Raw genomic sequence first — 56,071 nt, forward strand, 5'->3', positions numbered from 1 at the left:
ACCCTTCGGCGCCGCGTGGGTCGGACGCCGGCCAACGGGTCATCAGCAGCGGCGCGGCCCGCGAGGGCAGCGGCACGGCCGGATCGGTGGCGTCGGCGAGACACACCTCGAACGCCGCCGGCAGGTCCTCGCGATACGCGTACCGCTGCCTGCCGGCCCTCGTCCAGGCGGACGTCGTACGAAACGGTGCGGCGTCCGCGGCCGTGGTCTCCCAGGCAGCGAACGCCACGCGGGGTTCGGCCGGCAGCCGTGCGACCGGCCATCTGGGCGTCCCAGCCGCACGCCCAGGAGCCTTAGGTCGACGAGGGCGGCGGACATCTCGCGCTGCCATCGCCAATGTGGATCGCCCGCAGCGCGATCGAAGCGGCGGGCGGGGTCGTACCGATAGGGCGCCGGCACGCCGTCCGCCGGGGCCACCGCTCGCACGACGTCGAGCACGCTCCCGGATCGAACGGATGCCGTTCGGGGTCGACGTCCTCCCAGGTGAGCGTCGTGATCCGCAGCCGCCGGCCGTGCGGATCGATCGTCATCGCCGGCCATCGTGCCACGGCGCCCGCGAGGACAGGGACCGGTTTCGAGTGGCCGTGCTCGGTGAATCGGCCGTAGTCCTGTCGTTCCTCGTCGAATCGCTACCGGCCGCTGTTCAGCAGGCTCTCGCGTGGCGGTGTCCACGGCGCCGGTAGGCGCGGACACTCGTCGCGGCCGGGACCGACCGCCACCTCGGCGAGGCCGAGGCCCGCCTCCTGGTCGTACCGCAGGTCGCCGACGACCCAGCCGTCACCTTCCCGCGCGGCCCACGGCACGCGGGCGAACTGCAGCAACGCGTCGACCGCGCAGTATTCGCCGGCCAGCGATCCGAGCAGCGCCACCGGCACGGTCAACTCACCCCTCCACGCGACCTCGTCGGTGGAGGCCTGGGCGATCGGCGTGAGCGGGGCGGTGGTTTCGGAGCCACGTGACGGGTAGGACCGGGAGCACCGGTCCGCCGACATCCACCCGGGCGCCAGCGAGTGGAACGCCCGCCGCACCACGTACTCGTCGCCGACGCGCTGGACGGCGATGACGTCGCGGCACACCGGGTTCGCCGGCATCGGCGTCAGCACCACGTCAAGGGTGCGGGCCTGCGGGAACCGTTCGACCAACAACGCCTCGACCCGGCTCTCGGCGGTCCGCGACGTGACCACGAACATCGCGGTCAGCACGAGCCACGCCGCGACGCCGGCGCCCAGTGCGGTCCGCGCGGACGCGAAGCGGCCGAGCGCGGCGAGACCGACGGTCAGGAGCGTCAGCACGATCGCCAGCGACGGCGGTACCAGCCCGCTGAACCAGCTCGCCCCGACCGCGGTGACCACCGCCAGCCCGATCAGGATCCGCATGACCCGGCTCGGCACGACGAACAGCAGGGCCGCCGCGCATGCCCACAGCAGCGGCTCGACGATGAACACCGCGTCGCCGTAGTGCCAGCGGTTGTCCACCGGCCAGAACGGGTGGACGCCGTAGCTGTTGGTGAAGTCCAACCCGATGTGCAGCAGCGGTCCCAGGAGTGCCAGCGCGGCAAGGAGTCCGAGGTCCGCCCGCCGCGGCTCGACCTTCCGGAAGCGCCACCACAGCCACACCCCGGCGAACATCACCACGGACAGTCCCAGGGCGCCGACGATCGTGTGGGTGTGCCCGCGGTGGTGCAGCAGGTAGTCGGTCGTCGTTGCGGCCCAGCCGGTGTAGGCGATGTCGACGTCGGGCAGGTTGCCGCCGACCGCCATGACGGTGATCGCGACACCCCGGCGGGCCCGGTCGCTGAGCACCGCCGACGGCGGCACCGACCGATGGACTGTTTCCGCGACCAGGATGCTGATCAGCGTATGTGTCACGTTGTCCATGAACGGTGATCCTAAGCGCGCGTCCGGTGACGAGCGGTAGCCATCGCGATGATGCCGGCGGCGGCCAGCAGCAGGACTCGTATGCACCGTGTCGACATCGTGGTGTCAGGCGTCGTGGTGCGCGCGGAGTGGGTCGGCGTGCCACCGGGTCGGCGCTCGGCCACCGGCCGGTGGAACAGTCGGCACACTGACGTGGATGATGCGCGCAGCGGGGGCACGCAGCGTCGCCGAGCGCGGTTCGCCCGCGCGGGAACGACAAGCGGATGGTCATGCCGGCGTGGTCAGGACGCGCAGCAGCGCAGCGCGGTCATAACCGGACAGAGGCAACGTCACCGATTTCACGTATCGCACGAGCCCTGCCCGGTCGATCACCACCGTCCCGGACTGCTGCACCGTCCCGAACACCGCCCGCCGCATGCCGATCGCCTCGTGCACGCTGTCGCCGGCACCCGTCACGACCGGGAACGGCAGCCGCTGCCCGGCCGCCCAGCTCCGAGCGGTCGGCAGCCCTTCCGGCACGACCACCAGGATGCGGGCGTCGAGTGCGGTGAACTCGTCGACGTGGCGGGCGAGGTCACGCACGTGCCGCACGCAGACCGGGCAGGTCGTGGCGCGCATGAAGTACAGCAGGACGTGCGCGCGGTCGTGGTAGTCGCGCAGCCGCACGGGAGTCCCCGCCGCGTCCACCAGGTCCAGATCGGGCGCGGCGGTACTGATTTCGAGCATGGCGAACTCCCTGGAAGAGACAACGAAAGCAGACGAGAGGAGCTCAGGGCTGGAGCGCGGCCTTGAGGTTGGCGCGTGCGCGGTGAAGCTGGGACTTCATCGCGGCCAGACTCAACCCGAGGCTGTCCGCGACCGCGCTTCCCGGATAGCCCTGCACGTCACGCAGGATGAGCACGCGACGCTGCACCTCGGGCAACGCGGCGATCGCCCGGGCGACCCGGTCGGCCTCCAGCCGCAGGATCACCGCGTCTTCGGGCGATTCCACCGTTCCCGCGTCATGGAGGTCGTCCTGCGGGTGCGGACGCAGCCGGCGCAGGCACTCGTTGCGCACGATGCGGAACATCCACGACGACAGCGCGGTGACCGACCGCAGCATGCCGACCTTGCGGAACAGGATGAGCAGGGCCTCCTGCGCCGCGTCCTCGGCGTCCTGCGGTGACGCGCACAAGGTCCGGGCGAAGCGCAGCACGTGCGGGTGCGCTTGAGCGATCAACGTGGCCAGCGACTCGACGTGGCCGTCGCGGGCGGCGGCGATCACCTGCGCGCCGGCCCACTCGGTACCGCTCATGTCCTGCCCTCCTGCCCGGATCGTTGCGGTCTCACTGTCATAAGAGCGCGTCCACCCCGGAAAGGATTCGCGCCGCACTCCACATGATGCTCAGTCGATTCGGGCAGGGGCCCGTTCGAGTGATGTCATGGCCCGTTGCGGCGTTCGGCCCCGCAGGGTGCCAGATCCTGAGTCGGCAGGTGAGGCGGCGATGAGCCCCATGCCGCCCGCATGACGCAACCACTTCCAGGGGACAGACATCCGAGCAGCGGGTCGTTAGGGTCTACGGTGCCGTTGCGTTGTCGGCGTTCCAGCATGGGGCAGAGCGAGCGAGGTATGCGGCCACACCCGATGGCAAAGCACGACGCGCGCGAGCACCAGCTCAGTCCGTTGCCGAGAAACTGCTTTCTCGCACCCATCACCTGTCGCCACCGAGTGAGCGCTGAGGTATCGGTATGCACGGAAGTGGCGAGTCAGTCGCGTTCTGGTGGCAGCTCACGGCGTTGGCCAACGCGGTCATCCTGGCGGCGTACCTCGGAATCTCGTTCGCGATCGGGCGGGGACTGTGGCAGTCCCGGCAGTGGCGGAACAATCCGCTCGGTTTGGCGACCGCGTCGATCTTCTTCAGCTGCGCGGTGCACCACGGCTCCCACACGGTGCACCTCTTGCTTCCCTACCTCGGCTGGGACATGCAGGCGGGAACGGCGATGCGGATGGCGTTCGGCATGGACTTCCACGCCGCCGGCTGGGACACGGTGACCGCTGCGCTGGCGGTGTGGTACTGGACGTTGCGCAGCCGGTTCCCGGCGTTGGTGCGCGGCGCGGCCGTGTTCGAGGATCTCCGGCTGCGGCAGGCCGCGGAGGCCACGCTGCGCGCCAGTGAGCAGCGATACCGCGAGATAGTGGAGACCACGAGCGAGGGCGTGGTCCTTCTCGACAACGACGGCCGGATCGGCTACGCCAACGACCGGTTCGCGGAGATGGTGGACCATCCACCGGGCGACCTGCCGGACACGTCGATGGCGGACCTCGTGGCGGTGGCCGATCGCCCCGTCTTCGTGCAGGCGCTGGCCGACGCGCGCGGCAGCGGGAGGGCGCGGTTCGAGGTCGGTCTGCACGCCCGTGACGGTCGGGTGGTGTGGGCCCGGGTCGCCCTGACCGCACGGGTCGGCCACGTCGACAACACCGGCGGCGCCCTCGCGATGGTGACCGACGTGACCGAGCAGAAGAGCATCGAGGCGCAGCTGCATCAGGCGCAGAAGCTCGACGCGGTGGGTCAGCTCGCCGGGGGCATCGCCCACGACTTCAACAACCTGCTGACCGTCATCGACGGATACGCCGCCTTGCTGATCGCCGGGGCCGACGAGGCGACGACCCGTGACCTCGTCATGATCCGTGAGGCGTCCGCCCGTGCCAGCGGACTGACCCGGCAACTCCTGACGTTCGCCCGCGCCCAGACCGCCCGCCCTCAGGTCGTCGACGTCGCCGTCGTGGTCGCCGGGGTGGAGGGCCTCCTGCGACGACTCATCCGGGAGGATGTCGACCTCGTCGTCACCGCCTCGGCGACGCCGGTCCCGGTGCGGGCCGACGCGGGCCAGCTGGAGCAGGTTCTCGTCAATCTGGCGATCAACGCGCGCGATGCGATGCCGGGCGGCGGGACCCTTACCATCCACACCGACCGGGTCGTTCTCGACGCCGGCCGGGTCGAGGGACTGGCCGCCAAACCAGGCGACTACGTGTCGATCACCGTCACGGACACCGGTTGCGGCATGACGGCCGAGGTCGCCGCCCGCATCTTCGAACCGTTCTTCACCACGAAGGACCAGGGCAAGGGCACCGGCCTGGGACTGGCCACCGTGTACGGCATCGTCACCGGGGCCGGCGGGTACATTCGGGTCGATTCCCGGCCCGGTGCGGGCACCACGTTCGGGATCTACCTGCCCGCGACGGCGGCCGCTGCCGCCGCACCGGTCGAGGCCGTCGAGCCGAAGCGGCTCACCGTGGGGACCGAGACGATCCTGCTCGTCGAGGACGACCCCGCCGTTCGACAGCTCACCGAACGGATCCTGACGACCGCCGGATATCGCGTGCTGATCGGCGTCAACGGCGAGGACGCCCTGGCGGTGGCCGCTGCGCACAGCCGCATCGACCTCTTGCTGACCGACGTCGTCATGCCGGGAATGAACGGCCAGCAACTCGCCGACCGGCTCACCGAACTGCGGCCGGGCCTGCCGGTGATCTTCACGTCGGCGTACACCCGTGGCGCACTCACCCCCACCGAGGAGAACATGATCATCGCATTCCTCGACAAGCCGTTCACCGCTTCCGCGCTAACCGAGAAGGTCAGATCCGTCCTGGACGCGCACGCCGACGCCGCCACCGCCATCACATGAACGCCGACAGCGGCCACGTAGCCGGCAACGTGCTCTACATCGAGGACAATCCCGTCAACACGTTCCTCGTCGACCGGATTCTGAGTGCCCGGCCCGGCGTCGTGCTGGACACCGCCCCGGACGGTCGCTCCGGACTGTCCAGCGCCGAACGGCTACAGCCGGACCTCGTCCTGCTCGACCTCGAACTCCCGGACATCAACGGAGAGCAGGTCCTCGCGGGGCTCCGCGCCAACCCCGCCACCCGGGCCATCCCGGTCATCGTCATCAGCGCCAACATCGACCCGGCGATCCAGCACCGGATGCTCGCCGGCGGGGCACGATTCTTTCTGACCAAACCCTACGAGGTGACCGACCTGTTGCGTCTCGTCGACGGCGCCCTCGCGGCGTGAGCCGCCGACGGCCGATCATCCACTTGCGATGGTGCGCATCGCCCGGACGTAGCGGTTCGTCACGTACCGCTGGGCCAGCCGGGTCAGCGGCCCACAGGCCCGCGCCAGCAGGGTCGCCGGGCGGCTGAACGCGCGGATCCGGAACCGCACCTCACCGTCCTCGGCGAGCACCACCTCGAACGCCTCCTCGCCCCGCTCCGGGTGGCCGGGCAGGGTTCCGTAGGCGAACCCCCGGCGGGTCGGCTCCTCGACCGTGTGGACCACGCGGCACGGGACGTTCAGGAGCAGCGGGCGCGGACCGGTGCGCAGCAGCACGACCACCCCGGTGGCGGCGCGCGGCGCGGAGGCGCGGCAGTCCAGCCCCGCCGCGCGGTGCATCCGCCAGCCGAGGAGTCCGTCCGCGGCGCGCGCGAAGGCCTCGACGCCGTGGCCGATCACCACGTCACGCCGCACGTGGCCGTAGCCGGCCGGGAGGGCGCCGTCGCGGGTGGCACCGACCTCGCGGTACGTCAACGGTGCGGCGGCCAGTTCGGCGAGTGTGCGTCCCACTCCCCCGACGCTAGCCTCCCCGGGGGTTCGAGCGATGCGTCATTCGGCGCCGTGGAGCAGTTCGTGGAGGCGGCGCAACCCCGGCTCGGCGAACCGCTGTCGGCGTTCGACCGCCTGCCGCATCAACGGATCCTCGGCGTGGCTCCGCGCGCCCCGCATGATGTTGAGGCGGGACTCCTCGAGCCACTTCTTCAGGTCCGGCTCGCCGGCCCACGTCCGGGTCACCGCGACGTCCATCGCGAGCAGCCGCAGCCAGTCGCGCGCCGCGTCGGGAAGGGGATTCACCGGACAGAGCCGGTTCTTGTCGTCGACGTCGTCCCGGGTCGCCTCGACGTAGCCGACGAGGGCGGCGTTGAAGGTCGGCTGGCAGCCTCGCACCATCTGCGGCGTGATCCGGTCCGCCTCGAAGATCGGCTTGGCGGGCGCGCGGCCGAGGCCGGAGGCGGTGCAGTCGACGTAGAGGTGCCCGTCGTCGCTCGGGATCGACCCGTGTTCGAGGACCACCTTGTCCCGCTCGATGCGCCGCACCCGTCCGAGCCGCACCACGTCGCGGATGCGTCGCAGGTCGGCGAGTTCGCGTTGGCTGACGGTGGCGCAGTGGAACATGGTGGGCGTGACCTGCGGGTCGAGCCGCAGCAGCCGGCCGCTGCGCTCCAGGCGGCGGAACAGGTCCTCGACCGAGTCCGCGTGCGCGAGGCTCTCCAGTTCGTGGGACAGCGCGTTCATCAGGGACGGGAGCAGGCCCAGCGGCTGCATGTGGGCGCGGTCGTAGAGCCACCCGTCGCGGGGCCTGATCCAGCGGATGCGATCGGGGTCGACGCCGTGCTCGAGCAGCCACTGGCAGGCGTCCATCGCCGTCTTGCCGGCGCCGAGGACGGTGTACGCCGCACTCGGTTCGCCCTGCGCGGCCAGGCCGTTGACCGGCACGATCCGCACCCCCGCGTCGACGTGGAACGCCGGCGTGTGCGTGGCGGGGATGTTCGGTCGGAGGTAGGCCGCGTCCACGACGCTCCTGTCGACCGTGATCTCGTGAACGGCCCCGGTCAGCCGCGAGACGACGCGATGGCGCCCCTCGGCGTCCCGCTCGTAGTCGTGCATTCCCAGGAACCGGACCCGCCCGGACGGGATCAGCTGCTCGTCCAGAACGCGGTCGAAGTAGTCCCGCACCGCCGCTCCGCCCGCCCGCTCGTACAGTCCGGCGTTCGGGCCGTGCGGGTCGATCGCGTCCGCGCCGAGGGGGCGGGAGTTGACGCCGTAGTACGCCGAGGGCTGATGCAGCCGCACGAAGGGGTACGCGTCGTTCCAGTGCCCGCCGGGCCGGTCGCGTCGGTCGACGATCACCACGTCGGCGTCGGAGTGCGTGATGACGGAATCGGTGAACGCCATTCCGGTGGCTCCCGCACCCACCACGAGATAGTCGGTCCTGATCGTGGTCACCCCTGTCCTCGCCCCGCGGCCGTGAAGATCACTGTCGGCCAGCCTAGGTCGGGTCGACGGCACATCGGTCGATCGGGCGCGATGCTCTCCTGGTTCCCTTATGGATACGGCGATCCCGCGCCCCGGCTTTCCGGAACGGCGGCCCAGCTCGCGATCTGGGTGCGCGACCGGAAGCCCAGCTTGTTCAGGATGTTGCGCACGTGGCTCTCGACCGTGCGTTCGGAGATGAACAGCCGCGCGCCGACGTCCTTGTTGCTCAGCCCCTCGGCCACCAGCCGGGCGATGTCCTTCTCGCGCTGTGTCAACGGACCGTTCGGGGTCGGGGCGGCCACCTCGCGCAGCGCCAGCCGCAGCGCGTCGGCACGGCTCATCCGCAGGCCCTCGCGCAGCGACGACTCGAACCGCGCCGGGCCGAGAGCCGCCAGCGCCGATTCGGTCGCCGACGACAGCGCCGGCGCCATTGCGCTGTTGACGATCGCACCGACCTCGACGCGCAGCCCGTCCATGGCCCCGAGCAGCTGGGCCGCACGCCGCGGGTCGCGAACCGACGCGGCGCACGCGCCGAGGCCGCCGAGCAGATAACACTGCGCGACCCGGTCGTCTATCCGGCGGGCGATCGGCAACGCCTCGACGAACCGACGCTCCGCCTCGCCGGCGTCACCGCTTCGCAGCGCGGCGAAGCCCTGGTTCAGCAGCATCCACGTGAGGCTGTACAGGTCGCCGGCCCGGCGACTGAGCCGCGCGCCGTCGGCTGCCGCGGCACGGGCGGTCTCCAGATCGCCGTCGCCGAGTGCGTTGAGGGTCCGCGCCTGGTGCACCATCAGCGCGGCGCCGACGTCGTCCCGGCCGGCGGACAGGGCTGCCGCCTCGTCGAGCAGCCGAACGGCTGCGGGACGGTCGCCTGCCATGTGCGCCGCGATCGCCGCCATCGCGAGCAGCTGGCACAGGACGTCCGGCTGCCCGGCCGCGCGCGCGGCGAGGATGCCACGTTCCAACACCGGCACGGCGACGACCGGGTCGCTCTGCAGCACGGCCAGGAATCCCCGGGCGAAGTAGGTCCACGGCGACGCCACCGCGGGTGCCAGTTCGTCGAGCCACCGCACGCCCTCGGTCGTGGCGCGGGTGACCCAGTACCAGATCAGGCTGGTGGCCAGGGCGACGCCGCGCCCGTCGTCGGAGGACGCCCGCAGCAGCGCCCGGACGTTGTCGATCTCCGGTTCGATCCAGGTCAGCCACTCCACCAGCCGATAACGGCCCTCGGCACCGAATCGTGCGCATCGTTGCAGGTAGTGATCCGCCCAGCGGTGTTCGAGGCCGTCCGGGGAACGGGTCGAACCGGCGTACTCGCGCATGGTCTCGTGCAGGCGATAGACGGCCGAGCCCGCGGCGGGCTCCCGTTGCACCAGCGACTTGTCGACCAGCGAGGACACCAGTTCGACGCTCTGCTCCGCCGGCACCTCACCGAAGCAGCACACCGCCTCGACGTCGTCGAGCGTGAACCGGCCGGCGAACACCGAAAGCCGGGACAGCAGCGTCTGTTCGGCCGCAGTCAGCTGGTCGTAGCTCCACTCGACGGTCGTGCGCAGCGTCTCGTGGCGGGGCAGGGCCGCCCTGGTGCCGTTGGCGAGCAGCGCGAACCGGTCGTGCAGCCGGTCGAGGATCTGTGCGGGGGCCAGCGCCCGGGTCCGGACCGCCGCCAGTTCGATCGCCAGGGGCAACCCGTCGAGGCGCCGGCACAGGTCCGCCACGGCCGTCCGGTTGGCGTCGGTCAGCTCGAAGTCGCCCGACGCCGCCACCGCGCGCTCGACGAAGAGCCGGACCGCTTCGTTCTCGCGCAGGCGTTCCAGCGGATCGTCCGCCGGGAGCGCCAGCGGTGGCACCGGCAGCACGTGTTCCCCGACGGCCCGCAGCGGCGCCTGGCTGGTGGCGATCACCCGAACCGCCGGCGCCGCCCGGAGCACCTCGCCGATCAGCCCGGCGGCGGCGTCGAGCAGGTGTTCGCAGTTGTCGACGACGAGCAGCAGTTCGGCGTCGCGGAGGTGGCGGAGCAGCAGTTCACGCGGTTCGGCGGCGGCCTGGTCGCGCAGGTCGAGGGCCGCCATCGCGGCGTGGGTCACCAGGGCCGGATCGCGCAGCTTGCCGAGTTCGACCAGCCAGGCGCCGTCCCGGAACCCGCGGACGAGCTCGGTGGCGAGACGGACCGCGAGGCGCGTCTTGCCCACCCCACCGGGCCCGACCAGGCTCACCAGACGCCCGTCGGTCAGCTTCTTCCTCGCCTCGGCCAGCTCACGGCGGCGGCCGACGAAGCTCGTGGCCTCGGCGGGGAGGTTGCCCGGTCGTCGACTGCGGGTGGCCACGCCAAGACGGTAGCTCAGTACCGGCTCCGTACTTCCACTGATGAGCGTCGAGCGCGTTCTTTCCTACGGTTGGCCCATGACCACGGACACCCTGGTGAAAGACGCCGATCTGACCCTGCCGCGCCTGTACGCGCTGCGCTTCGGATACTCCCTGCTGGCGTTCGGCCTTGCGTTCGAGACGTGGCCCGTCATCGTGGCCCACGACTCGTCCTGGCGAGGTACGGAGAGCCTCGTGTACTGCATCCTGGCGGGGTTGTCGCTCATGGCATTCGTCGGCCTGCGCCACCCCGTGGCGATGCTCCCGCTGCTCCTGTTCGAGTCGGCCTGGAAGCTGATCTGGCTGGGCGCGGTGGCCCTGCCCGCATGGCTCTCCGGTTCGATGGACGACGAGACGTGGGGGTACACGGCCTCGTGCCTTCTCGTCGTCATCTTCCTGGCGGTGGTGCCGTGGCCGTACGCCTTCCGGCGGTACCTGCACACCCCGGCCGAGCGGTGGCGCTGAGGATGTCCAGGATCGGCGCTGCGGCCGGTTCAGGGCTGTGCGTCGATCTGACTGCGTAGGTCGTGCAGCCGCAGCGCCACCTGGAGTTGCAGGGCACGGTCCGGGCTGCGCCACCCCTCGCCGAGCACACTGCTGATCCGGTCGAGACGCTTGAGCAGCGTGTTCATGTGGATGTGCAGCGCGCCGGCCGTGCGGGTGAGGTTGCCGACGTTGCCGAAGTAGGCCGAGAGGGTGGCCACGAGCTGCGTCGATCGCCGGCGGTCGTAGGTCAGCAGCGGCCCCAGCGAGTCGACCAGGAATCGATCGAGGTCCTCTCCGCGCTCCGTGTCGAACAGCAGGGCGAACATCGCGTAGCGTTCGGCTGTCGATCCCCGGTCCGTCACCCCGAGGCTCTGCATGAGATCGCAGCACTTGCCGGCGAGTTCGAACGCGCGTCCCCAGTTTTCGTCGGTGACCCGTTCCGCGACGACCCGCACCTCCGATCCGAGTTCTCGGCGGAGCCGGCTGTGCACCGTTTCCGCGAGTTGAGAAGGATCGGCGGCGGTGGCGAGAAGCGTGGCGCGGCCCAGGTGTTCCCCCGCGAGACCTCTCCATTCCGACGACATCGCATGAAGACGGCGACCGATCTGCGAGGCGGACCGGGTCGCCGATTTCGCGACGACGATGACATTCAACTGGGTGATGTCGACGCCCCGCGCATGAGCCCGCGCACGCTGGTTCGGGGTCACCGGCGGGCCGGACACCAGAAGTTCGGTGAGCAGTTCGCCGCTGACCCTTTCCTCCGCCTCGGCGACCGCGGTCTCCTTCAGGATCAGCAGGCCCATGATCTGGGCGGCGCGTTCCAACATGCGGATGTCGACCGGTGCGGGCTCCTCGCCGCGCGTCAGCAGGAGCGCGCCCAGATGGGTGTCGCCGGCCTGAATGGCGGCCGCGCTGTGCCAGAGGCCGGTGCCGTCGGTGGTGGTCGCCCATCTGCCGGACTGGCGGGCCTGTTCGACCGCGTCGGGTGACGTCCGCCGCGACGGCGGCGAGGTCAGCGGGTCGATCAGGCCGGCATCGGGCGAACATTGTGCGATGACGGCGCCGGCGCGGTCGAAAACGGTGACCGCGCCCCGCAGGTGATCGACCAGCAGTCGGGCGATCTCGTTCGCGTCGCCGCCTTTCAGGACCACGCGGGTGAGCGATTCATGGACCGACTGGGCGCGTTCCATCATCGCGACCTGACGTTCGATGGTGAGAAACGCGGATTGCAGCTGCTTGAGGGCCGAACGACTTTCGTCATATAGGCGCGCGTTGTTGAGTGCGATGGCGGCGTGGTCGGCGAACGCGCTGAGCAGCGCCACCTCGTCGTGTTCGAACGGCCGCTCGGTGCGGTCCGCGGCGAACAGCACACCGATGACCTCCTGCCCCACCAGGAGGGGAACGCCGAGCAGGGCGACCATGCCCTCCGGCACCACCAGATCGTCGAACGTCCGGTCGTGCGGGACGTCCTGGGTCTGCAGGTAATTGCTCACCCAGGCCGGGGCGCCCGTGGCGATGACCCGGCCGCCGACGCCCGTTCCGGCGGGCACCCTGGCCTGGTTGAACGACGGGGAGATGGTCCCCTCCGACGCCTTGAGCGTGAGCTGCCCGTCGGCGCCGAGCAGCGACAGGTACGTGAAATCGGTGCCGATCAGTTCGTGTGCCTCGCGAACGATCGAGTCCAGCACGGCGTCGAGTTCGCCGAGCGCGGTCAGCGCACGGGCCGTCGCGTACAGCGAACCGAGTTCGCGCTCGCGCCGGATGCGGTAAGAGGCGAGATTGGGGCTGGACGTTCGAAGTTCGGGCCCGTCGGTCATCGCTCAGCCCCATTCCCGGGTGGAGAAAGCCTCCACCGCCTTACGTGAAACGGTGGAGCAAATATCTCTCACCGGTGCGCGCCGGTCGACCTAGGTTTCTCCGAAATAGGTATGTGACACACGCCACATGCACTGCGCAAACCGGGAGTCTCCTATGGTCAGGTCTCATATCGTGCACCCGCTCCCGGCGTCGGTGCACACACTTACCGCTTCGGGTCGCCGCATCCGGGCGACGATGGCACTCGCCGCGGTCATGGCGGGCGTCGCCCTTCTCGCCGGCGCGTGCGGAGAGGGCTCAGCCGACGGCAAATCCGGCACCTCGGGTAGCGGCGGCGTCAAGGGCAAGACGATCAACTTCGTCGGCTACGGCAAAGACAACCCGTGGGGCGCCTACTTCAACACCGTGTTCATCGGGAAGCTCGAGTCGGCCGGCGCGAAGGTCGTGGACCTCACCACGATGGATCCCGGCACCGCCGTGACCAACTTCAACCAGGCCATTTCCAACAAGCCGGACCTGATCGTGGCCGCGCTGCTGGACACCTCGTCGATGGTCGTGCCGATCAAGAAGGCGAAGCAGGCGAACATCCCGGTGCTCGTGTACGACGGCCGGCCCGACCCGTCCGTCGACGGCGACGTCATGCAGGTCCTCTCCGACAGCGAGGCGCTCGGGATCGCCGCGGCGCAGAACCTCGTCGAGGGCCTGAAGGCGCAGGGCAAGGAGTCCGGCAACCTCATCGTCATCACCGGCACCAAGTCGGGTTTCGCCGCCCAGGACCGGATGAAGGGGTTCGACGCCGAGCTCGCCAAGACGCCGGGGTACAAGGTCATCGACAACCAGGACGGCAACTGGGATCCGACGCTCTCCGGCAAGATCGCCACGCAGCTCTTCGCCAAGTACGGCTGCGCGGGCATCCAGGGCGCGTACGGCATGGCTGACTACATGGCGCTTCCGATCGTCGCGGCGGCCAAGCAGGCCGGCTGTGAGGTCGGCGGCAAGAACGGCGTCATCGTCACCGGCAGCAACTGCTTCAAGGTCGGCATCGACGCGATCAAGGCCGGCACCCTCTACGGCACCGCCACCGAGGACCCCGGAACGATCGCCGAGCAGACCGCCGGCTACGTGATCCGCTACTTCAACGGCGAGAACCCGCCGAAGAAGGAACTCGTCAAAGAGGAACGGGTGACCGCCCAGAACGTCGACCGTTACGCCGCGCAGTGCAGCAAGGCATGAGTGCTCCGATGCCGTCCACGCGGACCGACGAACCGCTGGTTCGCGTGGACGGTCTCGTCAAGAGCTTCGGTAGTACGCGGGCCGTGCGGGGCGCGTCCTTCAGCATCGCTCCCGGCGAGATCCACGCGCTGTGCGGCCACAACGGCGCCGGCAAGAGCACGGTCGTGAAGATGCTGTCCGGACAGGAGATCCCGGACGACGGCGAGATCCGCATCGCGGGTGAGGTGCGCGACCTGCGCAGCAGGCAGGCGGCACAGCGCAGCGGCGTCGCCCTGGTCGACCAGGAACTCAGCGTCGTCCCGGCACTGACGGTCGCCGAGAACCTCATGCTCGGCGACCTGCGGGTCGGCTGGGTCAACCGACGGCGCTCCTCCGGCCGGCGGTTCCGCACCCTGCTGGACAGCCTCGGCCTCGGCGACATCGGGCTCGACCGGCGGGTGTCCGAACTGAGCATGGGCGAGCGGCAGCTGATCGAGATCGCGCGCGCCCTCGGCCAGGAGGCGAGACTCGTCATCCTCGACGAGCCGACGGCCACGCTCAGCGATGTCGAGAGCGACTACGTGTACGCCGCCGTTCGCAACGTCGCGGCGGCCGGTTGTGCCGTCCTGTTCGTCTCGCACCGGCTCGGTGAGGTACTCGGCCTCTGCCACAACGTCACGGTGATGCGCGACGGCGCCGTCGTGGCGACGACCCCGGTCGCGGAGCTGACGATCGACTCGCTCATCGTCCAGATGCTCGGCGAGGCGCCGCACCGGCTCGACCCGCGCTCCGGCGACGACCGCGGCGGCGACGCCGACGTGCTGACCGTGTCCGGGCTCTCCGTTCCCGGCCGGGTCGACGCCTTCGACATCACGCTGCGCGCCGGCCAGGTGTGTGCCGTGGCCGGGCAGCTGGGCTCCGGCGCCTCCGACGTGCTGCGCGCGATCGCGGGCCTCGTCCCGGCGGCCACCGCGGAGGTGAGGGTCGACGGGGTCGCCGTTCGCCCCGGCCATCCGGCCGCGTCGGCCGGCGCCGGGATCGCGTTCGTGTCGAACGACCGCAAGGCCGAAGGGCTGTTCCTGGACAAGCCGGTGAGCTGGAACCTGCTCGCCACGCGCCTGCCGCACGTCACCCGGTTCGGCGTCATCAACCGCCGCCGCTGGACGGCCACGCTGGCCGGACTCGTCGAACTGTGCGGTCTCGACGGCCGGCGGGCCGGGCACAGCGTGGGCTCGTTGAGCGGCGGCAACCAGCAGAAGGTCTTCGTCGGGCGGTGCCTCGGCCGGGACGACGTTCGCGTCCTGCTGCTCGACGATCCGACCCGGGGTGTCGACGTCGGCGGCCGCGCGGCGATCCACGCGCTGCTCCGGGATGCCGCGAGGAGGGGAATGGCGGTGCTGTTCAGTTCGACCGAACTCGAGGAACTGCTGGATCTCGCCGACGTCGTGGTCACCATGCACAAGGGCGTGGTCGTGCAGCGGCACGAGGGCGAGACGGCGGGCGCCGTGCTGCTGCGGGAGATGACGCACGGCGCGGCGACCGTGGCGGAGGTACCCCGGTGAACCTTCTGGCCACCCCTTCCCGCCTCGACGCGGAAGCACCGCACCAATCGCGGCGGTCGCGGACCGACGTCGCCATCACCGCGATCGTGGTCCTCGCCGTGCTCGCCGCGATCGTCATGGGCCTGTCCACCCATCGCTTCGTGACGCTCGCCAACGCCAAGGCGATCCTGACGTCGGCCAGCCTGGTCGGCATCGCGGCGCTCGGGCTCACGCTGATCACCATCGGCGGATCGGCGGTCTCGCTCGCCGTGTCGCAGACCGTGGCGGTCGCCGGCATGGTCTTCCTGTCGGCGCAGTCGCTGGGGCTGCTGCCGGCGTTCGTCATCGCCGTCGTGTGCGGGACCGTCATCACGGGCCTCCAGGGCGCCGTCGTCGGCTACGCCGCGGCCAACCCGGTGGTCCTCACCATCGCGGCGAGCTTCGCGATCACCGGGGTGGCCACCGGCGTCAGCGGCGGCACGACGGTCTCCCCCACCGGCACCGGCTACGACGTTCTGAACGCGACACCCGGCGGCGTGGCGCTGAGCGTCTACGTGCTGATCGTGATGGCGCTGGTCGTCGAGTGGGTCCTGCGCCGGACCGGCTTCGGGCGGTCGCTGTACCTGATCGGCGAGAACCGCCCCGCCGCGCGGGCCGCGGGCCTGCCGGTGGGCCGGACGACCGTGGTGGCCTGGCTCGCGGCGGGCGCGCTGTTCGCCGTCACCGCGGCGTTCACCGCAGCCTTCAATACCTCGGCGAACGTCAACCTCGGCGGCACGCTCACCTTCGACGCGATCGCCGCGGTCCTCGCCGGCGGCACACCGATCTCGGGCGGGCGCGGCTCCGCGCTACGGACGCTCGCCGGCGCGGTGCTGATCGCGGCCGTCTCGGACATTCTCCTGCTGCGCGGTTACTCGACCGGCGTCCAGATCATGGTCAAGGGACTCATCGTGCTGTTCGTCGTCGTCATCGTGCACCTGCGCGCGAAGGGAAGGCAGGCGTGATGTCCCAGGCGCTCCGACGGCCCGAGACGCTGCTGCCGCTGACGGCGCTGGGCATCACCGTCATCGCGTTCGCACTGATCCCGACGTACACCGACTCGGACATCAGCGCGTTCGACGTCTACAACACGTTCCAGATCTTCGCGCGGCTCGGGCCCATCGCGCTCGCCCTGGGGCTGACGATGATCGCCGGGGAGTTCGACCTCTCCGTGGTGGGGACGTACGCGCTCGGCGGCATGCTGACCGTGCAGGCCGGCCAGGAGAACTTCGCCTACGGACTCCTCGCGGCGGTGGGCGCCGGAGCGGTCATCGGCCTGGTACAGGGCTGCGTCATCGCCGGCCTGAAGCTGCCCTCCATGCCGGTCACCCTGGCGACCTACATCGCGCTGCTCGGGCTCACCAGTGCGCTCTCCGGCGGGCTCACGAAGACGTACTCGAACGTGTCGGTGACCCTGTGGGTCGACCAGACGGTGCTGACGTACTTCTCACCGCGCAGCCTGATCACCCTCGGGCTGTTCGGCATCGCCGCCGTCGTGCTCACGTACACGCGGTGGGGCCGTGAACTCCGGGCGATCGGCGGCGACCGGCGGGCCAGCCGGGTCGCAGGCGTTCGGGTCGGCCGCCTGGTCGTGGGCACGTTCGTGGCCTCCGGCGTGCTGTCCGCGCTCGGCGGCTCGCTGCTGAGCTTCAGCCTGGGTTCGGCGAATCCCGATCCGGGCGTGCAGCCGTTGATCGTCGCCACCGCCGCCGCCCTGCTCGGCGGGGTCTCGCTGGCCGGTGGCCGCGGAAACACCCTGGGGCTGCTCGGCGGCATCCTGGCGGTCGCGCTGCTCGCGGAGATCGTCACGGTCGCGGCGCTTCCGCTGTACGTCACCCAACTGTTCTACGCCGGCCTGCTCGGGACGATCGTCGTCATCGACGCTCCCGACCTGCACAGCGCGCTCATCCGGCAGCGGGCCCGCCTCCGGTTCGAAAGCGCGCGTCCGTCACGGGCGGGCACTCCGCCGCACCGTCAGATCTAAGGAGCGTGTCATGTCCGAGCTGTCCCTGCTCTTCTCGGATCTCCGGTTTCCGGAAGGTGCCCGCTGGCACGACGACCACCTGTGGTTCTCCGACATGCACACCGGTCAGGTGTTCAAGGCGAACCCGGTCGCCAGGAGCATCGAGGAGGTCGCGGCCGTCGACGACCAGCCCTCCGGCCTGGGGTGGCTGCCCGACGGTTCCCTGCTCGTGAGCTGCATGATCGACCGCAAGGTGCGCCGGCTGGGCCCGGACGGCCGCCTCAGCGTCTTCTCCGACGTCTCGGGCCTCACCGCGGCACCCATCAACGACCTGGTCACCGACGACACCGGACGAACGTTCCTGGGCGGCTTCGGGTACGACCTCTACGCCGACGCCCCGCGACAGCCGGGCCCGATCTTCCGGATCGACGCCGACGGCCGGGCCGCGTGCGTCGAGGACGACATGGTCTTTCCGAACGGCATGGTCATCCTGCCCGGCACCTCGACCCTGGTGGTCGCCGAGACCTGGGCGGCCCGGCTGAGCGCGTTCGACATCGACGAGCGCGGCGCGCTGACCGGCAAGCGGGTCTGGGCCGAACTGCCACCGGGCTCGACCCCCGACGGGATCTGCGTGGACGAGGCCGGTGGCGTGTGGGTGTCCTCCATCGCGACGTCGCAATTCCTGCGGGTCGAGGCCGGCGGACGGCTCACCCGCACGATCGAGGTCGACGGGCGCTGCGCCACCGACTGCGTGCTCGGCGGCCCGAACGGCACCACGCTCTTCCTGCTCACCTCGAACAGCTGGCAGCCGACCGAGACCACCGGGCGGGCCGGGCGGATCGAAGCCGTCGAGGTGGACATCCCCGGGCGACGGCCCGACAGCGACAAGGAGAACCGCTCGTGATGCGCGGCCTGATGCAGGATCGCCCGCTGACCATTTCGGCGTTGCTGCCGCGGGTCGAGAGCAATTTCGGGCACAAGCGGATCATCACCGGCGGGGCCGTCGAGACCGTGCTGACCTGGAACGAGGTCGCACCCCGCATCCGCCGGTTGACCCGGGTCCTCGAAAGCCTCGGCGTGCCGGCCGGCGCGCGGGTCGGCACCTTCGCCTGGAACAGCCATCGCCACGTGGAGCTGTACGTCGCCGTCCCGAGCGCCGGCCGGATCCTGCACACGATCAACCACCGGCTCTTCAGCGAGCAGATCACGTTCATCGTGAACGACGCCGCGGACGACATCCTGTTCGTCGACCGCAGCATCCTGCCGGTGATCTGGCCGCTGGTCCCCTCGTTCCACAAAGTCCGGTACATCGTCGTGATGGACGACGGCGGTGACATGCCGATCCCCGACGACCCGCGAATCCTCGACTATGAAACGCTTCTGGACCGGGAGGCGGACGGACCCCTCGACGACGTCGTCACCGACGAGTACGCGGCGGCGTCGCTGTGCTACACCTCCGGGACGACCGGCAACCCGAAGGGTGTCCTCTACAGCCACCGGTCCGTCGTGCTGCACAGCCTGCTCCTGCTGGGTGCGGACGTCTTCGCGCTCAGCGAGAACGACGTGGTGGCACCGATCGTGTCCATGTTCCACGTCAACGCGTGGGGACTCCCCTACGCCGTGATGCTGTCCGGCTCCGACCTGCTGCTGCCCGGCACCGCCATGGCCCCGAAGGAACTCGTCTCCCTGCTGTCGCGGCACCGGGCCACGTTCAGCGCCGCCGTCGCGACCGTCTGGCGCAGCCTCATCCCGATGCTGGCCGATCACGACCTCAGCAGCCTGCGCCACATCGCGTGCGGTGGCGGCGCCGTCGACGACGCGCTCTCCAGCACCTACGAGAACGCCATCGGGATCCCCCTGACGAACGCGTGGGGCATGACCGAGACCAGCCCGGTCGTCACCACCTCCCGCCTGGCGACGCACCACGCCGGCATGGACCGCGAGGCGCGACGGCTGCTGCTCGGCAGCCCGGGACCGGCGGTGCCGCTGACCGAGATACGCGTCGTCGCCGACGGCGTCGAGCAGCCCCGCGACGGCAGCAGCCAAGGGGAACTGCAGGTCGCGGGGGCGACGATCGCCGGGGCCTACTTCGGCAGCGACGCCGCGACGGACGCGTTCACCGCGGACGGCTGGCTGCGCACAGGTGACGTGGCGACGATCGACGAACGGGGCTATCTGCGCATCGTCGACCGCACGAAGGACCTGGTGAAGTCGGGCGGCGAGTGGATCTCGTCGGTGCTGCTCGAGAACGCGGTCATGTCCGATCCGCGGGTCCAGGAGGCGGCGGTCATCGGCGTCGCCGACGCGCACTGGGGTGAACGCCCGCTGGCCTGCGTCGTTCCGCACCCGGGGGTGGACCTCACGGCGGAGGATGTTCGTGCGCACCTCCGTGGCCGTGTCGCGTCGTGGTGGATCCCCGAGCGCATCGAAATGATGAGCGAAATCCCGAAAACCGCCACCGGCAAGTGGTCGAAACAAGCGCTCCGCCAGCGCTTCGCCGACTCGCCGGGCGATTCACGCTGAGAACGCACCAACGAAAGGAACGGCCATGCCCATCGAACCCCGCTTGATCGTCACCGGCCACAACTCCGCCGGCGAGGCGGTCTTCGTCGAGGACCGCCACCCGGAGTCGGTCAGTGTCCAGGCTCTTCGCGGAGCCGACTTCTTCCTGATGTGGGGCACCGCGGACGGGACCGCGAAGGTAGGTGGAACCGACGTGGCTCCCGTCGTGCGCCCGTACTTTCCCGGCGTCGGCGGCAGCCGCGTCATCTTCCTGCGCTGGGCCCCGTACTCCGCGGAGCCCGAGCCGGTGCTGGATCCGGACAGCGTGCGCAGCGAGGTCGCCGAAAAGCTTCCCGGGCTGCTCGACCCGTTCGAGGAGAACGGCGACGGGATGCACACCACCGACACCATCGACTACGCGATCTGCATCGAGGGCGAACTGTGCCTCGAACTCGACAACGGCGCCGAGAAGACCCTGACCCCGGGATCCTGCGTGATCCAGCAGGGCACCCGGCACGCCTGGAAGAACAAGAACGACAAGCCGGCGCTGATGTGTTACGTGCAGATCGGCGCCGTACGCGAATGAATACCGCCGGCCTCAGCGGCCGGCTTTCTCGATGCCGTCCACGACCTGGGCGGCCGCCAACAGGCCCGCGCCGGTGCGCCGTCGGTACAGGCGCACGGCGGCGGTCCGCCCGCCCCGACGTAGCTCCTGCGTGACCTCGTGCAACAGGACGACCTCGTCCACGGGTTCGGGAACGCTCTGCCGCCGCCGCAGGACGACCGAAACGATCATCAGCATGATTCCGATGCCGCCGAGAATGAGTGCGATCTGCAAGGTGCTCATGTGAAGATCCTTGCGAACGGGCACCGGCCCGCGCGTCTGCGTGACGACTGATTCACGGGGTCGCGGACGTACGACTTTCGTTGACGGGCAGGTGTGCGCGGTGGGGCGGGCGGCGCGGGCGGCACACGTCGCGTACGAGCTCGGGCTGGCGATGCTGGTCTGTTCCGCCGCGACCGTCGCCGCCGCCGCGCCGGGGAATCTCACGCCGGCCCTCGTCTGGGCCGTCGGGCTCACCACGCTGGTGCTGATCCCGCTGCGCCTGCGTCATCCCGTCGCGGTGTTCGTGGCCGGTGCGGTGGTGGGGCTGTGCACCGGCGGGGAGAACAGCCTCGTGCTGCTGGTGTTGAGCGCCTCGGCCGGGTACCGCGCGGCGCGGTGGCGACCGCTGTGCGCGGCGTTCGGGTTCGGGTGGCTCTGCTGGGTCGTCGCGGCGTGGCTGTGGGAGGGGCGACCGGGGCCGATCGACCTGGTGGTGCTGAGCGCGCTGTTCGCGCTCTTCGGTGTCGTTCCGGCGATCGTCGGGCGCATGGTGCGCCGCCGGCGCGCGGTGGTCGCGTCGATGCATCGGCGGAACGTCGACCTGCACGGCCGGCAGGCGGAGGTCGCCCGTCGGGCACAGATCCGCGAACGTGCCCGCATCGCCCGGGACCTGCACGACTCGTTGGGTCACAAGCTCACGCTCATCTCGCTGTACACCGGCACCCTGCCGACCGCCGACGAGGAACAGCGTGCCGAGACCGCGGCACTGCTGCGCGAGGCGTCGACGTCGGCGATGGCCGAACTGCGGCAGATTCTCGGCATCCTCCGCGAGGACGACGACGGCGCCGGCCCGGTGGGCGGGCTCGACGACCTCGACGACCTCGCCGGCACCGCACGCGCGACCGGTGCCGACGTGCGGGTGACCCGGGACGGCGAGCCCCGGCCGCTGCCGGCGCTGACCACGCACGCGGCGTACCGCGTCGTCCAGGAGGGCCTGACGAACGCCCTGCGTCACGCGCACGGCGCCGCGGTGCGCGTGGTGCTGCGCTACGAGTCGAGCACGCTCACGGCCGAGGTCGTCAACGGCCGGGGCGATGAGCGCGCCGCGCAGTCGTCGGGGCAGGGGCTGTTCGGCCTCGCGGAGAGGGTTCGGCTGGCCGGCGGTTCGCTGTACCACGGGCCGACGCCGGAGGGCGGCTACCGCCTCGCGGCCATGCTGCCGTACCCGGACTCACGCACCGGTGCCGCCGACGAGCCCGCGCCGCAGCCCCCGCCGGGCGACAGCGGTGACTTCGCCGAACTCGTCGCGCGCGGCAAACGCCGTTCGCTCCTGGGACTCGCCGCCGCGGCGGTCGGCGCCGTGAGCGTGACGGTGCTGTGCGGCGTCGGCGTCGCGTTCCCGGAATGGATGGGCGCGGTGGACCCGGACACGTTCGAGGCGGTGCACCCGGGCGACACCGAGAAGACGGTCCGCGCGGCACTGCCGCCCGCGTCATGGGCGGAGACCGGCGCGGCGGGCGGATCACCCGTACCGGAGGGCGCCTCCTGCGTCGACTACTCGGCGGCGCTGCTGACACAGTTGCGCGAGGGTTCGCTGGTCTACCGCTTCTGCTTCCGCGACGGCGTGCTGGTGCACAAGCAGGCGTTCCAGGACGGGGGCAACGGAACATGACCGGACCGATCCGGGTGTTGATCGCCGACGACGACCGGCTGGTGCGCTCGGCGATCGGCCTGATCCTGCGGCCGATGCCCGACATCGACGTGGTGGCCGAGGCGGCGGACGGCAGGCAGGCGGTCGAACTGACCGTGCGACACCGGCCGGACGTGGCGTTGCTGGACATCCGGATGCCTGGACTCGACGGCCTCGGCGCGCTGCGCGAGATTCGCCGGCTCGCCTCGGCGACGGCCGTCATCGTGCTGACGACGTTCGGGGAGGACGCCTACGTCGCCGAGGCCCTCGGGGACGGCGCCGCCGGTTTCCTGCTGAAAGACTCGGCACCCGACGAACTGCCCGCGGCGGTGCGGGCGGTGGCGGCGGGCGACGCGTTCCTGTCCCCCGCGATCACCCGCCTGGTGCTCGCCCGACTGCCCGCACCGCCCACAGTGGACGGTGCCGCCGTCGCCGCGTTGAGCGCCCGCGAGCGGGAGGTGCTCGTCCTGCTGGGTCAGGGGCTGTCCAACGCCGAGATCGGCACGCGCCTGTTCGTCAGCGAGGGCACCGTGAAGACCCACATGTACCGGGTCTTCACGAAGCTCGGATGCGAGAGCCGGGTGCAGGCGGCGCTGCTGGCCCAACGCGCCGGCCTGCTCGACTGAGGTGGGGCACCCGTGGTTCCTGATCGGCTGCGCGCTCATGCCGATGTGGTACGAGATCGCTGAATGCCGCGCGCACGTCTGTCGCAAAGATGATGGGCCGTGCGGTGGGGCCGAAGCACTGTTCGGAGAACAGGTCCTGCAGGGTCCGCTGGGCGGCGGTGGCCATCCCTTCGGCGGGCTTGCCGTCGGGAAACACCCTTGCGCGTAGCTGAGGGCCCCACCCTCCGGCACAGGTGCCATTCGGCGGGTCGGCCAACATCACGGCCAGCGCTGTCACCAGTTCGTCGAGGTCCGCCCGGGCGATCACCGCGGGCAGCAGCTTGAACGGGAAGATCCGGCCGAAATACGGAAAGACCTGTTGGCACCACGCGGCGTCAGCCGGCGACGCCACCAGGTCGAGGAGGGCACGTGTCCCCTTCGGGTCGGTCGCGTGTGCCGGGGACAGGGCGGCGGCAGCGCGGACCACGAGGTCCGAGTCCTCGCGCAGCATCCGGAGGGTGTCGAATCCCCAAGCGGAAAGCGTCAGCACCGCCATGATCCGCGTGCGGCGGTCGGACGCCGACAGCGCGTGGCCGTGGAGTCGTATCGCGACCTGGGGGCGGTGGTGTTGCAGGTCAGGAGCATCGAGTAGGCAGGCTACGGTGCCTATCGCTGCGGAGACCACCGTGGGGTCGGGATCGGCGAGCTGGGCGGACGCAGCCCGGTACGCCCGGGGCCGCGCCGCGCGGCACGCGGCGACCTCGGCCTCTCCCCCGGAAGGGCCCCAGCGGTCGGACTCGGCCGCAGCGGTCATGACGGAGGTCAACCAGTCGAGCAGCGAGGCCCGCAGCGGCTGTGCCGGTGCGGACGAACCGAAAACAGGCCGCACCAGGGTGCCGGTGCGAGGGTGATCGAGTACCGCCGCGACGAACTCCACCGCGGCCGGCGTCGCGCTGTAGATGGTGTCCTGATGATGAACGACACCGAACAGGTCTCCGAGGGCATCGGCCTGAACCCTGGCGTCGTCGCTCAACAGCGACGCAAGGATCTGCGGGGTCTTCGGCACGTCCGTCATTCCGGCACACGCGTGCTCCAGAGCCGTCCAGTCGGTCCGGGCCAGAATGTCTTCGGGCAGCACCGCCGAAGTATGCACCTCGATGAGTCAGGTCCGACTCGTCGGGGGTTGACGAACTTCTAGGGTGGCGGGATGCGTGCCGCGTCGGGGTCCTTGTTCGGGTTGGCCTATGGGGATTCGTTGGGCAGGCCGACCGAGTTTCTGGATTACGGCTCGATCGTTGCCATCCACGGTGTGGCGGGTCCGCAGGAGTTGACCGGCGATCCGGCCCGGGTCACCGATGACACCCAGATGGCGCTGGCGGTCGGTGAGGCGCTGCTGGAGGCGCACACGTTCACCCCGGACGGCTTGGAGCCGGTCCTTCGCCGCCGGTTCGTCGAATGGCTGAAGAGTCCCGACAACACCCGTTCCCCCGGGATGACGTGCCTGCACGCCTGTGTCGCCTTGGCCGACGGGCTGCCATGGCTGGAGGCCACCCAGACCCGTTCCAAGGGATGCGGGGCGAACATGCGCGTCACTCCGGTAGGCCTCATGCCAGGGCTGAGCGAGGACCAGCGGGCCGCAACGGCGCAGCTTCAGGCCGCGCTGACCCACGGTCATCCCACCGCGCTCGCGGCCAGCGAACTCACCGCGTACGCCGTCCTCTTCCTGAACAGCGGCGTGGCACCGGCCGACCTGCTCGCGGCCCTGCGTGAACGCTGCGCCGAACAACGCACCACCTACCACCACGAGTGGCTCGGCACACTCTGGCGCCAGCCCGGCGTGTCCAGGCCGCAAACCTTCATGGCACACGGCTGGGACGAGTGCGCCGACGCCCTCGACCGGGTCGACCGGGCACTCGCAACCGGGCAGCACCAGGGCGACCCATGCCGGGCGACCGGCGCCGGATGGGTCGCCGAGGAGGCACTGGCCACCGCCCTCTACTGCTATCTGATATCGCCTGACGAGCCGGTCGCCGTCCTCGGCCGCGCCGCGACCACGTCCGGCGACTCCGACTCCATCGCCTGCCTGGCCGGCGCCTTCGCGGGGGCGTCTCTCGGCATGGACGCCTGGCCCGCCCACTGGCAGCACCAGATCGAGTACACCGAGCGCCTGTCCCGCATCGGCCGAGCGTGGGACTGACGACCGTCGCCGTGCCGTCGGCGGGCAGCCTCTCGCGCTCCGGGAACAGGACGTCCGTGGCGGCGATAGCAGCGGCCAGGTAGTTGGTCGGGCTTCCTCCTGGGGCACGCGCGGCAGTCGGGCGAGGTAGTTTGCTGCGACCCATACGATCGGCTCTTGTGGATCAGGCGGTTGAGCGGCGGGCGGCGCATCTGTTGCGGGGAGCGGGTGCGGGAGAGCGGGCGGGAATCCTTCAGGCGATGGGGCTCACGGAGGCGCTGGAGGCGCCGGCCGGGGAGCCGTCGGTCGGCTGGGTGCCGCTGTGGGCCGCCGGCAACCGGTCGGCGTTCCACCTGACGCTGCGCGGGCACGAGGGCCCCGTTCTGGCGGTGTCGGTGGGTGGTCGGGGTCTCGTCGCCAGCGGCGGTGCCGACCAGACGATCAGGCTGTGGAACGGGCGCACGGGCGTCCTGCTGTCGACGCTGACCGAGCACACCGGTGCCGTGGTGGCGTTGGCGATGAACGACCGGGTGCTGGCGAGCGCCGGCACCGATGGCACGCTGCGGCTGTGGAATCCGCAGAACGGTGCCGCCCTGCGCGTCATCCCGATGCCCGGCGGCGACCCGATCCGCCTGGTGCTGCTCCGCGACCTGGTGCTCGTCGCCTTCGACATGACGGTGGAGAGCTGGAACGTGGCCACGGGCGAGCACGTCACGAGCATCGAGCTCTACAACGACATGCCCGACGGCGACTTCGACGACGATCCGGTCGGCCTGGTCGCGGTTCCCGAGCTGGATCTGATCGCCACGATGGAGAGCGACTTCGACGGCGGCCGTGTGATCCACCTGCGCGACCCTACGACCGGAGCCGTCACCGCGACCTTGCCGTGGCCCGGCCCTTCCGACGATCCCGACCTCGACGACGCCGAACTCGTTCCGCCCCTCGTGGTTGCCGGGACCAGGATCGGCGCGACCACCGTCCTGCCGTCGATGGAGCACTACGAGCCCAACCGGTGGACAGGCGAAGCCTGGTGGGACGCCCGCACCGGCGACCTCGTCGTCAACCGGGAACTGGGCCGCAACCGCACGCTGTCCGCCGGCGGTCCCGCCGGGCGGGTCGCGATCCTCACCACCCGCGACCGTCGCTACCGCAGTGACGAGATCGTCAGCCCCGACATCCACATTGCGCAGGGCGCCGACCTGCACGGCCACGCCGGTCACGTGCATGCCGCCGCATTCGGGACCGTCGGTGACCGCACGGTGCTCGCGACCGCCGGTGCGGACGGTGACGTGCTGGTCTGGGACGCCGACGACGACCTGCGCACCAGCAACGACAGCGGGCCGGTCGCGTACGTCGCCGACCCGGACCGGCCGGTACTGGTGGCCGGCGTCAACAAGTTCACTCTGGCGGTGCGCGCCGCCGCCAGCGGTGCCGTCACGGGACACCTGCGCTGTCATGCCTATCCCGGCCAACCCGGTCACCACTGCCCGGACCTGGTGAACGCGTCCGGTCGGTACATGTCGCTGGGGCACTGCGGCTTCGCGGTGGCCGCAGGTGTCGTCGACGGCCGGTGGCTGGTGGCCAGCAGCGGCGACGGCACCGGCGTCCCCCTGTGGGACCCACGCACCGGCGAGGTGGTGCGGGTGATCGCGGAGAAGACGCCGGCCCGGGCACTCGCGTTCGACGGGCAGCTGCTGGCGACCGCGTCGTGGGTGTCGACCTCCAGCCCACAGGTGTGGGACGCATCGACCGGCGAACAGACGGTGGGCCTGGACTGGCCGGGCCGCATCGAGCGGACAGAGGCACTGGCGTTCGGCACGGCCGACGGGAGGCCGGTGCTCGCCGGCGCGACCCGCGGCGCGGTGACGGTGTGGGACCTGGCGAACGGCGCCCGGCTGGCCGATTTCGCCGCCGTGTCGAGCCGGCTGGCCGCCACCACGGACCGGCTCGCGATGACCGATGGCGAAAGAGTGTTACTGGCCGACCTCACGACCGGCCGCCGGACAGCGACGATCGAACCCGCCGACGGGGCGGTGACCGCAACGGCGTTCGTGACCAAAGGCCGGCTGGTCACCGGCACGGAACGGGGCACCGTGCGCGTGTGGGACACCAGCACCGCCCGCCCGCTTGCCACGCTAGCCACATTCGCCCGACCGGTGGCGGCACTGGCCACCGGCCACCTCGACGGGCTCCCGACCGTGTTCGCCCGCGCCACCACGGGCCGGCTGGTCGCGTGCCGGCTCACACACCACCTTCGCGACGGGTGATGTCCTAAGGTCCGCAGCATTCGCGAAACTGCCGAGGTATCGACAACAGGCCCGCCATTCATGTCACCGGCCCCGCTTGGCCGCGGTGGACCGCTCGCCGGCCGGCGCCGGCCGGCGAGCATGTGGGGGTCAGGGGACCGGGGTGATTGTGAACGACGTCGAGCCGGCCGCGTGTTCCACCTTCACCTTGTACTTCGACGTGACGCCCGCCTGGTCCTTCACTTCCGCGGTCGCCTCGACAGTTGCCGCGCCGTTGGCGTCCAGGGCTACGGTCATCCCGCCGATGACCTTCGGGATGACCATGAGCTTCGCCGGAGCGACGGGTGTGGCGACGACGGTGTCCGTCGCGTTGACCGCCCAGCAGTTGACCCACAGGCCGCCGGCCACGACCTCGGCCGTCACCTTCAGCCCGCGCTTACCCGCCAGCTGACAGGTGACCTTGTCGGCGGCGGGCGCGATCCCATCGGCCAGGGCAGATACATCGGTCGACCGGGTGAGCTCTGGTGTCTCGACCGGCAGGCACAACGCCGTCCGATGAACCGGTAGCGGACCCGCCGCGGCCGGAGCCGCGACGAGCCCGATAGCGAACAGTGTCCCGAGCAGCAGAATCATGGTGCGGACGAGGGTGGTGCGGGATCGGGCGTCAGGTCGCATCGTGCCTCCTGTGTTCGCGCTGTGCGGTGCCGCGTGGTGCGGCCCGCTACCGAACCGTTCGCGTTCGGCAGGCCGGTGGACGGTGATCGGCCTACCGCGGTTGCCGCCGTCGTGGTGCGGGTCGCGGCACGGTCCGCGCTCCGCACGCTCTGCGGCCGGTCTCGCGCGGCGCCGGCAGCCTGGTGTGCCGAAGAGTTCCGGCGCTCCCAGGCCCGCCCCTCTGGCCACCCCGATGATCGAGCCGGTCCGGCACGGTTGAGCGGGGCGGCGGCCTACGGGCGGAAGCCGGCTCGCTGCGCGATGAGCTCGGAGCGGACCAGCTCCAGTAGCCGCCCCACCCAGTTGCGACCCTTGGCGCGCCCGCTCCGGAAGGCCGAGCTGACGTTGTACTCGATGCGCGCGTCGCCGGTGCCGACCAGCACGTCGGCCAGCGTCGCGTGCTGGTCGAACTTGGCCCGCAGCACCGCGTGCATGGCGGTCAGGCGCAGGTCGGGCCAGTCCGGCCGCAACGGATACCGATTGGACGAAGCCGTACGCCGAGTCGATCTCGCGGTCAAATGAGGTCGATGCGTTCCTGTGCGATGGGGTAGCCGGCCTTCGCGAAGGTGGCGGCCATCGGAAGGTTGGTCTGGTCGGTGCCGGCGACGATACGGTCCGCGCCTTCGCCGGCCAGTTTGTGGGTGGCTTCGACGAGGAGGTCGTAGGCGTATCCGTTGCCGCGGTGTTCGGGTACCACCGCGATGTAGCCGATGAGGGGATCGCCGTAGTTGCGGCAGGGAACGCTCAGGCCGATGAGTTCGCCCGTGGGTGTGTAGGCCAGCCGCCACCACTCGCGCGGGCTGGGCATCCAGCGCAGGTAGTCCAGCTCTTCCTGAGCGGCGGCGTCCAGCCCGGACCGGGCGACGGTGCGTCGTGCGTGAGCGTCGAGGCTGCCCTGGTGAACGCGACGGAAGACGTCGAGAATCACCGTGTCGTCGGGCTCGGGGCGAAACTCGAGGCGGCCCGGGCGCGGTGGCACTCCGCATTCCGGTGTCCATCGGTACCGGTAGCGCTCGACGAGCGGAGACAGGCCCGCGGCCATAGCGGCGTCGATTCTGATCCGGGCCTGTTCCCGGACCGCTGGATCCGCGCGCCAGCCCGGTGGCAGCTTCAAGGAGTACTGGGCGCGTAGCGGCGAGGTGCGTAGTAGTCGCACCGCGGCGTCGAGGTCGGTGAAGTCGAACCAGTCCAGAGCTTGTGGCGCATCGTCTTCCGGTCCAGCCCACCAGGCGGCGCGGGCCACGACGACGCCGTTGCGCAGGGCCACCCAGGTCCACTCCGGGCGGTACTCCCCTGCGGCCGCCATCGCGAGGTAGGTGTCGCCGAAGGCGGCGAACCCCACCAGGCCCGGGTCGGGCAGGGATTCGAAGAGTTCTTCCTCGCCCGCGGCGAGAGGACGGATCACCAGATCGGTCATGTTTGGGGTCCTTCCGGGGAGCGATGGCTCCCGTTCAGACCCGCGACGCCCTCGCAACGGGGTGGGAGCACACGACAGTCATCCTGACCACGGTTCCCACCTCCTTCATTCCGTCGAGGGCGTCCAGAGAACCTACCAACAGGGCGAATCGACGACAACATCGCCCACCGTGGATCATCTACGCAAGGTCATCAGTTTGTTCCGCAGCTCCTCATATGAGCTCAGACCGGTCTCCGGTGCGATCTCTTCGAGCCAGATCCTGTCGAACTCCTGCTTGATCTCGTCAGGCACGCGATCTCTGGATTCGCCGACCCGTCCGTTCCGCACCTTGTGTAGACGCCCGTCCGGCGGAAGTCGCATTGCCGCACCGCGCGCCGTGCGGGTGAGGTGATCCTCAAACTTCTCCCTGTGCTCCCGCATGAACTCGATATCCGATTGCCTCAGCACGATCTCCCTCAGCTCATCGTCGAGCGGAATGCCGGCAAAGTGCGCAACCCTTTCGATCGTGCCCGGCAGGTCCGCTTTCATGTTCTCATAGCACAATGGCAGAACGTCCTCGTCCTCCCGGCGCCCCCAGAACGAGAGAATGTGCCTCCAGACATCGTGCATGCGAATGAAGTATCCCCGCGCGAACGCCTCGAGGCTGACCGATCCTTTCTCGAAGAACACACCTTCGAAGAAGTGGTACTCCGAGACGAGCGCATCACCCGGGTCGCGTAGGACGATGATGTATCTGCCACCCTTCGGCGCCTCGTCCAACGTGCTATGGGTCTTGAACGCACGCGGATGGGCAACCTGCGGCGCGTAAAGGTCGATACCCACGTCGTGTGCCATGTTTATCCACGGTACGACGCGGCAGATCTCGTCGAAATCCATCGAGCCACGCGTCCGCAAGCCGTGCACGATCTGCTGCATCCACGTCGTTCCACACTTCGGCGGGGTGACGATAAATACGTCCGTAGGATCAGGATTGAAGGCGAGACCCCGTTGCCACCCTTCCGGCGTCGCGAAGTTCTTCATCCGTTCGTTCATTTCTTCGACGGTTGTGGGACGCGAATATCTTTCCTCCTGATTCACCCTTCCTCACCTCCAGGGTCTTGTGCACGGATGCCACCACGAGCAGCGAATGTCCCTACGACTATCGCAGAGCTCGCTCAGGAACTACCGATGCTTTCGCCCGCCCCGGATGTCGTCGTTACGGGCAAGGTCGGCGCGGAGCTGAGTGCGGGTGCGCATCAGGATCCGGCCGAGCATGTTCCTACCGGTGCCGGTCCGGCCCCGTCCCCAGTAGTGGTCGGTGCCGGTGTCCTCCACGATCTCGGCGTCGCCCGTGTCCAGCAGGATCACGCGGATGTCGGCGTGTGCGGCGAACTTGGCCGCGACGGCCCGACGCATAACATCGTCCTTGACCCGCTCCCAGTCCCGCCGCAGCGGCCGGGACCGGTCACGGCCCAGTTCAGCGGCGCGCATCGGGCCGGCCGCCCGGCGGATCACGTCGGCGTGGCGGGTGCCGGCGAACTTCTGCGCCTGGAAGTAGTGCTCGGATGTCGGCCACCGGTGCCCGTCCAGGTCGAAATCGTGCGCGGAGAAGTTGGAGAAACAGCCGTACGGAACCTCGTCGGCGCCGTAGAAGTAGATCGTCACCATGGCCTCGCGGTAGAGAGCGGGGATCCACACGGTGCCACACAACGACGAGATGGCAACCGGTTTCGTCCTCGCCCGCGTACGTCGTCGACCCGGTTCGGATGGCCGAACTACGCTGGCCGCACCCAACCGACGGACAGGAGCAGTGGTGGGAGTTCCCTGGGGGGTCGAGCGATCCAGCAGCAAGTGGACCGGAAAGGACGAGTTCCTGGAGAAGTGGACGAGCTTCGCCGCGGCCGACCTGTGCAGCCGCTTCCGGATCCCGTACGACGACGACATCCACCTGTTCGTCCGCGAGGACGACGGCACGGTGACCGTCACCAGCCGCAGCGAACCCGACCTCCTCGCCGAGATCAGCTCACTGTCCACTCCGGACGGTTCCTACGCCATCTTCGGTCCGCTCACCGAAGCGTCGCTGTTCGTGCCCGACCACCGCAAGGACCGCTGGGTCACCCAGGACACGTGGCGCCACAGCGGCGGCAACATCGTGGTCGCCAGCCTCGACGCCCTGTACTGGATGAGTGAGCCCGATGTCATCGACCGCCCGATGGCCCGGGAACTGCACCTGGCCGGGCGGTTCGCCGAGGACTACGAACTGGTCGTCAGCATCAGCTTCTGAGCGACGTCACTGCGGGAGTGGATCGCGATGTTCGACGGCGCTGCCGGGCCACGAGTTCATGATCGGGTGTCGGCTACCACACCCACCGGATCACGGTGATCAGGCCGATGACGGCCAACGCCACGAACGCCAGTCCCGCCGCTGCCGCCAGCAGGCACGCGAGGCCCTCGGCCCAGGAGCCCGGATCCGATGTCGTGGGGCCCGTCTTCGTCCAGACCACCGGCGTAGACGTTTCCTGGTTCGCCAGTTCGATCAAATGCGCCAAGCGGTCGCTCGCTGTCGGACCAAGCTTCTCCGTCGGATCCGCTCCGATCCTCAACACCAGCAAGCGCGACCAGGCACTGGGATGCGCCTTCTCGAAGGCGGAGAGTTCGCGGTCGGTGACGTCCTCCGTGAGGAAGCCCCAACGTCCCGCCTCTACCAGATTGCCGATCTGCCGGTAGACCGCCGCGCGTTTGGCACGAAGCTCGAGGTCGTCCGGGTCGGCGGCGGCGAGGCTCGCCAAGCGCTGCAGCGCCGGGTGGTAGTGGCCGCGCCGTAGGTCGGCCTCAACCTTGGCCAGCACCCGGTCCTTCGCCACGACGATCATTGTCGACAGCCCACCGACCGGCCACCAACCCGTTTTCGAGCTGAGTCGACTCATGCGAACGCGTAGGCCCTCTTGACCACCGATTTACTCCTTTACTATGGTCCTAGGAAAGCAGTAAGGGGATACCGTGTTCGTCTTCCGGCTCGACACCCACTCCGGGGTACCGCCGTATCTGCAACTCGTCCAGCAGGTCCGCCAGGCGGTGCTGCTGGGCTTCCTGCAACCCGGTGACCGCCTCCCGCTCATCCGCGAGGTGGTCGAGGACCTGGCGATCAACCCCAACACCGTCGCCAAGGCGTACCGGCAGATGGAGCAGGAGAACCTGGTCACCGGCCGGCCCGGCCAGGGCACGTTCGTCAATGAACAGCAGTCCGCCGCGATGTCGGCGTCGACGTACACGTCGCTGCGCCGCGGCCTGGCGACCTGGCTGCGCCGCGCCTACGCGGCCGGCCTCGACGAGCAGGCGGTCAACGCGCTTTTTACTTCCGTCCACCAGCAGACGAGGAATGAGGACGTGGCGTGACAGCGACCGAGTTCGCGCTGCGCACCGACGGACTGGGCAAGCGGTACCGGAAGGGCTGGGCGCTGCGCGACTGCACCCTTGCCCTGCCGGCGGGCGGCGTGATCGCCCTGGTCGGGCCGAACGGCGCGGGCAAGACCACGCTGCTGCGCCTGATCGTCGGGTTGCTGGCACCGAGCACCGGCACGGTGGAGGTGCTCGGCCACGACGTCACCGCCAGCACCCCGCAAACCCTGTCCCGGGTCGGGTTCCTGGCCCAGGACCACCCGTTGTACAAGCGCTTCACCGTCGCCGAGATGCTCCGCTTCGGCCGGGCCTGCAACCTGCGGTTCGACCAGGGGCTGGCCGAGCGCCGGCTGGCGAAGCTCGGCATCCCGCTCGACCGCCGGGCCGGCACGCTCTCCGGCGGGCAGCAGGCACAGGTCGCGTTGGCTCTGGCCCTGGCGAAGCGGCCGGACCTGCTCGTCCTCGACGAGCCGGTGGCCAGCCTCGACCCGCTGGCCCGGCACGAGTTCCTGCAGGTCCTCATGGGCGCGGTGGCCGAAGGCGGGGTGACCGTCCTGTTCTCCTCGCACGTCGTGCACGAACTGGAGCGCGTCTGCGACCACCTGGTCGTGCTCAACCACGGCCGGGTTACGCTCACCGGTGACATCGACACCCTCCTCGCCGAGCACCGGCTGCTCGTCGGCCCGCGCACGACGACCGACCTCGACCGGGCCGGCACCGTCGTGGAGGCCGTCCACAGCGACCGGCACACCACCCTGCTGGTACGCGACGGCGCGATCCCGGCCGCGCCCGGGTGGCAGGCCCGGCCGATCGCGCTGGAGGACCTGGTGCTGGCGTACCTGCGCCGGCCGTTCGAGCCGAGCGCCGCGGCCACGTCGGGGGCGGCGGCATGACGTGGTTGATCTGGCGTCAGCACCGGACCGAGGTCTGCGTCCTGGGTCTGCTTGTCGGCATGTTCGGCGTTGCCCTGCTCGTGCTCGGGGAACAGGCCCACGCCCTGTTCCCCGGCGGTGCCGCCCGCTGCGCGGGAGAGACCGGCGTCTACGAGGCCTGCGTGGCCTCCTTCCGTCGGCTCGACGAGGAGTACGGGTTCATCGAGAACCTCCTGGCGGGCTTCTATCTGGTTCCCGTCGTCATCGGTGCGTTCCTCGGTGCGCCGCTGCTCGCGCGCGAACTGGAGGACGGCACCTGGCAGCTCGCCTGGACGCAGGCCGTCCCGCGGATGCGCTGGCTGGCGGCCAAGCTCGCGGCCCTGGCCGGTGTCACCGTCGCGCTCACCGGGATGTTCACCGCGGTGCTCACCTGGTTCCGTCAGCCGTTCGACGCGTGGGAGGGGCGGTTCCAGTACGACGCCTTCGACGTGGAGGGACTTGTTCCGGTGGCGTACGCGCTGTTCGCGTTCGGCGTCGCCACCGCCGCCGGGGCGATCCTGCGGCGCAGCCTGCCCGCGTTCGGCGTCGCGTTCGGGGCGTTCCTCGCCGTCCGGATGTCGGTGGCGATGTTGGCCCGTCCGGCGTACGCCACCCCGCTCACCGCCATGGAGCCGGTCCCCGTCGGCGGCCCGGAGGAGCAGGCGGGGCCCGTGCCCAGTTCCGCCGACTGGATGATCGAACACGGCTACGCGGACGCCACCGGGCGCAGGCTGAGCTGGGCCGAGTACTACGAGCTGGAGGCCACCGCCAACCGGGCCGGCACCAACCTCCACCAATTCCTGCACACGAAGGGCATCCAGGAGTTCACGGTCTACCACCCGGCCGACCGGTTCTGGACGTTCCAGCTCATCGAGGCGGCGCTGTTCGTCGCCGTCGCGGCGATCCTGATCGGTGTGGTGGTGTGGCGGGTACGGCGCCGGATGATCTGATGCCCTGACGAGTTGCCAGAACGATCCGCCGCGCCTCGGACACCGGATCAGCCCTCGAGCAACGAGCCGTCCGACCAGACGTCTTCATATCCGGGCGCCAGCAGAAAACGCCATCCGGCCGGCAGGGCGAGGTAGACCATCAACTCGGGCCGCTGATGCACGAGGTGCCGGAGGGGATGCCGCAGCCCGTTGATCGGCAGCTCCGTCCAGGACAATCCATCCCGACCGCGAGCATCTCGTCCGGTCCGACCGGGTCGGGCCGTTACGGCACGGTCCAGGACGGTTCCAGGTCGACCAGGTCGTGGGCGATCGCGTCGCCGCAGTCCGCGGCGTGCCGGTCGTGATCGGTGACAGTTCGCCAGCGGCTCAGGACGAGAAACTCCGTCGCGCCGTCCTGGGCGAACGCGCAACCGAGCATCCCGGGCGCCGCGGTCATAGCCGCATTCCGGGCCTCGACGAACTCAGCCCGACGATGCACCGGGACCCTGCAGTGGGCCAGTCTCAGCAGTTCGGCGGAACCGGTCGCGGCGAACAAGCCTGCGCCGACGTCGAGGCGATGTTCGAACAGCCGCACCTCGGTCCCGTGGTACGTGCCGGCCTGCCCGGCGGCGATCCCGTCGTGCGCACCGGCCATGAACGCCCGATAGCCGGCCTCGTCGGCCCAACCGCCGACGATGTGCGCCACCCCGTCGAACCGGCGACTCCAGCCTCCGCACTGCCCGATGAACCCCGCACAGCGGCGGGCCTCGACCCACCCCTGTTGCCCGCGATGGAACGCGGCCCGGTCACCGACCCGCACGACCACCCATTTGATCAACACGCCTCGACCGTAGCGCCGGGCGCACCGCTCCACGCCGCGATCGGGGCCTCGGCGGCACCGGCCGATCCGCAGGATTCGCCGTTCAGCGACCGCGCCGCAGGAACAGGGTCCACACGGCGTAGAGCAGGAGGGCGATACAGAACGCTACGCAGATCAGCCCGAAGGCCGTGCTGCCCTGGTACGGACGGGCCAGAATCGGATCGTCAGCCATCCCTGCGGCCCTCCGCTGCCACGGGCGCGCCCCGCCCGATGCGCGCGAGTGTACGACGACCCGGTCGCACCTGACGGCGGACCGGGAGACGAAAGCCGCCCCGTGCCGGCGGACCCGAGCGGCCCGCCGGTACGGGGTTCCGTCAGCTCGTGCGGGGCGAGAGCAGGTCCTCGAGCCCGACCCGGCGGTAGAACTCCGTCCGGACCCGGTCCCCCACGGCGTTGACGACCTCGGCCCCGTCGTCCGCGGGGTCGACGTGCACGCGGAACGGCCGGCGCCCCTTGGGCGTGGCGACCAGGTCGACCACGGCCCTGGCGACCTCCGCCGGGTCCTGGTCGTCGGGTGCGAGGGCGGCAAGCCGTTCGCCGATCTGGCCCATCAGGCCGGCGTACTCGGCTTCGTAGTCCGCGGCCACGGTGGAGTCCTCGGCGTGTCCGGCGTTGGCGAAGTGGTTGGTGCCGACGGTGAAGGAACCGGGCACCACGATCGCGGTGTCCACGCCGAACCGGGCCAGTTCGGCCGCGTAACTGACGGCGAGCGAGTCCATGCCGGCCTTGGCCGCGAAGTAGGGCGCGAGGTACGGCGGGGTGCCGCCCCGGGTGCTCGACGAACCGATCCACACGACCAGGCCGTCGCGCCGCGCCCGCATGTGGGGCAGCACCGCGCGGTTGACCCGCTGGGTCGACAGCACGTTGGTGTCGTAGGCCTGGGCCAGTTGCTCGGGGGTGAAGGCCTCGGTGGGCCCGAGCACCATGTGGCCGGCGTTGTGCACCAGCACGTCGATCCGGCCGGTCTCGTCGAGGACGGTGGCGACCGCACGGTCGATGGACCGCTGGTCGACCACGTCGAGTTCGACCGGGCGGAGGGTCACGCCGTGCTCGGTCGCGTAGGTGCGGGCGTCCTCGGCGGCCCGCTGGTTCCTGGTGTCGACGTGGCGCATGCCGGCGTACACGATGTGCCCGGCGTCGGCGAGGGCGCGCACGGTGAGGGCGCCGAAGCCGCTCGACGCGCCGGTGACGAGAACGGTCCTGTCGGTGGTGGTCATGTCGTTACCTCTCTTCGGTCGTGTGCTGTCGTCGGATGTCAGGCGATGCCGCCGTTGACGTAGAGCACCTGCCCGTTGACCCAGCGGGCCCGGCCGGCCAGGAACGCCACGGCGTCGGCGATGTCGGTGGGCACTCCCAGCCGTTCCAGGGGCGGCATGGCGGCCAGCCGGTCGATCGCCTCCTGCGGCTTCCCGTCGAGGAACAGCGGGGTCGCGGTGGGGCCGGGGGCGATGGCGTTGACCGTGATGTCGCGCCCGCGCAGTTCCTTGGCGAGGATCATGGTCATCGCGTCGACGGCGCCCTTGGTGGCGGCGTACGCCGCGTAGGTGGGCAGCGCCAGCTTCACCACGGTGCTGGAGAAGTTGATGATCGCGCCGCCGCTGCGCAGCCGCTTCACCGCCTCCTTCGCGACCACGAAGGTGCCGCGCACGTTCGTGCGGTGCATCCGGTCGAAGTCGTCGAGATCGAGTTCGGCCAGTGGCGACAGCAGCATGATCCCGGCGCTGTGCACCAGCACGTCGACGCCGCCGAGTTCCCGTTCGACCGCATCGAACATCGTGGCGACGGCGTCCTCGTCGGCGACGTCCGCGCCCACGACGAGCGCGGTGGCACCGGCGTCGCGAGCCGCGCGGGCGACGTCCTCCGCCTTGTCGCGACTGCCCGCGTAGTGCACCGCCACGGCGAAGCCGTCGGCGGCCAGGCGCTCGACGACAGCGGCGCCGATGCCGCCGGATCCGCCCGTGACGAGCGCGACGCGCGGAGCCGTCCCGGTGTCAGTGGAGATCGTCATGTCTTGCCCTCGCTCTCGATCGGGATCGCCGTGTTATGTACGCTGAGTTCATATAACCATAAATGAACGCACCGTTCAATAGGGAGTGTGTGACATGGCTCGCGGACGACGGCCCACGAACGAGGTCCGGCGCGACGTGCTGACGGCGGCCGGCCGGCTGCTGCTCGACGAGGGCATCCAGCGGTTCACCGTCGAACGGGTCGCCGCCGAGAGCGGCGCCAGCAAGGTGACGATCTACAAGCTCTGGCCGTCCAAGGGCGCGCTGGCGCTCGCGGGTTACTTCGCGACCGTCGAACAGGTGCTGGAGTTCCCCGACACCGGCGACCTCGAGCGCGACCTGCGGACCCAGTTGCACGCCTTCGTCGAACTCCTCACGACGACGAAGGCCGGCCCCGTCGTACGGGGACTCATCTCCGAGGCGCAGCGGGACCCCGTCCTCATGCGGGCCTACCTGGAGTCGTACTCCGGCCCACGGCGCCGGCTGGCCGTCGAGCGCCTGGAGGCGGCACGGGCCGCCGGCCAACTGGGCCCGGACGTCGACACCGAAGCGGTCGTGGACCAACTGTGGGGCGCGTGCTACCACCGGCTGCTGCTGCCCGACCAGCCGCTCGACACCGCGTTCGCCGACCGGCTGCTCGCCCACCTCTTCCGCGGGATCGGCCACCGCGGGCGCCGTCCGTAGGATCGTGACGGCGATCGATACGCGGGGAGGCTGCGATGAGACTGCGGCGGGTGTCCGTGCCGGGACAGGTCCGGGGCGTCGTGGTCGGCGACCCGACCGGTCCGATCTTCCTCACCGGGTACGACCGCGACGCTCAGACCGCCGTGCTCACCGCCGTGGATCCGGCGGGTGGGACCGTGTGGCGGCACGAGTACCAGGGACGGCCCGGATCCCCACGCGCTCTTTCCGGGGGAACGGTGTGGATCGCGCACAGCGGCCCGGACGGCCATCGCTTCACCGAACTGAGCGCGGACGGCGAGGTGCTGCACGCCGTCGACGCCGAGCACGAGCCGCACGAGCACTTCGGCGCGTTCGTCGTGCTGCCGGACGGGTTTCTCGTGACGTGGCTGCCGGCCGATCCCGGACGCCGCACATCGGCCGAACGACCGCCGCGCGCCGCACGGCACGACCGCGGCGGCGGCACCGTCTGGTCCACCCCGCTGCCGGTCGAACGGCTGTCGTTCCCCGGCGTCGTCGAGGCGGGCGTGCACACCGGCTGGGAAACGCGGCCGATGCGACCGTGGAAGCCGACCATGATCGCGGCCGGCCGACCGGAGCCGCTGCTCGTGTCGGGCGATCGGGCGCTGGTCGGTATCACCGATCAGAGCAGCGGCATCGGCATCTGCGCCGTCCTCGACACCGCGGACGGGCGGGTCGTCACGGTCACGCCGCCCGGCCCCTACGGATACAAGGCCATCGCCGGCGCCGGCGCGTTCCTGGTCGGGATGCAGGGCTACGGCGCCTTCACCGCGACGCTCTACGGCCGCGACGGGCACCCGGTGCAGACCTGGCCGAGTCACGCGCAGTGGCTCGTCGACCGGCACGGCACGATCAGCGGCCCCGAGTCGGAGAACGTCCTGCCGTCGAACTCGGCGTTCCGGATCCTGGAGCCGGACGGATCGCTGCGCGGCGGGCCGCCGCTGGGCGGCTACTACACCACCCATCCGGCGCTCGACGCCGACGGTACCGCCGTGTTCTGGCGCGACGGGAGGATCCGCGCGATCGGCCCGGACCTCGTCGAGCGCACCCTGCTGGACCTGCCCGCGAACGACGTGGTCGCGATGAGCCGGATCGTCTTGCTGCCGCAGGGCCTCGTCGCGTTCCGGATGGACCGCGAACTGCTCCTGCTGCACGACACCGGCCTCGCGGAACTCGACAGCGGCCCGTGGCCGTGCGGCGCCGGCAACCTCCAGGGCAACCCCGTCGCCGGCCCGCCCTCCTAGGAACCGCTGTCCCGGCGCAGGTAGGCCAGGACGGCGAGCACCCGACGGTGGCCGTCGGTGTCGGGCGGCAGGTCCAGTTTGGCCAGGATGTTGTTGATGTGCTTGGCGACCGCCGCGTCGCTGACCGCGAACTCGCGGGCGATTGCCGCGTTCGACCGCCCCTCGGCGATGCGTGCCAGCACCTCGCCCTCGCGCTGGGTGAGTCGTTCGATGGGTGCGCGCATGCGGCGCTGGGCGAGGAACCTACGTACGACTTCGGGGTCGATCACCGTGCCGCCCGCCACCACCTGTTCGATGGCCGCGAGGAACTCGGGGATCTCGCCGACGCGGTCCTTGAGGAGGTATCCGACGCCGGCGCCCAGTTCGACCAGTTCGGCGGCGTAGGTGTGTTCGAGATACTGCGAGAGCACCAGGATCGGCAGACCCGGATGGGCGCGGCGCAGCTGGAGTGCCGCACGCAGGCCCTCGTCGCGGAACGCCGGTGGCATGCGGATGTCGGTGATGACCGCGTCCGGCCGCTGCCCCGCGACGGCCGCCAGGAGCGCGTCGGCGTCGGCTACGGCCGTCACCTCGTGGCCGGCGTTGACCAGGATGAGTGTGAGCCCCTCCCGCAGCAGCGCGGAGTCCTCGGCGATCAGGAGGCGCACGGCAGCTCGGCGCGTAGCGTCGTCGGCCCGCCGGTGGGACTGTCCACTGTGAACCGTCCACGTAGGACGGACACCCGGTCGTTGAGCCCGACCAGACCGGTGCCCCGGTCCGGGCTCGCCCCGCCCACGCCGTCGTCGCGGATCTCGAGGCGCACGAACGCGCCGACGCGCCGGCAGGAGACCCACGCCCGGGTCGCCGCGCTGTGCCTGGCGATGTTGGTCAGGGCCTCCCCGATGATGAACCACGCGGCGGCCTCGACGTGCTCGGGAGGCCGGTCCGGCAGGTCGATCCGCACCTCCACCGGAACGGTGCAGCGTTCGGCCAGTTCGGCGACGGCCGGCGCCAAGCCCCGGTTGGTGAGTACCTGCGGATGGATGCCGTGCACGAGTTCGCGCAGTTCGGCGAGGGCGGTGCGGGCCTGTCGGTAGGCCCGGTCGACCGCCTCACGCGCCGGCGGCGGGCCGTCGGCGAGGTGCAGCCGGGCCACGCCCAGCGACATGATGAGCCCGGTGAGCCGCTGCTGGGCGCCGTCGTGCAGGTCGCGTTCGATGCGGCGGCGTTGGGCGTCCATCGCGTCCAGGATCCGTTCCCGTGACCGGGACAGCTCGCTGACCCGCCGGTCGGTGCCGGTTCCGTCATCGCTGAGGAAGAAGCGGGTGAGGCGGGCCCGCACCGAGGCGTACGCCGTGATCAGGTACAGCGCCGGCGGCAGGAGCAGGAGCCCGAGGGGCGTGGCGGCGAAGACTCCCGGCCGGCTCGTCGGGACCAGGCCGAACAGCGCGTCGGGCTGGAACTCGGGAAACGCCGCGACGACGAGCGGATAGCAGATCACGTAGACCGGGGTCAGCGCGAGCAGCCCCAGCGTGGCGTCCACCCAGGCGAGCGCGAGGGAGAACAGCAGGGCGTAACCCAGTTCGCGCCAGGTCGCCGGTTCGCGGAACCGGGTGGCCAGCCAGCTCCAGACGCCGTCGCGGGTCGGTACGCCGTGCGGGGAGACGGCCCGCGGTCGCGGCTCGACGAGGCGGAGCCGCGCACGCTCGACCGCGCCGAACGGGATGCCGGCGAAGAGCACCGCGAGGCCCAACGCGGGCACCACGAGCAACGCGAGGACGGCCGCGATCCACACGGCGGCCACGACCCAGCCGCTCAACAGATAACCGATCGCTCGCCACGGCGACGACGAGGCGAGCAGGCGCAACGGGTTGACTGTCATGGCGGCTCAGACGCTACCCAACGGCGGGCGTGGATGTCGGTAACGCCAGCACTACCGCAGCCGCTCACGTCCGCGTCACTGACCTGCCGGCCGCACTCGCGCAGGTTTACGGGATGACCGAACACACGACGCCGCCGGTCGTCCGGCTGCGCGAACTGACCAGGACATACGGCCCCGCGGACGCACCGGTGCACGCGCTTGACGGGGTGTCGCTCGATCTTGCGGAGGGCACCTGGACCGCCGTCATGGGGCCGTCCGGATCGGGCAAGAGCACGCTGTTGCACTGTGCCGCCGGGCTGGACCGGCCCACCTCCGGCGACGTCCTCATCGGTGGCGTGCGGCTGGGCGATCTCGACGAGACACGCCTGACCCGGCTGCGCCGCGACAGGGTGGGATTCGTCTTTCAGTCGTTCAACCTCCTGCCGTCGCTGACCGCGGAGATGAACGCCGCCCTGCCCCTGCTGCTGGCGCGCCGCAGGCCGAGGCGGGCCGAGGTCCGCGACGCGTTGGCCGCCGTGGGGCTCGCCGACCGGGCCACACACCGTCCGGCCGAACTGTCCGGTGGGCAGCGGCAGCGGGTGGCGATCGCGCGCGCCCTGATCACCGAGCCGCAGGTCGTCTTCGCCGACGAGCCGACCGGCGCACTGGACTCGACGAGCGGCCGCGAGGTGCTGGAACTCCTGCGGGCCCTGGTCGACGAGCGGAAGCGGGCCGTCGTCATGGTGACCCACGATCCCGTCGCCGCTTCCTACGCCGATCGGGTGGTGTTCCTGCGCGACGGCCGGGTGGCGGGCGAACAGGGGCAGCCCACGCCCCGGCGGATCGCCGAGCGGATGACCGAACTGGAGCGGCGATGACGGCGCTCGCGTGCTACACGTTCCGCGCCCGATGGATCGGCTTCGCCGGCTCGCTGGCGGCGGTCGCCCTCGGCGTGGCCCTGTTCACCGCGGCGGGCCTGACGCTGGCGGCCGCGATGCGCGGTTCCGATGAACCACCGCGCTGGTACATCTCCCCGTCGGTCGTCGTGGCCGGCCCGGACGGCGCCGGTTCGACGCCGCACCGCTCGGCGACGGATCCCCCGTTGCCACCGGGCGAACGCGGCTTCGTTCCCGCCGCGACCGTCCCGACACTGTCCACTGTGGACGGCGCGTCGACCGTGATCGTGGACCGCGCCGGCTACGCCCGGTACGGGCCGGCCGGCGAGGCGCATCCGTGGGCCGCCGGCGCACTGCATCCCGTGCGCATGCGCGACGGCGCGCCGCCCACCCGGGACGACCACGTGGTCGTCACCTCGCCCAGCGACCGGCGGCCCGGCGACGTGATCACCGTCGCCACCGTGTCCGGGCCCGAACCGTTCACGGTCAGCGGCGTCGTCGACAGCGCCGCCGCACCCGCGCTGTACGTCACCGACGCCACGGCGGCGCGGCTCGCGCGGGATCGGATCGCGGCCGTGGTCCTGCTTCCCCGGCCGGGCACCGATCCGCACACGCTCGCCGAGCGTGCACGGGCGGCGCTGGGCGATGCCACGCCCCTGCGCGTGCTGACCGGGTCCGACCGACGCGGCGCGGAACTCGATCCCGACGCCGGGCTGGAGATCGCCGCGGTGTCGTTGGTCGGGACGACCGCGGGCGTCGCCGGTGTCGTGGCCGCCGTCGTCGTGTCGGGCACGTTCGCGTTCACCGTCGCCCAGCGGCGCCGCGAGTTCGCGTTGCTGCGTGCGGCCGGAGCCACTCCCGGCCAGGTGCGTGCGGTCGTCGTCGCCGAGGCCGCGCTCGTCGGCTCCGTCGCGGGGGTGGCCGGCGCCGTGCTCGGCACGGTTCTCGCACCGGTCTTCGCCGCATGGTTGGCGCGCCACGGGATGGCACCGTCCGACTTCGCCGTCCGACCGGTCTGGTGGGCGCCCGCCGCCGGGTTCGCGCTCGGGCTCGTCGTCGCGCTGGCCGGCGCCTCGGTGGCCGCCCGTCGGGCCGCGCGCACCGCACCGGTCGACGCGCTTCGCGAGGCGTCCACCGGGCGGTCCGCCATGACCGTCACCCGGTGCGTCGCCGCGGCGTTCTGCCTCGGCGGCGTCGTGCCGATCGCGCGGCTGATGGCCGGTCCGGCGGGCGCCGCCTACCTGCTCCTGGTGGTGCTGCTCCTGATCATGGCCGGCGCGATGCTGCTGCCGGCGCTGCCGATCCCGGTCGGAACGCTGTTGACCGTCGGCCGCGGCGCGATCGCCGCACTGGCGCGCGCCGATGTGCTGGCCGAGCGGCGGCGCTACGTCTCGACCGCCGTTCCCGTGCTCATCACGATCGGCCTCGCCGGGGGCGCCCTGGTCGGGACGGCCACGATCTCCGCCACGGAGGCCGCCGCCCTGCGCCACCGGCTCACCGCGTCGGTGGTCGTCACGGCCGCCGGTGCCGCCGCGCTGCCCGTCTCGGCCGTCGAGCGAACCCGGGCCGTGCCCGGCGTGGCGGCGGCGATGCCGGTCAAGACCACCACGGTGTTCGACTCCGTCGGGGGCCGGGTGCGCGAGGTCAGCGCGTGGTACACCGACGGGCCCGCCGCCGCCACGCTGATCCGGCTGCCGGTGGCGGCGGGAACGTTCGCGGAGCTGACGGACGATTCCGTCGCCGTCAACGCCGCTCTGGCGGCTGCCCACGGCTGGCGCCCCGGAGCGCGTGCCCGGTTGTGGCTCAACGACGGCGCGGTGGCCGAGCTGCGGGTGGTCGCGGTGTTCGCCGACCGGTTGGGGCTTCCGGAGCTGTTCCTCCCGTGGTCGCTCGCCGCGGCGCACTCGACGACGCCCACGCCGGACGCGATCTACCTGGCAGTCGGCTCGCCGGCCGATCACCGTGCCGTCGACGCCGCGGTCACCGCGCTGGGCGGCACCGCACTGCCGACGGCGCAGTACCTGACCACCCTGGACTCCGAGTTCGACCGGCTCAACCGGCTGGCGTTGCTCACCGTCCTGGGGGCGACGCTCGTCTACACCGCCATCTCGATCGCCAACACGCAGCTGATCGCCACCACGGGTCGGCGGCGGGAACTCGCGACGTTGCGCCGGATCGGTGCGACGAGAGGGCAGGTGCGGTGGCTGCTGTGGCGCGGGGCGCTCACCGTGTGGAGTGTCGGCGTCGCGTGCGGCGGCCTGGTCACCGTCGGGACGCTGATCGCCATCCACGCCGCGCTCGGGCGGTCGACCGACGCCGTGTCGACCCGGGTGCCGGTGCTTCCCCTCCTCGCGGTCGTCGTCTGCTGCGGGGCCATCACCGTCGCCGCGGGGGTGGCTCCGGCCTGGCGGCCGCCGGGGCGGCGCCCGTGACCGCCGCTGCCGGGGTCACCGTCCCGGACCGGTGTCGATCATCGACCAGCTGGCGATCAGTCGGAGCTGCTCCTCGGCGGCCGAACCCGGCTCGGCCGCGTAGGAGGTCAGCCGGTGCGAGGCGTCGGCGGCGGTCGGCAGTTCCATCGAGTGGTAGGCCAGCTCGATGGTGCCCACCACCGGGTGGCGGAACCGCTTGACGCCGTGGTTGCGCAACAGAATGTCGTGCGCGGCCCACCGCCGGCCGAACTCCGTACTGGCCGCCGACAGCTCGTCGATCAGCCCGCGCAAGCCCGCGTCACACGGGAACCGCCCGGCCTCGGCGCGCAGCAGCGCGACGACCGTGTCGGCGGCGCCCGCCCAGTCGTCGTAGAAGTGACCGGCTCCGGGATCCAGGAAGTGGTACCTCGCGAGGTTGTCCCGGGCGACGTCGCCGGCCAGCATCGGCGCGAACAGGGCACGGCCGAGCGCGTTGCCCGCCAGCACGTCCCAGCGGCCGTTCGTGACGAACGCCGCGCTCATCGTCATCGCGTCCAGCATCCACCGCACCTGGGGCGGCAGCGGCTCCGCCGCCCGGCAGCGACGGCTGCGGGTGACCTGCCGAGCCGCCCGGGACAGCTCGAACAGATAGGTGCGCTCCTCGTCGTCGAGTTGCAGCGCCCGGGCGACGGCGTCCAGCACCTCCTCGGAGACACCGGCGATGTGGCCCTTCTCCAGGCGCCGGTACCACTCGCTGCTCACCCCGGCCAGCATCGCCACCTCCTCGCGGCGCAGTCCGGGCACCCGCCGCCGCAGGCCGTGCGGGAGGCCAGCCTGCGCGGGACTGATCCGCCCGCGCCGGCTGGCCAGGAAGTCACGGACGGCCGCGCGATTGTCTTTGCCGGTCACGCACCAACAGTACGAGCGGCGCGGGCGCGCAGCCGGGTCGCGTTTCTACCCCCTTCAGGGAGTGATCAGAACCTTCAGGGCCGTGCGCGCGGCCATGTCGCGATAGCCGTCCGGAACGCCGTCGAGGCCCGTGGCGACGTCGAAGACGCGGCCCGGTGCGAGTGTGCCGTCGAGGATCCCGGGCAGCAGCTCCTCGATGTAGGCGCGGGTCGGTGCGGCTCCCCCGACCAGCCGCACGTTGCGCAGGAAGAGGCTGTCGATGCCGATCGGCGCCTCCTCGTACTGCGGGACACCGACCCGGCTGATCGTGCCGCCGGCCCGGACCACGCCGACCGCCTGGTCGTACGCGGCGCGGGTGCCGACCGCCTCGACGACGACCGGTGCGCCGTGACCGCCGAGGATCGCCCGAACCGCCGCAACGCCTTCCGCGCCGCGCTCGGACACCACGTGCGTGGCGCCGAACTCCCGGCCCAGGTCGGTCCGCGCCCGGTGGCGCCCCATCAGGACGATCCGTTCGGCACCCAGCCGGGCGGCCGACAGCACCGCCAGCAGCCCGACGGCTCCGTCCCCGATCACCGCGACGGTGCTGCCGGGCGCCACCCCGCCGGCCACCGCCGCGTGATGACCGGTTCCGAACACGTCCGAGAGCGTGAGCAGCGACGGGATCAGCGCCGCGTCGACGCCGGCCGGCACCTTGACCAGGGTCCCGTCGGCGAACGGCACCCGCACCGCCTCCGCCTGCCCGCCCTCCTCGGCCTCCAGGTCCCACATGCTGAAGCGCTCGCAGGCGTTCTGCCTGCCTTCGAGGCAGAACACGCACGTGCCGTCCGAGATGATCCAGGGGGCGATGACCAGATCGCCCTTGCCGAGCGTGCGCACCTCGCTGCCGACGTCCTCGACCACCCCGACGAACTCGTGCCCCATCCGCGCCGGAGGCCGACCGGCCGGCATGCCGGCGTAGGGCCACAGATCCGAGCCGCAGACGCAGGCGGCGCTCACCCGGACCAGGGCGTCGGTCGGCAGTTTCAGGACGGGATCGGGAACGTTCTCGACGCGGACGTCGCCGGCGCCGTACAGGAGTGTCGCTCGCATGCCGACCATGCAATCGCGCGGTGCGCGGCGGCGGCAGAGCGCGTTTGTGGGGGTAGTGGATGTGCCCCGCGGATGTTCAGGTCGCCGTCAGGCCGAGGTCGGACATGACCGCGTCGAGGCGGGCCCGTTCCTGCGCCAGGAAGCGGTCGAACGCGGGCCCGCCCAGATACGCGTCGCTCCAGCCGTTGCGGGCGAGCGCGGCACGCCACTGCGCCGAGCGCACCAGCCGGTCGACCAGTTCGCGCAGGGCCCGGGCGTCCTCGGCGTGCAGCCCGGGCGGGGCGATGATGCCGCGCCAGTTCGCGAACTCCAGGTCCACGCCGGCCTCGCGCAGTGTCGGCGCGTCCAGCCCCGGCACCCGGGCCGGTCCGGTGACGGCCAGCACCCGCAGCGTTCCGGTACGCACCTGGTCGGCGTACTCGCCCACACCGGACACCCCGAACGCGACCCGCTTGCCGAGGATCGCGGCGAGCAGTTCGCCGCCGCCGTCGTAGCGCTCGTAACGCACCGTGGGCGGGGCGACACCGATCGCACGGGCGAGCAGCATCGGAGCGAGGTGGTCCGGCCCGCCGGGCAGCGAACCGCCGCCGACCGGCACCGACGCGGGCGCCTCCCGCCAGGCCGTCACGAGGTCGGACAGGGTCCGGAACGGCGCGTCACGGGTCACCACGATCATGTTCGGCTCCTGGATGAGCCTGGCGATCGGAGTGGTCTCGCGCAGTGCGGCCGTGGCGCCGCTGTGCTCGCTCGCCACCACGCCGAGGCCCATGAGCATGAGCAGCGAACCGCGGCCGCGTTCGTAGACGAGGCGTTGGACACCGACGGAGCCGCCGGCGCCGGGCAGGTTGAACACCTCCACGCCGCGCACCAGACCGGCGTCCTCCAGGGCCTTGGCCAGCGTGCGGGCGGTGACGTCGTAGCCGCTGCCGGGGGCGTTCGGCACCATGACGCGCAGTCCGGCGAGCGGGTCCCGGCCCCGGTCGATCGCGAGCAGCAGCACCGCGGCGACCGCGAGGAGGGCCGCCACCGCCGAGAGCCGCCGGACGGGCATGCGCCACAGCGTGCCACGCCGGGGCGCCGATGCGAGCGGTTGTGGTCCTTTTGGTCGCGGTTCCCCGCCGCCGGAGCCTTGCCATGCCGCCGACCAGCGCCTTTATTGAGAGTCATGCGCCGCCGGATGTCTCTCGCCGGGCAGCTCCTGCTGTTCCAGCTCGGGGTCGTGCTGCTCGTCGTGGTGGCCGTCGGGGCGGTGTCGCTCGCCGAGGCGAACGCCGCTTTCCGCACCGACGAGGGGCGTCGCCTCCGTTCCATCGCGGAAAACCTGGCGGCCGAGAGCACCGTGCGGACCGGGCTGACCGACGCGGTGTGGCGCGAGACGCTCGCGGCGCGGGCGGAGAACGCCCGCGCGGTCTCCGGCGCGACCTACGTGATGATCGGCGACCGGCGGGGTGTCCTGGTGACCGGCCCGAACGCCGGCCGCCCCGCCGACCTCGGCGACAGCGACGTGCGCCGCGGCCGCTCCTGGGTCGGCGTCCTCGACGACGGCGCCCGCCGCCTCGTGGCGCACGCGCCCGTGCTGGCCGAGCCGGACGGCGCCATCGTCGGTTTCGTCATCGTCGGGCTCACCTTCCCGACGTTCGCCGGCCAGCTCGCCAACGCCACCCCGGGCCTGCTGGTGTATCTGACGCTCGGCCTGGCGCTCGGGGTGACGGGTTCGCTGCTGCTGGCCCGGCGGGTCAAGCGCCAGACGCTCGGCCTCGAACCGGCCGAGATCACCGGTCTGGTGGAGCACCGCGAGGCGATGCTGCACGGCATCAAGGAGGGGGTCATCGGCATCGACCCGGCCGGGCGGGTCACGCTCGCCAACGACGAGGCGATCCGGCTGTTGGGCCTGCGACCCGACGCGGTCGGGCAGCCGCTGTCCGGACAGCGGCTGCCGGCCGGGGTGTGCGACGTGCTGACCGGCCGGATCGCCGGTGCCGACCAGGTGGTGCTGCGCGAGGACCGGGTGCTCGTGCTCAACCGCATGCCGGTGATCGTGCGCGGGCGGGAGGTCGGTTCGGTGACGACGCTGCGCGACCGCACCGAGCTGACCGCGCTGCGCCGCGAACTCGACCTGAGCCGCAACACCACCGACACGTTGCGTGCGCAGGCACACGAGTTCACCAACCGGCTGCACACCATCGCGGGGCTGGTGCAGCTGGGCGAGTACGACGAGGTGGTCCGCTTCGTCGACCGGACCAGCCGGCAGCAGGAGGATCTGCGGCACGTGACGTCGCGCATCGGTGACCCGGCGGTCGCGGCCCTGCTGGTGGCGAAGGCCAGCCTCGCCGCCGAGCACGGCGTGGACCTGCGCATCGACCCGGACGCCGCGATCGGCCCGCTGGCGGAGCCGCTGTCGGCGGAGCTGGTGACCGTGGTCGGCAACCTGGTCGACAACGCGCTCGACGCGGCCGGGGCCGGCGGCTGGGTGTCGGTGTCCCTTGTGGACGGTGACGAGATCGTGGTGAGCGTCTGCGACTCCGGGGCCGGCGTGCCGCCGGAGCGCAGCGACGACGTCTTCCTGCGGGGATTCAGCACGAAGGACGCGCCGGGCGGGGCGCGCGGGTTCGGGCTCGCGCTGACCCGCTCGATCTGCGTGCGCCACGGCGGATCGGCCACTGTGGACGGTGCGGCGTTCACCGCGCGGATTCCCCGCACGCCTGCGGCGGCGCGGCGATGATCCGGGTCCTGGTCGTGGACGACGACTTCATGGTCGCGCGGGTCCATCGAGGTTTCGTCGAACGGGTTCCCGGCTACGCGGTCGAGGCGATGGCGCACACCGGCGCGCAGGCGCTGGCGGCGATCGAGGAACACCGGCCGCATCTGGTGCTGCTGGACATCTACCTGCCCGACGTGTCGGGCCTGGAGGTGCTGCGCCGGGTGCGGGAGAGCGCGGTGCCGGTGGACGTGCTGGCGATCACCGCCGCCCGGGACGTGGCGACCATCCGCACGGCGCTGCGCGGCGGCGTCGTGCACTACCTGATCAAGCCGTTCACCTTCGAGGTGCTGCGCGACCGGCTGGACCGCTACGCGGCCGCGCACCGCCGGCTCGCCGGCGACGGCGACGTGGCCCAGGACGACGTCGACCGACTCTTCGGCGCGTTACGGCCGGCGCGGATCAGCCTGCCGAAGGGGTTGACCGCGCCGACCGCCGACCTGATCCGCACCGTGCTGATGGCCGCCGACGGGGACCTGTCGGCGAGCGAGTGCGCCGACGCCGCGCAGCTGTCGCGGGTCAGCACGCGCCGCTATCTGGAGTACTTCGTGGAGGCCGGCACCGCGCGGGTTCGCCTGCGCTACGGCGGTACCGGCCGCCCACAGCGGCGCTACCTCTGGACGGGTCCCTGATCCCCCTTCGCCGTCAGTCCTCCTCGGCGAACACCAGCTTCTTGACCGGGGCCTCGTCGCGCCCGCGCGCCTTCGCGAGCAGCTTCGGCACGTACGGGGCGACGAGGGCGAGCACGGCAAGCGCCAGGATCACCGCCGTCAACGGCCGGGTCACGAACACGGTCAGGTTCCCGTCGCCGATCAGCAGCGCCCGCCGGAACTGCTCCTCCATCAGCGGCCCGAGGATGACGCCCAGGATCACCGGCGCCAACGGGAAGTCGTAGCGGCGCATGAAGAAGCCGACGACGCCGATCCCGTAGGCGATCAGCACCTCCACGACGCTGTTCGACACCGCGTACACGCCCAGCGTGGCGAAGACCAGGATCGCCGAGTGCAGCACCGGACGCGGGATGCGCAGCACGCTCACCCACAGCCCGATCAGCGGCAGGTTCAGGATCAGCAGCAGCACGTTGCCGACGTACAGCGAGGCGATCAGCGCCCAGACCAGTTCCGGCGAGCGCTCGAACAGCTGCGGGCCGGGCTGCACGTTGAAGATCTGGAACGCCGCGAGCAGCACGGCCGCCGTCGCCGACGTCGGGATGCCCAGCGTCAGCAGCGGCACGAGCACACCGGAGAACGACGCGTTGTTCGCCGCCTCCGGCCCCGCCACCCCTTCGATGGCACCCTTGCCGAACTCGTCGCGGTGCGCCGAGCGGTGCTTCTCGTACGTGTAGGAGAGGAACGTGGGCAGTTCCGCACCGCCGGAGGGCAGCGCCCCGAACGGGAATCCGAGCGCCGTGCCGCGCAGCCACGGCTTCCACGAGCGGCGCCAGTCCTCGCGGCTGAGCCAGCCGAGCAGTCCCCCGGAGCCGACGTGTTCCACTGTGGAGGGTTCGTCGCCGCGGGCGGCCGCGTGCAGCGTCTCCCCGATCGCGAACAGGCCGACGATGACGACCACGATGCCGACCCCGTCGAGCAGTTCGAGGCTGCCGAAGGCGAAGCGGGACTGTCCGGTCAGCGAGTCGATCCCGATGACACCGAGGAAGAGCCCGAACGTCAACGACAGCAGGCCCCGCACGACGGAACGCCCGACGAGCGCGGTCACGCACACCATCGCCAGCACCGCCAGGGCGAAGTAGTCCGCCGCCCGGAACGAGGTCGCCAGCGACGCCACCGGTGCGGCGATCACGCTCAGCAGCACCGTCGAGATGGTGCCCGCCACGAACGAGCCGATCGCCGCCGTCGCCAGCGCCGCACGCGCCCGTCCCCGGCGGGCCATCTGGTGACCCTCGATCGAGGTGGCCACCGACGCCGACTCCCCCGGCGTGTTCAGCAGGATCGACGTCGTCGAGCCGCCGTACATCGCCCCGTAGTAGATGCCGGCGAACATGATGAGCGCACCGACCGGATCGTCGAGGCTGAACGTGATCGGCAGCAGCAGCGCGATCGTCAACGCCGGCCCGATGCCCGGCAGCACACCGACGAACGTGCCGACGGTGACGCCGATCGCCGCGAAGAGCAGGTTCGCCGGGCTGAGCACGGTGGCGAAGCCCGACAGCAGGTCGTTCACAGCGGCAACACCCCCGCCGGCAGGCGGATGTCGAGCAGCTGCGTGAAGGACAGGTACACCCCGAACGCCAGCGGCACCGCCACGAGGACGTCGCGCAGCAACTGCCGGCTGCCGAGGATGCGCGCCGCGCCGACGAAGAACGCCGCGCTGGCCAGGGCGAAGCCGACCGGTTCGAGCAGCAGGACGTAGGCGACGAGCGCGCCGACCAGCATGACCGGCGCCCACTTGTGGTTCGCCGGCTCACTGTCCACAGTGGACGGCTGCAGGAGATACACCAGTGCGAGACCGCTCCACAGCACCGTGACCATCAACGGCGCGAAGCGCGGCCCGTCGACGGCGAGCGAGCCGTCCCCGGCCTCCCGCACGGCGGTCAAGCCGAGCAGGAGACCGCAGACGAGCAGGACCGCGCCGACGACGCGGGGTCCGGAGACGGTCATCAGGAGACGACCCCGGCCTCGACCAGCACCGCGCGGATCCGGGCCGATTCGCTGTCGTAGAAAGCCTTCGCCGCGTCGCCGCTGCGGTAGAAGTCGCTCCAGCCCTGCTGCTTCATCGCCTCCTGCCACTGCGGGGAGGTGTGCAGCTTGTCGAGGAGCGCGACGACGGCCGCCCGTTCACCCGCCTTGATGCCGGGGGGTGCGACGATTCCGCGCCAGTTCAACAGTTCCACGTCAAAGCCGTTGTCCTTGATCGTGGGGACGGGACTGCCGCCACCGACGTCGACGCCCTTGGCGCCGGAGACGGCGAGCGCGCGGACCTTGCCCGCGGCGACGAGGTCCTTGAACTCGCTCGCCCCCGACACGGCGGCGGTCAGGTCGCCGGAGAGCAGACCCGCCTTCGTCTCCCCGCCGCCGGAGTAGGCGACGTACTTCATCTTCTTCGGGTCGACACCGGCGGCCTTGGCCAGCAGGCCGACCAGGATCTGGTCGGTGCCGCCGGCCGAGCCGCCGCCCCACTTGACCGATGCGGGATCCGCCCGGAACGCCGCCACGAGATCCTTGAGGTTCTGGTGCGGCGACGCGGCCGGCACGACGATCACCTCCTCCTCGGCGGTGAGGGTGGCGATCGGGGTGGTCTGCGCGAGGTCGACGGCGGACTTGTTGGTGACGATGCCGCCGACCATCACCAGACCGGTGATCATCAGCTGGTGCGCGTCGCCGCGGTGCTTCGTGGCCAACTGCGCGAGGCCGACCGTGCCGGCGGCGCCGGTGACGTTGGTGACCTCGACGGCCTCCTTGACGATGCCGGCGTCCTTGAGCGTCTTCTGGATCGTGCGGGCGGTGAGGTCCCAGCCGCCACCGGCACCCGCGGGGGCCATGATCTGTAACGTGCGGGTGGGGTAGGCGACGGTGTCGGCTTTCGCGCTGTCGTTCCCGGAGTCACCGCAGGCGGCGACCGAACCGAGGACGACACCGGCGACGAGCACGGCGGCGGTCCTTCTCATGACTGCGCTCCTTCATCGGGCGGAAATGTTTCGCGCGTGTGAAGGGGAATCGTGTGGTCGCCGAAGGCGCAGGTCACGCTTGTGGTGCGGAAGAAGCTTTTGGTCGTATCGGTCGCCACGCGTGCGGTGCGCGCCGGTCGACCGACGCGCACCGCGACCCACTACCTCAGACCTGGTAGCACCAGAAGTACTTCCACTCGTACGCGCTCGGGAAATATCCGCCCGACCCGTCGGCGGCGAGGCATCGGTAGACCGCGCCCGTCACGCCGTCGATCACGTTCGCGTAATCGACCTGCCAGTCATTGCCGTTGTTGTACTTGACGATCGCCATCTGGCAGACGCCGTTGAGGTTCCAGTTCCACGGGCCGTAGCGCCGGAACGACCCGGGCTCGAAGTCGTCGGCGGACGAGTCGAGATTGACGAACGGTCCGGAGGTGTCGTCGCAGCCGTAGACCTTCGCGTGGACCGTCGCGTCGGTGCCGGCCCAGGTCTGCCAGCCGGTCTGGATCTCGACGTAGAAGCGCGAGACCACCTTGGCGGTCCCGGCGTCGGCGGACGCGGCACCGGCCGAACCCAGCAGCAGCGCCACTCCCGCCATGAGCGCGACCAGGATCGCGCGTACCCGTCCCACGTGCATGTGTGTTTCCCTTCCGCTGCGCGCCGCCCGTCGGATCGGCCGGCGTCGGGACGAAGCGTCGATCGCCGGCCGGCCCGCCGGGCGCGATTGCGGACTGTCCGGCGCCCGGACGGGTACCGCCGGCCGCTGCGGCCGGGCGTGGCCGGGGCGGCGCACCGGACAGCACCGGACACCGGACGCCCGGCCATGCATTCACACAGTCGAATGCCCGACAGGACGGGCGCCGTCGCGTCCCTAGGCTTGTTCCGTCGAACGCGCATCGATCGGCCGGGGAACCGATCCGGCCCACGAGTTGCTGGTCGGCCTGTGTCGGGACCTACGGGTGCTTCGGGACCAGGCGGGCGGCCCGAGCCTGCGGGTGCTCGCGCAGCAGGTCGGCCTCGGCAAGAGCCAGATCGGCGCCATTCTCGGCGGCCAGGTGCGCACCCCGCCGCAGTGGCCGCTCGTCAGGCGCATGGTCGAGGTCTGCTACGCGCACGCCCACCAACGGCACCGCACCGAACGCCTCTCGTGGCGCGGCGGTCTCGACGAGTACTGGCGGCCCCGGCACACGCTGATCGAGCACGCGTTCGACCGGCGCGGCACGAGCGAGGCCGCGACGCCCGCCCCGGAAGTCCCGCCCGACCCGGTGCCGCAGCGGGCCGCACCTCCGGTGCCCCGACAACTGCCGTCCGCGGTCGCCGGGTTCACCGGACGGGATCGCCAACTGTCCGCACTGGACGCCCTGCTGGGCACCTCGACCGGATCGACCGGCGTGACCGTGACGATCGGCGGGTCGGCCGGCGTCGGCAAGACCGCGCTGGCGATCCACTGGGCCCGCCGGGTCCGGGACCGGTTCCCCGACGGCCAGCTGTACCTCAACCTGCGCGGCCACTCGACCGACCCGCCGCTGTCTCCCGCGCAGGCACTGGCCCGGTTCCTGCGCGCCCTCGGCATCGCCCCCGACCGGGTGCCGACCGAGGTCGACGAGGCGGCCGCGCTGTTCCGCACGCTGGTCGCCGACCGCCGCCTGCTGGTGCTGCTCGACAACGCGGCCGGCCCCGACCAGGTGCGCCCGCTGCTGCCGGCCAGCCCGCACTGCGTCGTTCTGGTGACCAGCCGCGAACGCCTCGGCGGCCTCGTCGCCAGCGACGGCGCCCGCCCGCTCACCCTCGACGTCCTCGACGACGCGGAGGCGCGCGCACTCCTCGTCGCCGCGCTCGGTCCGGCGCGCGCCGAGGCCGACCCGGCCGCCGTTCGTGACCTGGCCCGGCTGTGCGGCCGGCTGCCCCTCGCGCTGCGCATCGCCGCCGCCAACCTCGTCACCCGGCCGCACACCGCGACCGCACGGTTCGTCGCGGACCTGCGGGCCGGCAACCGCATCGCCGACCTCACCGTCACCGGCGACGAACGCACCGCCGTCCGGGCGGCCTTCGACCTGTCCTACGCCACCCTGGGCGAGACCGAACGGCGGGTCTTCCGCCTGCTCGGCCACGTGCCCGCGCCCGACGTCGCGACGGCCGCGGTGTGCGCGCTCACCGGCCTGGCCCCGGCGGCGACGACCGGCGCACTGCGCCGGCTGCAGGACGCCCACCTCGTCGACGAACCGGCGGCCGGCCGCCACACCCTGCACGACCTGCTGCGGCACTACGCCCGGTCGCTGACCGACGGCGCGGCCGAGCACCGCGACGCGGCCGACGCCCTGGACCGCCTGCACGCCTTCTACCTGAACGCCACGGACGCCGCCGCCGACCTCCTCTACGGCTGGACGGTGCGCCTGCCCGCACCCGAGGAACCCGTCGACGCCGCACGCCCCACGCTGCCCTTCCCCGACGCGGCCGCCGCCCTGGACTGGCTCGACGCCGAACGCGCCAACCTCGTCGCGCTCGTGTGTCACGCCGCCGAACGGGGCCCCCGGGAGGTCGCCTGGCGGCTCGCCGACAACCTGCGCGGATACTTCTTCCTGCGGCGCGGGTTCGTCGACTGGTTGGCCGTCGCGCACGCCGCACGACGCGCCGCGGACGGCCGCCCGGGGCCGATGGCCGCCGCGGACCTCAGTCTCGGCGTCGCCTACGCCTCGATCGGCCGCTACTCCGCCGCGATCACCCACTACACCGCGTCGTTGACGCTCGCCGGGCGGGCCGGCTGGACGGCCGGACGGGCGGCCGCGCTGAACAACGTCGGCACCGCGCTGAGCCAGACCGGACGCCTGCGGGAGGCCGCCGGCCGGTTCACCGAGGCGATCGAGGCGCACGAGCGGGCCGGCAACCCCGGACAGCAGGCCGTGGCGCTGGACAACCTCGGCATCGTGCGACGCGAACTCGGCGACC

56 protein-coding genes (2 of these 56 cut by a window edge) are annotated in these 56,071 nt (G+C 71.2%); 25 read left to right on the top strand and 31 right to left on the bottom strand.

The genetic code is table 11. The features are described from left to right. The 5 genes from Val02_RS15030 to Val02_RS15050 form a co-directional block, all read right to left on the bottom strand. Positions 1-229 carry the 5' portion of a hypothetical protein gene (locus tag Val02_RS15030; RefSeq protein ID WP_203899661.1) on the bottom strand. It extends 74 nt beyond the left edge of the window, so only the first 229 of its 303 coding nucleotides appear in the window; its start codon is at positions 227-229; its stop codon lies beyond the left edge, outside the window. A 64-nt stretch (positions 230-293) separates the two neighbouring features. Then, the gene (locus Val02_RS15035) at positions 294-530 is read right to left on the bottom strand and encodes a hypothetical protein (RefSeq protein ID WP_203899662.1); all 237 of its coding nucleotides are present in this window, start codon (positions 528-530) and stop codon (positions 294-296) included. Between the two features lie 99 nt (positions 531-629). Next, positions 630-1,877: a metal-dependent hydrolase gene (locus Val02_RS15040; RefSeq protein WP_203899663.1), complete on the bottom strand. Its 1,248-nt coding sequence runs from the start codon at positions 1,875-1,877 to the stop codon at positions 630-632. Between the two features lie 267 nt (positions 1,878-2,144). Further along, complete coding sequence (locus tag Val02_RS15045; RefSeq protein WP_203899664.1) at positions 2,145-2,603, bottom strand: peroxiredoxin family protein; 459 nt, start codon at positions 2,601-2,603, stop codon at positions 2,145-2,147. 43 nt (positions 2,604-2,646) lie between these two features. Then, positions 2,647-3,171, bottom strand: a complete 525-nt coding sequence (locus tag Val02_RS15050) for an RNA polymerase sigma factor (protein ID WP_203899665.1) — start codon at positions 3,169-3,171, stop codon at positions 2,647-2,649. 434 nt (positions 3,172-3,605) lie between these two features. Between Val02_RS15050 and Val02_RS15055 the strand changes: the two genes are divergently transcribed. Further along, positions 3,606-5,543, top strand: a complete 1,938-nt coding sequence (locus Val02_RS15055) for an ATP-binding protein (protein ID WP_203899666.1) — start codon at positions 3,606-3,608, stop codon at positions 5,541-5,543. Next, positions 5,540-5,932: a response regulator gene (locus tag Val02_RS15060; protein WP_203899667.1), complete on the top strand. Its 393-nt coding sequence runs from the start codon at positions 5,540-5,542 to the stop codon at positions 5,930-5,932. The genes Val02_RS15055 and Val02_RS15060 overlap by 4 nt, the downstream gene beginning before the upstream one ends. A 15-nt stretch (positions 5,933-5,947) precedes the next feature. On the opposite strand, the gene Val02_RS15065 is transcribed toward Val02_RS15060, so the two are convergent. From Val02_RS15065 to Val02_RS15075, 3 genes are all read right to left on the bottom strand, one after another. Next, positions 5,948-6,481 carry a DUF1990 domain-containing protein gene (locus Val02_RS15065; RefSeq protein WP_239152934.1) on the bottom strand — a complete coding sequence of 178 codons (534 nt, stop codon included), beginning with the start codon at positions 6,479-6,481 and terminating at the stop codon, positions 5,948-5,950. Between the two features lie 39 nt (positions 6,482-6,520). Then, positions 6,521-7,918 carry an NAD(P)-binding protein gene (locus Val02_RS15070; protein ID WP_203899668.1) on the bottom strand — a complete coding sequence of 466 codons (1,398 nt, stop codon included), beginning with the start codon at positions 7,916-7,918 and terminating at the stop codon, positions 6,521-6,523. Positions 7,919-8,016: 98 nt separating this feature from the next. Beyond that, positions 8,017-10,275, bottom strand: a complete 2,259-nt coding sequence (locus tag Val02_RS15075) for a LuxR C-terminal-related transcriptional regulator (RefSeq protein ID WP_203899669.1) — start codon at positions 10,273-10,275, stop codon at positions 8,017-8,019. 76 nt (positions 10,276-10,351) lie between these two features. Between Val02_RS15075 and Val02_RS15080 the strand changes: the two genes are divergently transcribed. After that, positions 10,352-10,777: a hypothetical protein gene (locus tag Val02_RS15080; RefSeq protein WP_203899670.1), complete on the top strand. Its 426-nt coding sequence runs from the start codon at positions 10,352-10,354 to the stop codon at positions 10,775-10,777. A gap of 29 nt (positions 10,778-10,806) precedes the next feature. On the opposite strand, the gene Val02_RS15085 is transcribed toward Val02_RS15080, so the two are convergent. Then, a complete protein-coding gene (locus Val02_RS15085; protein WP_203899671.1) occupies positions 10,807-12,615 on the bottom strand; it encodes a helix-turn-helix domain-containing protein in 1,809 nt (602 codons plus the stop codon). Positions 12,616-12,769: 154 nt separating this feature from the next. Here Val02_RS15085 and Val02_RS15090 point away from each other — a divergent pair, with 154 nt between their 5' ends. The 7 genes from Val02_RS15090 to Val02_RS15120 are packed head-to-tail and all read left to right on the top strand — an operon-like array spanning position 12,770 to position 20,456. Next, the gene (locus Val02_RS15090; RefSeq protein ID WP_203899672.1) at positions 12,770-13,846 is read left to right on the top strand and encodes a sugar ABC transporter substrate-binding protein; all 1,077 of its coding nucleotides are present in this window, start codon (positions 12,770-12,772) and stop codon (positions 13,844-13,846) included. After that, positions 13,843-15,387: a sugar ABC transporter ATP-binding protein gene (locus Val02_RS15095; RefSeq protein WP_203899673.1), complete on the top strand. Its 1,545-nt coding sequence runs from the start codon at positions 13,843-13,845 to the stop codon at positions 15,385-15,387. The genes Val02_RS15090 and Val02_RS15095 overlap by 4 nt, the downstream gene beginning before the upstream one ends. Then, entirely contained in the window at positions 15,384-16,370 is a 987-nt protein-coding gene (locus Val02_RS15100) for an ABC transporter permease (RefSeq protein ID WP_203899674.1), read from the top strand. Before Val02_RS15095 ends, Val02_RS15100 begins: the two co-directional genes overlap by 4 nt. After that, positions 16,370-17,389 carry an ABC transporter permease gene (locus Val02_RS15105; protein ID WP_203899675.1) on the top strand — a complete coding sequence of 340 codons (1,020 nt, stop codon included), beginning with the start codon at positions 16,370-16,372 and terminating at the stop codon, positions 17,387-17,389. The genes Val02_RS15100 and Val02_RS15105 overlap by 1 nt, the downstream gene beginning before the upstream one ends. A gap of 10 nt (positions 17,390-17,399) precedes the next feature. Continuing rightward, positions 17,400-18,272, top strand: coding sequence for an SMP-30/gluconolactonase/LRE family protein (locus Val02_RS15110; RefSeq protein ID WP_203899676.1), 873 nt, complete (start codon positions 17,400-17,402; stop codon positions 18,270-18,272). Then, positions 18,272-19,891, top strand: a complete 1,620-nt coding sequence (locus Val02_RS15115) for a long-chain fatty acid--CoA ligase (RefSeq protein WP_203899677.1) — start codon at positions 18,272-18,274, stop codon at positions 19,889-19,891. The genes Val02_RS15110 and Val02_RS15115 overlap by 1 nt, the downstream gene beginning before the upstream one ends. A 25-nt stretch (positions 19,892-19,916) precedes the next feature. After that, a complete protein-coding gene (locus Val02_RS15120) occupies positions 19,917-20,456 on the top strand; it encodes a cupin domain-containing protein (protein WP_203899678.1) in 540 nt (179 codons plus the stop codon). A 12-nt stretch (positions 20,457-20,468) separates the two neighbouring features. Here Val02_RS15120 and Val02_RS15125 read toward each other — a convergent pair whose 3' ends face one another. Then, positions 20,469-20,717, bottom strand: a complete 249-nt coding sequence (locus Val02_RS15125) for a hypothetical protein (protein ID WP_203899679.1) — start codon at positions 20,715-20,717, stop codon at positions 20,469-20,471. Between the two features lie 100 nt (positions 20,718-20,817). Between Val02_RS15125 and Val02_RS15130 the strand changes: the two genes are divergently transcribed. Both Val02_RS15130 and Val02_RS15135 read left to right on the top strand, forming a co-directional pair. Then, positions 20,818-22,368, top strand: coding sequence for a sensor histidine kinase (locus Val02_RS15130; protein ID WP_203899680.1), 1,551 nt, complete (start codon positions 20,818-20,820; stop codon positions 22,366-22,368). Further along, positions 22,365-23,012, top strand: coding sequence for a response regulator (locus tag Val02_RS15135; RefSeq protein ID WP_203899681.1), 648 nt, complete (start codon positions 22,365-22,367; stop codon positions 23,010-23,012). The genes Val02_RS15130 and Val02_RS15135 overlap by 4 nt, the downstream gene beginning before the upstream one ends. Here the strand turns inward: Val02_RS15135 and Val02_RS15140 are convergent. Continuing rightward, positions 22,942-24,129, bottom strand: coding sequence for a hypothetical protein (locus Val02_RS15140; RefSeq protein WP_203899682.1), 1,188 nt, complete (start codon positions 24,127-24,129; stop codon positions 22,942-22,944). The two genes, Val02_RS15135 and Val02_RS15140, sit on opposite strands and share 71 nt — an antisense overlap. A gap of 69 nt (positions 24,130-24,198) precedes the next feature. Here Val02_RS15140 and Val02_RS15145 point away from each other — a divergent pair, with 69 nt between their 5' ends. Beyond that, a complete protein-coding gene (locus Val02_RS15145; protein WP_203899683.1) occupies positions 24,199-25,188 on the top strand; it encodes an ADP-ribosylglycohydrolase family protein in 990 nt (329 codons plus the stop codon). Positions 25,189-25,346: 158 nt separating this feature from the next. Further along, a complete protein-coding gene (locus tag Val02_RS15150; RefSeq protein WP_203899684.1) occupies positions 25,347-27,434 on the top strand; it encodes a WD40 repeat domain-containing protein in 2,088 nt (695 codons plus the stop codon). Positions 27,435-27,563: 129 nt separating this feature from the next. Here Val02_RS15150 and Val02_RS15155 read toward each other — a convergent pair whose 3' ends face one another. The 5 genes from Val02_RS15155 to ybiA form a co-directional block, all read right to left on the bottom strand. Beyond that, positions 27,564-28,046 carry a hypothetical protein gene (locus tag Val02_RS15155; RefSeq protein WP_203899685.1) on the bottom strand — a complete coding sequence of 161 codons (483 nt, stop codon included), beginning with the start codon at positions 28,044-28,046 and terminating at the stop codon, positions 27,564-27,566. A gap of 314 nt (positions 28,047-28,360) precedes the next feature. After that, positions 28,361-28,597 carry an NADAR family protein gene (locus Val02_RS15160; RefSeq protein ID WP_203899686.1) on the bottom strand — a complete coding sequence of 79 codons (237 nt, stop codon included), beginning with the start codon at positions 28,595-28,597 and terminating at the stop codon, positions 28,361-28,363. A gap of 44 nt (positions 28,598-28,641) precedes the next feature. Continuing rightward, a complete protein-coding gene (locus Val02_RS15165) occupies positions 28,642-29,544 on the bottom strand; it encodes a GNAT family N-acetyltransferase (protein WP_203899687.1) in 903 nt (300 codons plus the stop codon). A gap of 174 nt (positions 29,545-29,718) precedes the next feature. Beyond that, a complete protein-coding gene (locus Val02_RS15170) occupies positions 29,719-30,621 on the bottom strand; it encodes a sulfotransferase domain-containing protein (protein WP_203899688.1) in 903 nt (300 codons plus the stop codon). Between the two features lie 84 nt (positions 30,622-30,705). Further along, positions 30,706-31,221 carry a riboflavin biosynthesis intermediates N-glycosidase gene (gene ybiA / locus Val02_RS15175; RefSeq protein WP_239152936.1) on the bottom strand — a complete coding sequence of 172 codons (516 nt, stop codon included), beginning with the start codon at positions 31,219-31,221 and terminating at the stop codon, positions 30,706-30,708. A 115-nt stretch (positions 31,222-31,336) separates the two neighbouring features. On the opposite strand from ybiA, the gene Val02_RS15180 reads away from it, so the two are divergent. After that, entirely contained in the window at positions 31,337-31,807 is a 471-nt protein-coding gene (locus Val02_RS15180; protein ID WP_203899689.1) for a hypothetical protein, read from the top strand. A gap of 73 nt (positions 31,808-31,880) precedes the next feature. Here the strand turns inward: Val02_RS15180 and Val02_RS15185 are convergent, their stop codons facing one another. Beyond that, positions 31,881-32,396 (bottom strand): DUF6584 family protein, encoded by a 516-nt coding sequence (locus Val02_RS15185; protein WP_203899690.1) that lies wholly within the window; start codon positions 32,394-32,396, stop codon positions 31,881-31,883. Between the two features lie 127 nt (positions 32,397-32,523). Here Val02_RS15185 and Val02_RS15190 point away from each other — a divergent pair, with 127 nt between their 5' ends. From Val02_RS15190 to Val02_RS15200, 3 genes are read left to right on the top strand one after another with little or no spacing between them, the layout of a single operon-like run. After that, positions 32,524-32,919 carry a GntR family transcriptional regulator gene (locus tag Val02_RS15190; protein WP_053656509.1) on the top strand — a complete coding sequence of 132 codons (396 nt, stop codon included), beginning with the start codon at positions 32,524-32,526 and terminating at the stop codon, positions 32,917-32,919. Beyond that, a complete protein-coding gene (locus tag Val02_RS15195) occupies positions 32,916-33,815 on the top strand; it encodes an ABC transporter ATP-binding protein (protein ID WP_203899691.1) in 900 nt (299 codons plus the stop codon). The genes Val02_RS15190 and Val02_RS15195 overlap by 4 nt, the downstream gene beginning before the upstream one ends. Next, positions 33,812-34,783 carry an ABC-2 membrane transporter-related protein gene (locus Val02_RS15200; protein ID WP_203899692.1) on the top strand — a complete coding sequence of 324 codons (972 nt, stop codon included), beginning with the start codon at positions 33,812-33,814 and terminating at the stop codon, positions 34,781-34,783. Before Val02_RS15195 ends, Val02_RS15200 begins: the two co-directional genes overlap by 4 nt. Positions 34,784-34,830: 47 nt before the next feature. Here Val02_RS15200 and Val02_RS15205 read toward each other — a convergent pair whose 3' ends face one another. From Val02_RS15205 to Val02_RS15220, 5 genes are all read right to left on the bottom strand, one after another. Beyond that, positions 34,831-34,998, bottom strand: a complete 168-nt coding sequence (locus Val02_RS15205) for an immunity protein Imm33 domain-containing protein (RefSeq protein WP_203899693.1) — start codon at positions 34,996-34,998, stop codon at positions 34,831-34,833. A 47-nt stretch (positions 34,999-35,045) separates the two neighbouring features. Next, positions 35,046-35,603, bottom strand: coding sequence for a DUF4937 domain-containing protein (locus Val02_RS15210; protein WP_203899694.1), 558 nt, complete (start codon positions 35,601-35,603; stop codon positions 35,046-35,048). An 82-nt stretch (positions 35,604-35,685) separates the two neighbouring features. Beyond that, positions 35,686-35,814: a hypothetical protein gene (locus Val02_RS48200; protein ID WP_275415576.1), complete on the bottom strand. Its 129-nt coding sequence runs from the start codon at positions 35,812-35,814 to the stop codon at positions 35,686-35,688. Between the two features lie 142 nt (positions 35,815-35,956). Continuing rightward, complete coding sequence (locus Val02_RS15215; RefSeq protein ID WP_203899695.1) at positions 35,957-36,859, bottom strand: SDR family oxidoreductase; 903 nt, start codon at positions 36,857-36,859, stop codon at positions 35,957-35,959. Between the two features lie 38 nt (positions 36,860-36,897). After that, positions 36,898-37,650, bottom strand: coding sequence for an SDR family oxidoreductase (locus tag Val02_RS15220; RefSeq protein WP_203899696.1), 753 nt, complete (start codon positions 37,648-37,650; stop codon positions 36,898-36,900). A 94-nt stretch (positions 37,651-37,744) separates the two neighbouring features. Here Val02_RS15220 and Val02_RS15225 point away from each other — a divergent pair, with 94 nt between their 5' ends. Next, on the top strand, positions 37,745-38,332 hold the full coding sequence (locus Val02_RS15225) for a TetR/AcrR family transcriptional regulator (protein ID WP_203899697.1): 588 nt from the start codon (positions 37,745-37,747) through the stop codon (positions 38,330-38,332). Between the two features lie 35 nt (positions 38,333-38,367). Further along, positions 38,368-39,594: a hypothetical protein gene (locus tag Val02_RS15230; RefSeq protein ID WP_239152937.1), complete on the top strand. Its 1,227-nt coding sequence runs from the start codon at positions 38,368-38,370 to the stop codon at positions 39,592-39,594. Here Val02_RS15230 and Val02_RS15235 read toward each other — a convergent pair. Both Val02_RS15235 and Val02_RS15240 read right to left on the bottom strand, forming a co-directional pair. After that, entirely contained in the window at positions 39,591-40,241 is a 651-nt protein-coding gene (locus tag Val02_RS15235) for a response regulator transcription factor (RefSeq protein WP_203899698.1), read from the bottom strand. The two genes, Val02_RS15230 and Val02_RS15235, sit on opposite strands and share 4 nt — an antisense overlap. Beyond that, positions 40,229-41,455, bottom strand: coding sequence for a sensor histidine kinase (locus tag Val02_RS15240; protein WP_203899699.1), 1,227 nt, complete (start codon positions 41,453-41,455; stop codon positions 40,229-40,231). The genes Val02_RS15235 and Val02_RS15240 overlap by 13 nt, the downstream gene beginning before the upstream one ends. A 113-nt stretch (positions 41,456-41,568) precedes the next feature. Between Val02_RS15240 and Val02_RS15245 the strand changes: the two genes are divergently transcribed. Both Val02_RS15245 and Val02_RS15250 read left to right on the top strand, forming a co-directional pair. Further along, on the top strand, positions 41,569-42,312 hold the full coding sequence (locus tag Val02_RS15245; RefSeq protein ID WP_203899700.1) for an ABC transporter ATP-binding protein: 744 nt from the start codon (positions 41,569-41,571) through the stop codon (positions 42,310-42,312). After that, positions 42,309-44,762 (top strand): ABC transporter permease, encoded by a 2,454-nt coding sequence (locus Val02_RS15250; RefSeq protein ID WP_203899701.1) that lies wholly within the window; start codon positions 42,309-42,311, stop codon positions 44,760-44,762. The genes Val02_RS15245 and Val02_RS15250 overlap by 4 nt, the downstream gene beginning before the upstream one ends. Before the next feature lie 15 nt (positions 44,763-44,777). Here the strand turns inward: Val02_RS15250 and Val02_RS15255 are convergent, their stop codons facing one another. The 3 genes from Val02_RS15255 to Val02_RS15265 form a co-directional block, all read right to left on the bottom strand. Beyond that, positions 44,778-45,650, bottom strand: coding sequence for a helix-turn-helix transcriptional regulator (locus Val02_RS15255; RefSeq protein WP_203899702.1), 873 nt, complete (start codon positions 45,648-45,650; stop codon positions 44,778-44,780). A 54-nt stretch (positions 45,651-45,704) separates the two neighbouring features. Further along, the gene (locus tag Val02_RS15260) at positions 45,705-46,742 is read right to left on the bottom strand and encodes an alcohol dehydrogenase catalytic domain-containing protein (protein ID WP_203899703.1); all 1,038 of its coding nucleotides are present in this window, start codon (positions 46,740-46,742) and stop codon (positions 45,705-45,707) included. A gap of 76 nt (positions 46,743-46,818) precedes the next feature. Next, positions 46,819-47,793, bottom strand: coding sequence for a Bug family tripartite tricarboxylate transporter substrate binding protein (locus Val02_RS15265; protein ID WP_239152939.1), 975 nt, complete (start codon positions 47,791-47,793; stop codon positions 46,819-46,821). 114 nt (positions 47,794-47,907) lie between these two features. Between Val02_RS15265 and Val02_RS15270 the strand changes: the two genes are divergently transcribed. Beyond that, on the top strand, positions 47,908-49,464 hold the full coding sequence (locus Val02_RS15270) for a sensor histidine kinase (protein WP_239152941.1): 1,557 nt from the start codon (positions 47,908-47,910) through the stop codon (positions 49,462-49,464). Further along, a complete protein-coding gene (locus tag Val02_RS15275) occupies positions 49,461-50,132 on the top strand; it encodes a response regulator (RefSeq protein WP_203899705.1) in 672 nt (223 codons plus the stop codon). Before Val02_RS15270 ends, Val02_RS15275 begins: the two co-directional genes overlap by 4 nt. A gap of 13 nt (positions 50,133-50,145) precedes the next feature. Here the strand turns inward: Val02_RS15275 and Val02_RS15280 are convergent, their stop codons facing one another. The 4 genes from Val02_RS15280 to Val02_RS15295 all read right to left on the bottom strand — a co-directional run bounded on the left by Val02_RS15280 (position 50,146) and on the right by Val02_RS15295 (position 53,762). Next, positions 50,146-51,681, bottom strand: a complete 1,536-nt coding sequence (locus tag Val02_RS15280; RefSeq protein WP_203899706.1) for a tripartite tricarboxylate transporter permease — start codon at positions 51,679-51,681, stop codon at positions 50,146-50,148. Further along, positions 51,678-52,118: a tripartite tricarboxylate transporter TctB family protein gene (locus Val02_RS15285; RefSeq protein WP_203899707.1), complete on the bottom strand. Its 441-nt coding sequence runs from the start codon at positions 52,116-52,118 to the stop codon at positions 51,678-51,680. The genes Val02_RS15280 and Val02_RS15285 overlap by 4 nt, the downstream gene beginning before the upstream one ends. Then, positions 52,118-53,125: a Bug family tripartite tricarboxylate transporter substrate binding protein gene (locus Val02_RS15290; RefSeq protein WP_203899708.1), complete on the bottom strand. Its 1,008-nt coding sequence runs from the start codon at positions 53,123-53,125 to the stop codon at positions 52,118-52,120. Before Val02_RS15290 ends, Val02_RS15285 begins: the two co-directional genes overlap by 1 nt. Positions 53,126-53,291: 166 nt before the next feature. Next, entirely contained in the window at positions 53,292-53,762 is a 471-nt protein-coding gene (locus Val02_RS15295; RefSeq protein WP_203899709.1) for a PLAT/LH2 domain-containing protein, read from the bottom strand. A gap of 322 nt (positions 53,763-54,084) precedes the next feature. On the opposite strand from Val02_RS15295, the gene Val02_RS15300 reads away from it, so the two are divergent. Then, positions 54,085-56,071 carry the 5' portion of an ATP-binding protein gene (locus tag Val02_RS15300; protein WP_203899710.1) on the top strand. 599 nt of this gene lie beyond the right edge of the window, so 1,987 of the gene's 2,586 nt are visible here — the first part of the coding sequence; the start codon lies at positions 54,085-54,087; its stop codon lies off the right edge, out of view.

The sequence above is a fragment of the Virgisporangium aliadipatigenens genome (genome assembly GCF_016863615.1).
Classification (GTDB): Bacteria; Actinomycetota; Actinomycetes; order Mycobacteriales; family Micromonosporaceae; genus Virgisporangium; species Virgisporangium aliadipatigenens.

Excerpts from the sequence above, each read along its gene's own strand:
- Val02_RS15035 (WP_203899662.1), bottom strand. The coding sequence starts at position 530 with ATGACGATCGATCCGCACGGCCGGCGGCTGCGGATCACGACGCTCACC.
- Val02_RS15040 (WP_203899663.1), bottom strand. The coding sequence starts at position 1,877 with ATGGACAACGTGACACATACGCTGATCAGCATCCTGGTCGCGGAAACA.
- Val02_RS15045 (WP_203899664.1), bottom strand. The coding sequence starts at position 2,603 with ATGCTCGAAATCAGTACCGCCGCGCCCGATCTGGACCTGGTGGACGCG.
- Val02_RS15050 (WP_203899665.1), bottom strand. The coding sequence starts at position 3,171 with ATGAGCGGTACCGAGTGGGCCGGCGCGCAGGTGATCGCCGCCGCCCGC.
- Val02_RS15055 (WP_203899666.1), top strand. The coding sequence starts at position 3,606 with ATGCACGGAAGTGGCGAGTCAGTCGCGTTCTGGTGGCAGCTCACGGCG.
- Val02_RS15060 (WP_203899667.1), top strand. The coding sequence starts at position 5,540 with ATGAACGCCGACAGCGGCCACGTAGCCGGCAACGTGCTCTACATCGAG.
- Val02_RS15080 (WP_203899670.1), top strand. The coding sequence starts at position 10,352 with ATGACCACGGACACCCTGGTGAAAGACGCCGATCTGACCCTGCCGCGC.
- Val02_RS15085 (WP_203899671.1), bottom strand. The coding sequence starts at position 12,615 with ATGACCGACGGGCCCGAACTTCGAACGTCCAGCCCCAATCTCGCCTCT.
- Val02_RS15090 (WP_203899672.1), top strand. The coding sequence starts at position 12,770 with ATGGTCAGGTCTCATATCGTGCACCCGCTCCCGGCGTCGGTGCACACA.
- Val02_RS15095 (WP_203899673.1), top strand. The coding sequence starts at position 13,843 with ATGAGTGCTCCGATGCCGTCCACGCGGACCGACGAACCGCTGGTTCGC.
- Val02_RS15105 (WP_203899675.1), top strand. The coding sequence starts at position 16,370 with ATGTCCCAGGCGCTCCGACGGCCCGAGACGCTGCTGCCGCTGACGGCG.
- Val02_RS15110 (WP_203899676.1), top strand. The coding sequence starts at position 17,400 with ATGTCCGAGCTGTCCCTGCTCTTCTCGGATCTCCGGTTTCCGGAAGGT.
- Val02_RS15115 (WP_203899677.1), top strand. The coding sequence starts at position 18,272 with ATGCGCGGCCTGATGCAGGATCGCCCGCTGACCATTTCGGCGTTGCTG.
- Val02_RS15120 (WP_203899678.1), top strand. The coding sequence starts at position 19,917 with ATGCCCATCGAACCCCGCTTGATCGTCACCGGCCACAACTCCGCCGGC.
- Val02_RS15125 (WP_203899679.1), bottom strand. The coding sequence starts at position 20,717 with ATGAGCACCTTGCAGATCGCACTCATTCTCGGCGGCATCGGAATCATG.
- Val02_RS15135 (WP_203899681.1), top strand. The coding sequence starts at position 22,365 with ATGACCGGACCGATCCGGGTGTTGATCGCCGACGACGACCGGCTGGTG.
- Val02_RS15145 (WP_203899683.1), top strand. The coding sequence starts at position 24,199 with ATGCGTGCCGCGTCGGGGTCCTTGTTCGGGTTGGCCTATGGGGATTCG.
- Val02_RS15155 (WP_203899685.1), bottom strand. The coding sequence starts at position 28,046 with ATGATTCTGCTGCTCGGGACACTGTTCGCTATCGGGCTCGTCGCGGCT.
- Val02_RS15165 (WP_203899687.1), bottom strand. The coding sequence starts at position 29,544 with ATGACCGATCTGGTGATCCGTCCTCTCGCCGCGGGCGAGGAAGAACTC.
- Val02_RS15185 (WP_203899690.1), bottom strand. The coding sequence starts at position 32,396 with ATGATCGTCGTGGCGAAGGACCGGGTGCTGGCCAAGGTTGAGGCCGAC.
- Val02_RS15200 (WP_203899692.1), top strand. The coding sequence starts at position 33,812 with ATGACGTGGTTGATCTGGCGTCAGCACCGGACCGAGGTCTGCGTCCTG.
- Val02_RS48200 (WP_275415576.1), bottom strand. The coding sequence starts at position 35,814 with ATGGCTGACGATCCGATTCTGGCCCGTCCGTACCAGGGCAGCACGGCC.
- Val02_RS15215 (WP_203899695.1), bottom strand. The coding sequence starts at position 36,859 with ATGACCACCACCGACAGGACCGTTCTCGTCACCGGCGCGTCGAGCGGC.
- Val02_RS15220 (WP_203899696.1), bottom strand. The coding sequence starts at position 37,650 with ATGACGATCTCCACTGACACCGGGACGGCTCCGCGCGTCGCGCTCGTC.
- Val02_RS15225 (WP_203899697.1), top strand. The coding sequence starts at position 37,745 with ATGGCTCGCGGACGACGGCCCACGAACGAGGTCCGGCGCGACGTGCTG.
- Val02_RS15230 (WP_239152937.1), top strand. The coding sequence starts at position 38,368 with ATGAGACTGCGGCGGGTGTCCGTGCCGGGACAGGTCCGGGGCGTCGTG.
- Val02_RS15240 (WP_203899699.1), bottom strand. The coding sequence starts at position 41,455 with ATGACAGTCAACCCGTTGCGCCTGCTCGCCTCGTCGTCGCCGTGGCGA.
- Val02_RS15245 (WP_203899700.1), top strand. The coding sequence starts at position 41,569 with ATGACCGAACACACGACGCCGCCGGTCGTCCGGCTGCGCGAACTGACC.
- Val02_RS15250 (WP_203899701.1), top strand. The coding sequence starts at position 42,309 with ATGACGGCGCTCGCGTGCTACACGTTCCGCGCCCGATGGATCGGCTTC.
- Val02_RS15260 (WP_203899703.1), bottom strand. The coding sequence starts at position 46,742 with ATGCGAGCGACACTCCTGTACGGCGCCGGCGACGTCCGCGTCGAGAAC.
- Val02_RS15265 (WP_239152939.1), bottom strand. The coding sequence starts at position 47,793 with ATGCCCGTCCGGCGGCTCTCGGCGGTGGCGGCCCTCCTCGCGGTCGCC.
- Val02_RS15270 (WP_239152941.1), top strand. The coding sequence starts at position 47,908 with ATGCGCCGCCGGATGTCTCTCGCCGGGCAGCTCCTGCTGTTCCAGCTC.
- Val02_RS15275 (WP_203899705.1), top strand. The coding sequence starts at position 49,461 with ATGATCCGGGTCCTGGTCGTGGACGACGACTTCATGGTCGCGCGGGTC.
- Val02_RS15285 (WP_203899707.1), bottom strand. The coding sequence starts at position 52,118 with ATGACCGTCTCCGGACCCCGCGTCGTCGGCGCGGTCCTGCTCGTCTGC.
- Val02_RS15290 (WP_203899708.1), bottom strand. The coding sequence starts at position 53,125 with ATGAGAAGGACCGCCGCCGTGCTCGTCGCCGGTGTCGTCCTCGGTTCG.
- Val02_RS15295 (WP_203899709.1), bottom strand. The coding sequence starts at position 53,762 with ATGCACGTGGGACGGGTACGCGCGATCCTGGTCGCGCTCATGGCGGGA.